Annotated in this window: 28 protein-coding genes (2 of these 28 cut by a window edge); 13 read left to right on the top strand and 15 right to left on the bottom strand. The window is 75.3% G+C overall.

The features are described 5' to 3' along the window. Window positions 1-601 carry the 5' portion of a LysR substrate-binding domain-containing protein gene (locus ACX9MN_RS27035; RefSeq protein ID WP_056529504.1) on the bottom strand. 311 nt of this gene lie to the left of the window's left edge, so 601 of the gene's 912 nt are visible here — the first part of the coding sequence; it begins with the start codon at window positions 599-601; its stop codon lies off the left edge, out of view. A gap of 124 nt (window positions 602-725) precedes the next feature. On the opposite strand from ACX9MN_RS27035, the gene ACX9MN_RS27030 reads away from it, so the two are divergent. Both ACX9MN_RS27030 and ACX9MN_RS27025 read left to right on the top strand, forming a co-directional pair. Further along, window positions 726-1,364 (top strand): isochorismatase family protein, encoded by a 639-nt coding sequence (locus ACX9MN_RS27030; protein WP_091981160.1) that lies wholly within the window; start codon window positions 726-728, stop codon window positions 1,362-1,364. Between the two features lie 431 nt (window positions 1,365-1,795). Next, the gene (locus ACX9MN_RS27025) at window positions 1,796-2,074 is read left to right on the top strand and encodes a hypothetical protein (protein WP_100253742.1); all 279 of its coding nucleotides are present in this window, start codon (window positions 1,796-1,798) and stop codon (window positions 2,072-2,074) included. A gap of 390 nt (window positions 2,075-2,464) precedes the next feature. Here the strand turns inward: ACX9MN_RS27025 and ACX9MN_RS27020 are convergent, their stop codons facing one another. The 6 genes from ACX9MN_RS27020 to ACX9MN_RS26995 all read right to left on the bottom strand — a co-directional run bounded on the left by ACX9MN_RS27020 (window position 2,465) and on the right by ACX9MN_RS26995 (window position 9,962). Then, window positions 2,465-3,454 carry a helix-turn-helix domain-containing protein gene (locus tag ACX9MN_RS27020; RefSeq protein WP_489725945.1) on the bottom strand — a complete coding sequence of 330 codons (990 nt, stop codon included), beginning with the start codon at window positions 3,452-3,454 and terminating at the stop codon, window positions 2,465-2,467. 438 nt (window positions 3,455-3,892) lie between these two features. Beyond that, entirely contained in the window at window positions 3,893-4,741 is an 849-nt protein-coding gene (locus tag ACX9MN_RS27015) for an ATP-binding cassette domain-containing protein (RefSeq protein ID WP_170855236.1), read from the bottom strand. Then, entirely contained in the window at window positions 4,738-5,535 is a 798-nt protein-coding gene (fhuF, locus tag ACX9MN_RS27010; protein ID WP_427510884.1) for a siderophore-iron reductase FhuF, read from the bottom strand. Before fhuF ends, ACX9MN_RS27015 begins: the two co-directional genes overlap by 4 nt. Then, window positions 5,532-7,544, bottom strand: coding sequence for a Fe(3+)-hydroxamate ABC transporter permease FhuB (fhuB, locus tag ACX9MN_RS27005; protein WP_489725944.1), 2,013 nt, complete (start codon window positions 7,542-7,544; stop codon window positions 5,532-5,534). The genes fhuF and fhuB overlap by 4 nt, the downstream gene beginning before the upstream one ends. Continuing rightward, a complete protein-coding gene (locus ACX9MN_RS27000; RefSeq protein ID WP_244540894.1) occupies window positions 7,541-8,485 on the bottom strand; it encodes an ABC transporter substrate-binding protein in 945 nt (314 codons plus the stop codon). Before ACX9MN_RS27000 ends, fhuB begins: the two co-directional genes overlap by 4 nt. A gap of 103 nt (window positions 8,486-8,588) precedes the next feature. Beyond that, the gene (locus ACX9MN_RS26995; protein WP_447683277.1) at window positions 8,589-9,962 is read right to left on the bottom strand and encodes a lysine N(6)-hydroxylase/L-ornithine N(5)-oxygenase family protein; all 1,374 of its coding nucleotides are present in this window, start codon (window positions 9,960-9,962) and stop codon (window positions 8,589-8,591) included. A gap of 428 nt (window positions 9,963-10,390) precedes the next feature. On the opposite strand from ACX9MN_RS26995, the gene ACX9MN_RS26990 reads away from it, so the two are divergent. The 9 genes from ACX9MN_RS26990 to ACX9MN_RS26950 all read left to right on the top strand — a co-directional run bounded on the left by ACX9MN_RS26990 (window position 10,391) and on the right by ACX9MN_RS26950 (window position 45,596). Then, window positions 10,391-10,624: an MbtH family protein gene (locus ACX9MN_RS26990; protein WP_020094344.1), complete on the top strand. Its 234-nt coding sequence runs from the start codon at window positions 10,391-10,393 to the stop codon at window positions 10,622-10,624. Window positions 10,625-10,626: 2 nt separating this feature from the next. After that, window positions 10,627-11,343, top strand: a complete 717-nt coding sequence (locus ACX9MN_RS26985) for a thioesterase II family protein (protein ID WP_244540037.1) — start codon at window positions 10,627-10,629, stop codon at window positions 11,341-11,343. 62 nt (window positions 11,344-11,405) lie between these two features. Then, on the top strand, window positions 11,406-12,389 hold the full coding sequence (locus ACX9MN_RS26980) for a TauD/TfdA family dioxygenase (RefSeq protein WP_056529523.1): 984 nt from the start codon (window positions 11,406-11,408) through the stop codon (window positions 12,387-12,389). Continuing rightward, window positions 12,389-14,086, top strand: a complete 1,698-nt coding sequence (locus tag ACX9MN_RS26975) for a cyclic peptide export ABC transporter (protein ID WP_489725943.1) — start codon at window positions 12,389-12,391, stop codon at window positions 14,084-14,086. The genes ACX9MN_RS26980 and ACX9MN_RS26975 overlap by 1 nt, the downstream gene beginning before the upstream one ends. Then, window positions 14,083-18,564 (top strand): TauD/TfdA family dioxygenase, encoded by a 4,482-nt coding sequence (locus ACX9MN_RS26970; RefSeq protein WP_489725942.1) that lies wholly within the window; start codon window positions 14,083-14,085, stop codon window positions 18,562-18,564. The genes ACX9MN_RS26975 and ACX9MN_RS26970 overlap by 4 nt, the downstream gene beginning before the upstream one ends. Further along, window positions 18,561-21,719, top strand: a complete 3,159-nt coding sequence (locus tag ACX9MN_RS26965) for an amino acid adenylation domain-containing protein (RefSeq protein WP_489725941.1) — start codon at window positions 18,561-18,563, stop codon at window positions 21,717-21,719. The genes ACX9MN_RS26970 and ACX9MN_RS26965 overlap by 4 nt, the downstream gene beginning before the upstream one ends. Beyond that, window positions 21,716-33,250, top strand: a complete 11,535-nt coding sequence (locus ACX9MN_RS26960) for an amino acid adenylation domain-containing protein (RefSeq protein WP_489725940.1) — start codon at window positions 21,716-21,718, stop codon at window positions 33,248-33,250. The genes ACX9MN_RS26965 and ACX9MN_RS26960 overlap by 4 nt, the downstream gene beginning before the upstream one ends. Further along, window positions 33,247-41,481 (top strand): amino acid adenylation domain-containing protein, encoded by an 8,235-nt coding sequence (locus ACX9MN_RS26955; RefSeq protein ID WP_489725939.1) that lies wholly within the window; start codon window positions 33,247-33,249, stop codon window positions 41,479-41,481. Before ACX9MN_RS26960 ends, ACX9MN_RS26955 begins: the two co-directional genes overlap by 4 nt. Continuing rightward, window positions 41,478-45,596 (top strand): amino acid adenylation domain-containing protein, encoded by a 4,119-nt coding sequence (locus ACX9MN_RS26950; RefSeq protein ID WP_489725938.1) that lies wholly within the window; start codon window positions 41,478-41,480, stop codon window positions 45,594-45,596. The genes ACX9MN_RS26955 and ACX9MN_RS26950 overlap by 4 nt, the downstream gene beginning before the upstream one ends. A 284-nt stretch (window positions 45,597-45,880) precedes the next feature. Here ACX9MN_RS26950 and ACX9MN_RS26945 read toward each other — a convergent pair whose 3' ends face one another. The 5 genes from ACX9MN_RS26945 to ACX9MN_RS26925 all read right to left on the bottom strand — a co-directional run bounded on the left by ACX9MN_RS26945 (window position 45,881) and on the right by ACX9MN_RS26925 (window position 51,918). Next, entirely contained in the window at window positions 45,881-47,917 is a 2,037-nt protein-coding gene (locus tag ACX9MN_RS26945) for a TonB-dependent siderophore receptor (protein ID WP_489725937.1), read from the bottom strand. Window positions 47,918-48,479: 562 nt separating this feature from the next. Further along, the gene (locus ACX9MN_RS26940) at window positions 48,480-48,767 is read right to left on the bottom strand and encodes a DUF8829 domain-containing protein (protein ID WP_020094334.1); all 288 of its coding nucleotides are present in this window, start codon (window positions 48,765-48,767) and stop codon (window positions 48,480-48,482) included. A gap of 98 nt (window positions 48,768-48,865) precedes the next feature. Next, window positions 48,866-49,210, bottom strand: coding sequence for an AtuA-related protein (locus ACX9MN_RS26935; protein ID WP_091980715.1), 345 nt, complete (start codon window positions 49,208-49,210; stop codon window positions 48,866-48,868). Window positions 49,211-49,228: 18 nt separating this feature from the next. Continuing rightward, window positions 49,229-50,566: an acyclic terpene utilization AtuA family protein gene (locus tag ACX9MN_RS26930; RefSeq protein WP_489725936.1), complete on the bottom strand. Its 1,338-nt coding sequence runs from the start codon at window positions 50,564-50,566 to the stop codon at window positions 49,229-49,231. Window positions 50,567-50,592: 26 nt separating this feature from the next. Continuing rightward, window positions 50,593-51,918, bottom strand: coding sequence for a CitMHS family transporter (locus ACX9MN_RS26925; protein ID WP_489725935.1), 1,326 nt, complete (start codon window positions 51,916-51,918; stop codon window positions 50,593-50,595). A 116-nt stretch (window positions 51,919-52,034) separates the two neighbouring features. On the opposite strand from ACX9MN_RS26925, the gene ACX9MN_RS26920 reads away from it, so the two are divergent. Continuing rightward, window positions 52,035-52,961 carry a LysR family transcriptional regulator gene (locus ACX9MN_RS26920; RefSeq protein ID WP_489725934.1) on the top strand — a complete coding sequence of 309 codons (927 nt, stop codon included), beginning with the start codon at window positions 52,035-52,037 and terminating at the stop codon, window positions 52,959-52,961. 16 nt (window positions 52,962-52,977) lie between these two features. On the opposite strand, the gene ACX9MN_RS26915 is transcribed toward ACX9MN_RS26920, so the two are convergent. Further along, entirely contained in the window at window positions 52,978-54,798 is a 1,821-nt protein-coding gene (locus ACX9MN_RS26915; RefSeq protein WP_489725933.1) for an amidohydrolase, read from the bottom strand. Window positions 54,799-55,117: 319 nt separating this feature from the next. On the opposite strand from ACX9MN_RS26915, the gene ACX9MN_RS26910 reads away from it, so the two are divergent. Further along, entirely contained in the window at window positions 55,118-55,390 is a 273-nt protein-coding gene (locus tag ACX9MN_RS26910; protein WP_489725932.1) for a hypothetical protein, read from the top strand. Window positions 55,391-55,619: 229 nt separating this feature from the next. On the opposite strand, the gene ACX9MN_RS26905 is transcribed toward ACX9MN_RS26910, so the two are convergent. Next, the gene (locus tag ACX9MN_RS26905) at window positions 55,620-57,311 is read right to left on the bottom strand and encodes a methyl-accepting chemotaxis protein (protein WP_427510172.1); all 1,692 of its coding nucleotides are present in this window, start codon (window positions 57,309-57,311) and stop codon (window positions 55,620-55,622) included. Between the two features lie 320 nt (window positions 57,312-57,631). Further along, window positions 57,632-57,671, bottom strand: the end of a protein-coding gene (locus ACX9MN_RS26900; RefSeq protein WP_331298256.1) for a bifunctional helix-turn-helix transcriptional regulator/GNAT family N-acetyltransferase. Its footprint extends 932 nt past the window's final position; 40 of the gene's 972 nt are visible here — the last part of the coding sequence; its start codon lies off the right edge, out of view — the gene reads right to left on this strand; its stop codon occupies window positions 57,632-57,634.

Below are 57,671 nucleotides of genomic sequence, written 5' to 3'. Positions count from 1 at the left end.
GCGCGACCCCGGTCCGCATCATGAACAGGGACGGATGGTCCCGAAGGGCGTCCGGATTGTCCGGAGCGCCGTTCTCGTCGAGGTATGCCGATCCCGCGAACAGGAACCAGGGCGCCGGCGCCAGGGTACGCTGGACGAGGTTCGAGTCCGGCAGCGGGTCCGTATGGGCCCGCACGGCGATGTCGAAGTTCTCGCCGACGATGTCGACGGTGCGGTCCGCGCCGTGGGCCACGACATTCACCTTCGGATGGCGGACGAGGAAATCCGCGATGATGTCCGCCAGGGCGAACTGCATGGTCGCGACGCCGGCCGTGCACCGCACCGTGCCGGTCGGCTCCGTCAGGCGCTGGCGGATCGTCGTCTCCGCCAGCTCCGCCTCTCTGAGCATCGCGACCGCGTGGCGGTAGAAGTCCTCCCCCGCATCCGTCATGCCGAACCGGCGCGAGGTCCGGTTCAACAGCCGGACGCCGAGGGCGCCCTCCAGCTGCTGGAGGCGGTGGCTCAAAGTGGATTTCGGCACGCGCAGCGTCCGCCCGGCGGCCGTGAAGCCGCCGCGATCGACGACCTGCACGAAGTAGAAGAAGTCGTTCAGGTCGAGCACGCCGCCTCCTCATCGTCCAAACCTATGGACGCTGGGTTCGGATTGTTGCGGCTTCTGGGCCGCCGGTCCAGCCGATAGCTCTTGCTCGTCGCCGGCCCCGACGGGGCTTGAGCAGGAGGATACGATGACCGCTCGCGCCTACGAACCGCTCACCGCCGAGAACGCAGCCCTCGTCCTCGTCGACCATCAGGTCGGTCTGATGACGGGCGTGCGGGACTATTCGACGGGCGAGCTCAAGCACAACGTGATCGCCCTGGCGAAGGCCGCCACGGCGCTCGGCCTGCCCATCGTGGTCACCACGACGGCGCGCGACAGCCTATGGGGTCCGACCTTCCCCGAGTTGGTCGCGGCGTTGCCCGGAAACGAGATCATCGACCGCTCGTCGGTGAACGCCTACGACGACGCGCGCGTCGCCCGGGCGATCGAGGCCACGGGCCGCGAGAAGCTGATCTTCGCCGGCATCTCGCTGGAGGTCTGCGCGGCTTTCCCGGCCATGACAGCCGTCGCCCGCGGCCTCGACGCCTACGTGGCTGTCGACGCCTCCGGGACGTTCAGCGAGACCAAGCGCCAGGCCGGCCTTCTCCGTATGGCGCAGGCGGGCGTGGTCCTGTCCGACTACGCGACGCTGATGGTCGAGATCCTGAAGGACAACGCCCGCCCGGAAGCGGGCCCGGTCTACGCCGCCTTGGACATGCCCTGGGCGACCTTGGTCGGCCAGGTCGCCGCCTCCTTCGGCAGAGTGGACGGCGGAGCGAATGCTTGACCGTTCACGACACGTGTCAGTTTGCGGCCGCCGCCTGTCCCACAGCGGTCGGCAAGCGGGCGCGCCAGCGGTGTCTGCCGGCCCCTGCTCGACGCAACAATCGAAGCAACACGCGCGTAAGGCCGAGCTCTTAAATTCTTCATTAACCAAAGGCCCGAACGGCCACGAGGGGGAACCGACATGACCACCATCATCGCACGACTGCTGATCGTCATCAGCGTGATCGGCGCCATCGCCTGCGCGCCGATGCTGACGCCCGCATCCGCAGCCGGTCTCCTCGCGCAGACGAGGTGAGCCGTCATGGGCATGCAGTCCGTCATCCTGCTGGTCATCGCCGGCAACTTCGCCTGCGCCTCCCTCATCCCGTATCTGGCGATGACCGGAGCCTGAAGGCGTCTCCTCGGTAGATCTCTCACCCTACGGAGCCGACCATGAGTATCTCGAAGACCGCTTGCCTCACCGCTGTCCTCGGCCTCGTCTCCGACATGGCCTTTGCCCAGCCACAGGCGAGCCAGGAGAACCTGAAGCGCCACTGCATAGGAGATTACCTGGAACATTGCGGCCAGTTCTCGCCCGACGGCGGGGAAGTCCAGGCCTGCTTCCGCGAGAGAGCCGGCCTCCTGACACCGAATTGCTCGATGGCTATCGCCGCTTACCAAGAGGAGCAGAAGGCCGCGAATCCGATCCGGAAGATCCGCGCCGCACGGTGAAGTCATACCTTCGCGTCTTCGATAAGGTCAGCCGAGCCGGCATCTGCGAAATCCGGCGCGGCACGGAATTCGCCCGTGTCTACCGTCGCCTGCCTTGACCGGGATGCGACCCGCCGCAGGGTATCAACCTTATCGCGCCCGACAGCCCTCGGCGAATGGGGGTTGGATGACCGGTACCGCAAGCCAGCGCACGCGGTGCGCGTTCGCCGCGCACAGTCGAAGGGCGATGCGAAATCCTCTGCGCCGGATCGTGGCGGAGTCCGCCGCTTCTCGAGATTGGGCGCGAATGGAAGCCGAGGTCGGCTTTCCCGCACTTGATGCCCAGAAGCGGACAGGCGGAAGACCACCCCGAACTGCCGTTCCGGGAGCGACCCGAACCGGTCACTCAGGTCACGAGAATGACGGCCGGGACGCGGACGCGCCCGGTTGCGTGTCTCGGCTGTGCGCCTGCCGGTAGTCACGCGGGCTCATGCCGTAGCGATCCTTGAAGCGGCGCGCGAAATGCGCCTGGCTGCTGAAACCGCAGCCGTAAGCCAGCATGCCGATCGACAGGTGGGCGCAGGCCGGATCGCCCAGGCGCTTGGCTGCCGCCTCCAGGCGGCGTCCCCAGATGTAATCGGAGATGTGCCGGCCGCGCTCGTGGAACAGTTCCTGGAGCCGGCGCAGCGACACGCCCATCGCGGCGGCGAGTTGCGGCGGATCCAGGTTCGGGTCGCTCAGATGGGCCTCGACATAGGCCTTGGCGCGCTGGACCGTGACGTTGCCGTGGACGGAACGGGGTACCTCCTGCGCCATCCGTTCGGCGAGGCTCGCTATGATCAGGTCCGTTCCGATCGCCGCCATGCGCGCGGCCGCGTCGGGCGTGAGCTGATCGCCCATGCGCACCAGCTCCTGGAGGAAGGTGTTTGCCAGGGTCGTGGAGGCGAGGTCCGCGCCGACCGTGAGTGCACAGTACAGCCGGGACGGGCCCAGCATGGCCTCGAAGCGCTCGCGCGGCAGATCGATGACGAGGGAGATGCCCGTGTCGGCCTCGCAGACGGCCGGGCGTGCGTCGATAACGACGAAGTCGCCCGTCCGGAATACAGCCTCCCGATCGCCTTGCTGGATGGCGTCCTGGCCGGAGAGCTTCAAGGACGCGTAGAGGCGGTCGGGCTGCCCATAGCGCCGAATCGCGTCGGGGGTCGCTTCAGTCCGCATGGCGGTGTGTGCCATCTTGGAGATCGGCACAGGCCCGATGCTGGTGACGTCCAGCCTGCCCTGAAACGGAACCCCGTGAAGGGGTTGCTGGTCGATCGGGATCAATCGCTCGCAGATCGTCTCGCGCCAGCGCCGGAACGCGTCCTTGGGGTGAATTCCCTCTGTCGAGAAGAAGGGTTGCATGCGTAGCCTCGGCACGCAGCGCGCCGTCCCGAAGCGCAGACTGCGGATCCGGAGGGTTACTGTATATAATCTATTATCTCAAGACCGCGGTGCCGGGTGCTTCGCGGCGGTTCTGTCCGCGTCTCAACCAATGCCGTCGGTAAGCGCACCGGCAGGAAACCGCCCAGAGCCGCCACTCCGATCGCACCCAAGCCTGACACGGGACCACCCCGCGGGGGCCGGTCACCGTCTCGGAATCCCTCCGTCCTCGCCAGCGTTGTCGGAGCCGCCGCAACGGCCGCGCTCTTCCCGATGCCTCGATCGTCCAGACGACACGAGGTCACCGCCGGGCGGCGACGAGGTCCGCGGCGCGCCGCCACCCGAGTGTCCGGCCGATTCGCGCTCGGACCCTGGGTCCGAGCGTGCCGGATCGCGAGCAGCTGGTGGTCGCGCGCCGGCCTACGATCCGCGCAGGTAGCTCAGCGGCCGACCGGTATCCGGATGCGGCATGACGCCCATCGGGATGTCGTACACGGCGCGCAGCGTGTCGGGGTTCATCAGCGTGCCGGGCGGGCCGTCCGCGATCAGGCGTCCCGAGTGCAGCGCCAGGATGCGGTCGCAGACGCGCGCCGCCATGTTCACGTCGTGCAGGACCACCACGACGCCGAGCCCGTCACGATGGGCCAGATCGCGCACGAGGGCGAGGATCTCGACGGCGTGGGCGACGTCGAGGGCCGAGATCGGCTCGTCGAGCAGCAGGCAGGCGGGCTCCTGCGCGATCATCATCGCGAGCCAGACGCGCTGCCGCTCACCGCCCGAGAGCGTGTCGACGAAGCGGTCCGCGAAGGCGGCGACGCCGGTGGCGGCGAGCGCCCGCCGGACCGCCTCACGATCCCGGTCGGCGACGCGGCCGAGGGCGCCGTGCCAGGGATAGCGCCCCAGCGCCACGAGCTCGCGCACGGTCATGCCCGGGACCGGCGGGAGCGCCTGCGGCAGATAGGCGACCTCGCGCGCGAAGGCGCGGTCCTCCCAGGCACTGAGGGCGCGATCCGCGAACGCGATCCGGCCGGCGGTCGGCGCCTGCTGGCGGCCCAGCAGCTTGATCAGGGTCGACTTGCCGGACCCGTTATGGCCGATCAGGCCCACCACCTGCCGCGGCTGGATCACGAGGTCGAGGGGATGCAGCAGGGTGCGTTCGGGGAGACCGAAGCTCGCGCCCTGCAGGGTGAAGAGCGGGGGGGCGCCCGCGGCTTCCGCCGTCGGCGCGCCCCGCGGCCGCGCGACGACCGGCGCATCGGGACCGTTCATGCGGGCCTCCTCGGGCCGTCCGTACCCGCCGGACCCGCTTCGGGGCGTGCCGGCAGGGGGCAGGCGCCGCAGAGGCTCTGGTCGGGGATGAGGTAGCGCAGGCAGCAGACCTTCCGCACCCGACGCGGCGGCGCGCCCGCCGGCGCGTCCCCCGCCTCCGGGACGTAGCGGATCGGCGCGAACAGCGGGTTGGGCGCGCCGGACCGGCGGCGGCTCGTCAGGACGCTCGCGGCGGCCGCGTGCCCGGTCCGGCCCGCCTGCGGGAGCCCCTCGGTGCGGCGCACCACGAACTCGAAGATGTTGCCGGCATTGCTCCACAGCACGCGCGGCGCCACGCCCGAGACCGCCGCCAGGGCACCGACCAGGGGCGCCAGGTGCGCGTCGATCAGCGCGCCGAAGCGATCCGCCGGCGCCCGCGCCCCGGTCTGCCCGCCGGGCCCGTCGCTCCCCGCGGCGGGGTCGCGCAGCTTGAGCGCCCGCGTCAGCCCGCCGTCGTCCGGGACGATCTCGACGGCGTCGAGGGCCACGGGCAGGACGAGGTCGAGCACGATGTTGGCGGCGAGCGCGGGCACCACCAGCATCGAGAAGTGCTGCTTCGCCCAGATCGACGCGACGGCGCGGGGCTCCGGCGCCGCGAAGGTGCGGGCGAACCGGTCGAGCTGGTCGGTCAGGACGCGCGGATCGAGCAGGTCGGCGCCCCTCACGGAGGGGCGCGGATCCTCCGCGGACACGATCCGATCCCGGTAGCCCTCGAGGGGGCCGACGAACAGGGCGTTCAGCGGGGAGAGAATCATCGGCGCAGCATCAGCCAGACGAAATAGGCGCCCCCGAGAACCGTCGCGACGAGGCCGGCGGGCAACTGCCACGGGAAGGCCGCGACGCGCCCGAGCCAGTCGGCCAGCACCATGATCAGGCCGCCGGCGAGCGTCGCCGCCACCAGCTGCTCGGCGGCCCGGCTGAAGCCCAGGCTGCGGGCGAGGTGCGGCCCCATCAGCCCGACGAAGCTCAGCGGGCCGACGAGCAGGGTCGCGGCGCCGGTCAGGATCGCGGCGACCGACAGGACCGTCAGGCGCGCCCGCGCGACCTGGAGCCCGACGGCCCGGCTCGTCTCCGCCCCGAGCGGCAGGATCGTGAGCCAGCGCGCGAGCAGCGGCGTGCCCGCGAGCACCAGGGCCGCGCCGAGGCAGGCGAGCCCGGCCTCGGTCCCGGTGGCGTTGTAGGTCGAGCCCGAGAGCCACGTCAGCAGGGCGGCGGTCCGCGGGTCGGCCGTGGCGAGCAGGAGCGCGATCACCGAGCCGATCAGACTGGTGAGGGCCGCGCCGACCAGCAGGATCCGGGCGGAGGCGTAGCGCGCCCGGCGGCCCAGGGCCAGGATCGCCAGCAGCGTCGCGAGCGCGCCCGCCGCGGAGGCGGCCAGCATCGCGGCCGGGCCGAGGCCGGGGGCGAGGAACAGGACGAGCACCACCACCAGGGCCGCGCCCGCGGAGACGCCGAACAGCTCGGGGCTCGCGAGGGGGTTCCCGGTCAGCCGCTGCAGCAGCCCGCCCGCGTAGGCGAGCATGGCCCCGGCCCCCAGGGCGGCCAGCGCGCGCGGCGCCCGCCAGGCCAGGAGGGCGCCCGGATCGGGGCTCCACAGCCAGCCCTGGGCATCCCGCCCCAGGGTGAGCGACAGGCCGACGGCCGCGAGGGCCAGGATCGCGAGCGCCCCGATGGCGGGCCACGGCCGGGCGAGACGGACCGGGATAGGCCCCGGCGCCGGCGGCGCCTCGCGCGCCGTGCGCAGGCCCAGGATGAGGCCGACCAGCAGGGGCGCGCCGACGAGGGCGGTGACGGCGCCGGTCGGGACACCGCTGCGGCCGATGAGCCGCTGCACGAGCTGATCGGTCAGGACGAGCAGCACCGCCCCGGCCACCGGCCCCCAGAGCAGGCGGTCGCGGAGCCGGCGGGCGCCGCCGTAGCGGGCGAGGGCCGGCCCCGCCAGGCCGACGAAGCCGATCACCCCGAGATACCCGGTCACGCTGGCGCCGACCGCGACGCCGAGGGCGAGGGCGGCGAGCCGCGTGCCGGCGGTGGAGACGCCGAGGCCCCGCGCCCCGGCATCGCCGAGCTCGATCAGGGTCAGCGGGCGCGCCAGCAGGCCGGCCGCGATGGCCGCGAGGGCGAGGCGCGGGACGAGGCCGCGGACGCCGTCCCAGTTGTTCTGGTTCAGCGCGCCGGCCTGCCACGCGTAGAGGTCGGAGAGCGCGTCGAAATGCGCGAGCACGAGCATCCGGTTGGCCGCCTCGGCGGACAGCCCGACCACCAGTCCGGCGAGGATGACGGTGGACGGCGCGTAGCCGCTGCGCCCGCTCAGCAGCAGCACGAGGCCCGTGCACAGGGCCGCCCCGGCGCCCGCGACGGGCTCGTAGCCGTAGATCAGGAGGGCCGGCCACCACAGCGTCGCGAGGGCCAGGGCGAGCTTCGCGCCCGCGAACACCCCGAGGGTTCCGGGCTCGGCGAGCGGGTTGTCGAGCACCTGCTGGAACAGCACGCCGGCCAGGCCGAGCCCCCCGCCCGCCAGGACCGCCATGGCGAGGCGCGGCAGCAGGCTGTCGCGCAGGACGAGCTGCGGCATGTCGCCGTCGGTCGGGTGGAGCAGAGCGGCCCACCACTGCCCGGGCGGCAGGACGGCCGCCAGGTTGGCGTGCAGCAGCGCGGCGCTCACCGCCAGCGCGAGGGCGAGGAGCCCCGCCCCGCGCCAGAGCGGCGAGGCCCCGGCCCCGTCGGCTCGCGCCCGCCGCGCTCCGGCCCCGGCCGCGCTCACGCCGGGGCCTTCCCGAGCGCCGCGGCGACCTGACGGGCGAAGCGCGCGGCCGACGGCAGGCCGCCGTTCGGATGGACGACCGGCATGCGGATCACGCGGCCGGCGCGCACGGCGGGCAGCGCCCGCCAGAGCGGGCTGTCGTCGAGGCGCCCGAGGGCGCGCGCGGTCTCGGCGCCGCGGTCGAAGTGGATCAGCGTCGCGTCGGGCACCTCCGCGAGGTCCTCGACCGCGGCGAGCACCGTGCCCGCGCCGCTCTGCCGGCCGGTCCAGGCATTGGTCAGGCCGAGGCGCTGGGCGACCGCGCCGACGGTGCTGCGCGTGCCGAAGACGGCCAGCTGCCGCCCGTCGTCGCGGAAGCGGCAGATGTAGACCGGGCGCCCGGTCCGGCCCGCGAGCGCGGCCCGGGCCTCGGCGAGCGCCCCGTCGGTCCCGGCGACCAGCGCCCGCGCCGCCGCGGCGCGGTCGACGCGGTCCCCCAGGTCGCGGGTCAGCGCGTCGAGGTGGTCGATCGGCTCCCGCGCGCCCGCGACGATGGGCAGCGCCACGACCGGGGCGATCCGGGTCAGCGCGACCTGGATCTGCGCCTGCCACGGCGCGGCGAGGATGAGGTCGGGGGCGATCAGGCTGAGGAACTCGAGGTTCGGCTCCTGCAGCGGGCCGAGGTCGAGGACCGAGTCCGGCAGGGGCGGCTGCGCGATGAGCTTCTCGTAGAGCGGCCGGTTGGCGATCGCCACCGGCACGAGGCCGATGGCGAGGAGCGTCTCGGCGAACAACCCGTCGAGGGCGACCACGCGGGCGGCGGGCGCGCCGCCCGTCTCCGCGCGCCGCGGGTCTTCGGACGCGCCCGCGAGGGACGCGGCGAAGCCGCCCGGGACGAGACCCAGGACGCCCGCGGCGAGGCCGGCGAGGAGGGCGCGACGATCGCCGCGCGGGCGGCTCATCCCCATGCGCCGACCCGTGCGCCGACCCGGGTGGGCGGGCGGCGGTTCCGCCCGCGGAACGCCTCCGCGCGCCGCGCCCGGCCGGTCCGCGGGACGGCAAGCCTCATGGATGCGCTCCCTGCCGCTCCCAGGCGCGGATCCCGCCGGCGGCGGGCGCGCGCGCCGGGGCGACCGCGCCCCCGTGCCCGTCCTGATCGAGCAGGCTGTCGACGATCTCCTGCGCGCGGACCGGCAGGACCGAGAGCAGGGTGTCGCTCAGACCGTGCGAGGTCTCCGAGTAGCCCTGGACGTAGATGCGCGGGACGAAGCCGGGGCGGGTCGGGACGCGGTAGTCGCGCGCCAGGTCCGGCCCGTCGCGGTAGGGCGCGAGCGGTTCGAGGATCGCCGGGTTCGGGTCGCGCGCGTACCCGGTCGCCAGGACGATGCCGTCGTAGCTGCGCTCCGCCTCGACCTCGGCGTAGCGGTCGACGGTCCGCAGCCTGATCCCGCTTGCCTCGCCGACGGCCGAGAGGATCTCGCTGCGCGGCCGCAGGTGCAGGCGCTGCGGCCCGGAGACCTTCTCCCGGTAGACGATGACGTGGAGCGCCTTGAGCAGGTCGGCGTCGATCACCGCGTAGTTCGTGTTGCGGTAGCTGCGCACGATCGCCGCCCGCCGCTCGCTCGGCTGCGCGTACACGAAGTCGGTGCGGTCGGGGTGGAAGATCTCGTTGACGAACGGCGTCGCGTCCGAGGGCCGGAGGGCGTGGCCGCGGAAGACGAGATCGACCTGCAGCTGCGGGAAGCGGGCGTGGAGATCGTGGCCGATCTCGGCGGCGCTCTGGCCGCCGCCGATCACCGCCACGCGGGCGCCCGGGCGCGACAGGTCGAGCGGGCTGCCCGGGCCGCGCCGGTCGACGTGGTCGAGGTAGCGGCTCGAATGGCAGAGCCGGGGATCGCGCGCCAGGGCGGCGAAGGCGGCGGGCACGTGCGGGGCGCCGCCCACCGCGAGGGCGAGGTCGCGCGTCTGGCGGCGGATCTCGCGGCCCGCGGCGTCGCGGGTGACGACCCACAGGGTCTCGACCGTCCCGTCCGGTCCCGGCCCGGGCTCCACCGCGACCGCGGTCTCGCCGTAGTCGCACCGGTCGGCGAAATGGTCCGCCACCCACCGGAGATAGTCGTTGAACTCGATCCGGCTGGGATGAAACGTCCCGAGATCGATGAAATCGTGCAGTCGACCCTGGCTGTGCAGGTAGTTCACGAAGGTCAGCGGGCTCGTCGGGTTGCGGAGCGTGACGAGGTCCTTGAGGAACGAGATCTGCATGTCGCTGCCCGGTAGCAGCATGCCGCCGTGCCATCGGAAGTGCGGCTGCCGCTCCAGGAAGCGGTACCGGAGGCCGCGCGCCGCCGGGGTCTCGGCCAGGGCGATCGCCAGGGCGAGGTTCGAGGGCCCGAAGCCGACCCCGATGACGTCGCAGAGCGGTGCGGCGCGCGCGGTCATCCGATCGTCTCCTCGTCCGCACGACGGGGTGCGCGCCGGGATGCGCGGCGATCCTCGCCGCCGCGGCGCACGGGGGCGGCGCCTCCCTCGGGGGAGCCGCGCGTTCCCCCGGCGGGACCGCTCGCAGGCGACCGGAAGCTGGTTCGCGCACACGCCACTGACCGCGTCCCCCGCCAAGCCCCGGACCACAGAACACCCGCCGGCCGCACCCGCCGGCCGCACTGCGTAGCGCGAACCGCCACAGTGATTCAAGGTCTCCGGAAAACACTTCTGACGATCGAGCAGTAATGAATTAAATTAGAACATTTCAAATATGTAAAAGGGCCCTTGAGTCCGGCGATCTTTCGGCCATGTTATGCGCCGACAAGCGAAGTTCATTGATTCATTGGCGAGGCTGCTCGCAGCTTTCACCTGAACGGGATGCATCGATGGCGTTCGATCGCGAAGATACGCTGTTCTACGTGGTGGTGAATCACGAGGAGCAATACTCGATCTGGCCGAGCTACCGCGACATCCCCGACGGGTGGCGCGCCGTGGGCGATCCGCGCGCGAAGGCCGATTGCCTGGCCTACATCGACGAGGTCTGGACCGACATGCGGCCCCTGAGCCTGCGCCGACACATGGAGGCACAGGAGCGGGACGCGGGCGGCGCGCGGGCGTGACCGTGCCGGGACGAGTCCGGCTGTTCTGCCTGCCCTACGCGGGGGCGAGCGCCGCGGTGTTCGCGCAGTGGCGCCGCGGCCTGCCCGACGCGGTCGACGTCAGGCCCGTCGAGCTGCCGGGGCGCGGCTCCCGGATCGGCGAGGCGCCCTGCACCGACCCGCGGGCGCTGACGCGGCGCCTCGCGGACGAGGTCGCCGGTTCCGTCACGGGCTCCTACGCGCTGTTCGGGCATAGCCTGGGCGCGCTGCTCGCCTTCGAGCTGGCGCACGAACTCCGCGACCGCGGGATCGCGGCGCCGCGCGCGCTGTTCGCCTCCGGATGCGCCGGACCGGCGGTGTGCGACGGGGCGTATTTCCGCCGCCCGCGCAGCGACGCGGACCTGCGCGACGCGCTGTCCGCCTACGGCGCGACGCCGCCGGAGGCGCTGGCCGATCCCGCCCTGATGGCCCTGGTGCTGCCGGTGCTCCGGGCCGATTTCCGGCTGCGCGGCGCCTACACCTACGCGGCGCGCCCGGCGCTGGACTGCCCGATCCAGGCGCTCGGCGGGACGCGGGACGACGTCGCCCGCGCCGACCTCGAGGCCTGGGGCCGCGAGACGCGCGGCCCCTTCGACCTCGCGCTGTTCGAGGGCGACCACTTCTTCATCCACGCGCGGCGGGGCCCGGTGCTCGACCTCGTCGGCCGGCGGATCGGCGCGCGGGCCGAGGCCGCGGCCTGAGGCGGCCGCGCCCGCCCATCGGCGGCGCGCGGGCCGGCGGCGCGAACGAACGGGATGTCACCATGGAGGACGCCGTGATGGAACTCGTGACCAAGCCCCTGCGGGACGAGGGTCCTCTGCCGCTCCTGGTCACGCCGCCGGAGGGCGCCGCGGGCGCGGCGCTCGCGGACGCGCTGCCGGCGATCCGGGCCGCGGCCGAGGCGCACCTCCACGCCGCGGGCGGCCTGCTGCTCCGCGGCTTCAGCCTCGACGGGCCCGACGCGTTCCGCAGCTTCGCGGCGGGCTTCGGCCACGACCTCCTGAGCTACGAGTTCGGCTCGACGCCGCGCAGCCCCGTGACCCAGGGGGTCTACACCTCGACCGAGTACCCGCCCCACCAGCACATCCCGCTGCACAACGAGCAGGCCTACGCCCGCGACTGGCCGATGAAGATCTGGTTCTACTGCCAGCAGGCGGCGCCCGAGGGGGGCGAGACGCCGCTGGCCGACAGCCGCGCCATCTACCGCGCCGTGCCCGAGCCGATCCGCGCGCGCTTCGCCGAGCGGGGCCTGATGTACGTGCGCAACTACGGCAACGGGCTCGACGTGGCCTGGGAGCAGGTGTTCGGCACGCAGGACCGGGGGGCGGTCGAGGCGTACTGCGCCGGCCACGGGATCACCTGCGAGTGGAAGCCGGACGGCGACCTCCGCACCCGGCAGGTCTGCCAGGGCACCGCACGCCACCCCGAGACCGGCGAGCCGGTGTGGTTCAACCAGGCCCACCTGTTCCACGTCTCGAACCTCGAGCCGGAGGTGCGCGCGACCCTCCTCGACCTCGTCGACGAGCCGGATCTGCCGCGCAACGTCTACTACGGCGACGGCAGCCCGATCCCCGACGCGGATCTCGACGCGATCCGCGCCGTGCTCGCCGCGCACACCGTCGTCTTCCCCTGGCAGTCCGGCGACGTGGTGATGCTGGACAACATGCTGACCGCCCACGCGCGGACACCCTTCAAGGGCCCGCGCAAGGTCGTGGTGGCGATGGCGCAAGCCGGCCGCGCGCAGTGATGGCGGCGGCGTTCGCCTTCGCGGAGCCCGGGTCCGCGCCAGGGACCGCGCTGTGGCGCGCCCTCGCGCGGGGCGCCCGCGCCCGGCTCGTGCTGGCCGGCGCGGCGAGCCTCGTCGGCGGGATCGCCACGACGGGCCTGATCGTGCTCATCAACGGGGCGCTCCACGCGTCCGAGGCCGCCCGGGCCGACCGGATCGCCGCCTTCGCGGCGACCGCCCTCCTCGCCTGCGCGGCGCTCGTCGTCTCGCGCGCGCTCTTCGCCGATCTCGGGCAGCGCGGGCTCGCCGATCTCCGGTCCGCGATCGCCGCGCGCGTCCAGGCCGCCGCGTTCGCGGATCTCGAGGCTGTGGGGAGCGCCCGGGTGCAGGCGCTGGTGACCGAGGACGCCAACCAGGTCGCCAACTTCCTCACGGCGCTGCCCGTGCTCGTCACCAACTGCGCGGTGGTCGCGGCGACCCTCGCCTATCTCGGCTACCTGTCGTTCCCCCTGTTCCTGGCCTCGGCCCTCACGATCGCCCTGGGGGCCGCGGGCTACTCCGCCTGCTACGGCCGCGTCACGCGCCACCTCGCCCGGGCCGGGGCGGAGCAGGACCGCCTCGTCGGACATTTCCAGGCGCTGCACGGCGGCGCCAAGGAGCTGCGCCTCAACCGGGAGAAGGGGCGCCACTTCCTCGACGCGGTCCTGGCGACCGCGATCGCCCGCGTCGCCGACCACCGCCGGCGCGGCCTCGCCCTCCTCGCGCTGGCGGCGGGCTGGGGCCGCATCCTGTTCCTGGCCCTGATCGGGCTCGCGCTGTTCGTCCCCGGGACCGGCGCGCAGAGCCCGGCGGTGACGACCGGGTACGTCATCGCCCTGCTCTACCTTATGGGACCCCTCGAGGCGGTGCTGAACACGATGCCGCTCGTCAACCTCGCCCGCGTCGGCGCGCGGCGGATCGAGGCGGCCTTCGCCGAGCTGCCGCCCGAGCCGGTCGGCGATCCGGGGACAGGCCCGGCCGCGCCCCGGCGCGACGCCACCGTGACCCTGCGGGGCGTGACCCATCACCGGGCCGATCCGCAGACCGGCGACCGCTTCGACCTCGGCCCGGTCGACCTGACGCTGCGCCCCGGGGAGATCACCTTCCTGGTCGGCGGCAACGGCTCCGGCAAGACCAGCCTCGCCCGGGTGATCGCCGGCCTGCACCCGCCGACCGGCGGGACGCTGTGCCTGGACGGTCGCCCGGTGGCGGGCGCGGCCCTCGCCGGCTACCGCGCGCACGTCGCGGCCGTCTTCTCCGATTTCCACCTGTTCGAGACGCTGCTCGGCCGGCCGGACGCCGCGCGCGAGGCGCAGGCGCGCGCGTGGCTGACGCGCCTCGGCCTCGACGGCCGCGTCAGCCTCCGGGACGGGGTCTTCTCGACCCGCGATCTCTCGACGGGCCAGCGCAAGCGGCTCGCCCTCCTGGTCGCCTGCCTGGAGGACCGGCCCGTCATGATCTTCGACGAGTGGGCCGCCGACCAGGATCCCGACTCCCGGGCGGCCTTCTACGAGACGCTCCTCCCGGAGCTGGCCGCCGAGGGCCGGACGATCCTCGTCGTCACCCACGACGACCGCTGGTTCGACCGGGCCGACCAGGTCGTGAAGCTCGAGCGCGGCCTCGTGGTGGAGCACCGCACCGCCGCGCCGCGCGGCCGCCAGGCGGGAGCCGGCGCGTGAGCCTGCACGAGAGCCTGCACGTGAGCCGCGCGCACCGCGCGCCGTCGCCGCACCGGCCCGCGCCGGACGACAGCCTCGTGGCGATCCTGCGGGCGCGGGCGGCCGCCACGCCCGACCGGCTGACCCTGCGCTTCCTCACGGACGGGCGCGCGGTCGGGGCGTCCCTCGACTACGCGGAGCTCGACCGGCGGGTCCGCGCCCTCGCGGCGCGCCTCCAGCGCGACGCCGAGCCCGGCGCGCGGGCGCTCATCGCCCTGCCGAGCGGGCCGGACTACGTCGTGGCGTTCTTCGCCTGCCTCTACGCGGGCCTCGTCGCCGTGCCCTCCTTCCCGCCGGAGACGCGGGATCCGCACCACGCGGCCCGCCTCGCCCTGATGATCGCCGACATGGCACCGCGCCACGTCCTGACCGATCGGGCGAACCGCGAGACCGTGGCGGCGACCTGCGCGGGCAGCTCCGTGGGCGCGATCGTCTGTGTCGACGCGGTCGGCAGCGCCGGGGCGGAGGCGTGGCGGCCGGTCCCGTGCCCGCCCGACACCCTCGCCTTCCTGCAGTACACGTCGGGCTCGACCGCGAATCCCAAGGGCGTCGAGGTCACGCACGGCAACATCGTCGCCAACGCCCGCTGGCTCGCCGAGGCGATCGCGCCCGGCCCGGACGACGTCTTCGTCTCCTGGCTGCCCCTCTACCACGACATGGGCCTGATCGCGGGGCTGATCGAGCCGATCTTCGCCGGCGCGCCGCTCGTGCTGATGAGCCCGCAGGCCTTCCTCGCCCGGCCCGCCTCGTGGCTCGAGGCGATCGGCGCGCATGGCGGCACGATCAGCGGCGGCCCGGACTTCGCCTACCGGCTGGCCTGCGAGCGCGTCGGCGCCGCCGCGCTGGCGGGGCTCGACCTCGCCGGGTGGCGCGTCGCCTACAGCGGTGCCGAGCCGATCCGGCCCCGGACCCTCACCCGCTTCGCCGCGCGCTTCGCCCCGGCGGGCTTCGCGCCGACGGCGCTCAGCCCCGCCTACGGCCTCGCCGAGGCGACCCTCCTCGTCGCGGCCAAGCCCCTGGGCACGCCGTGGCGCCGGCTGAGCGTGGCGCCGGCGGCGCTGGCGGCCGGCCGCGCCGTCGCCGACGAGGCCGGGACCGCCCTCGCGGGCAGCGGCCGGCCGGTCCGGCCCGAGCACCTGCGGATCGTCGACCCGCGCACGGGCCTCCCCTGCCCCGACGGGACGGTCGGCGAGATCTGGCTCAGCGGCCCCTGCGTCGCGCGCGGCTACTGGAACAACCCGGAGGCGACCCGCGCGACCTTCGTGCCCCGCGACGGCGCGACCTGGCTGCGGACCGGGGACCTCGGCTTCCTGGACGGCGGCGAGCTCTTCGTCACCGGGCGCGCCAAGGACCTCATCATCCTGCGCGGCCACAACGTCTATCCGCAGGACGTGGAGACGGCGGTCGAGGCGCGCGTGCCGGCCCTCCGCCCGGGGCGGGTCGCGGCCTTCGCGGTCGAGGGCCCGGCGGGCGAGGCGATCGGGATCGCCGCCGAGATCGGCCGGAGCGCCGCCGCCCGCGCGCCGGAGATCGCCGCCGCGGTCGACGCCGCGCTGGCGGAGGTGCTGGCCGAGCCGGCGGAACTCGTGGCCCTGCTGGCGCCGGGCACCCTGCCCAAGACCACGAGCGGGAAGCTCCGGCGCGGCGCGTGCCGGGACGGCCTCGCGGCCGGCGACCTCATCCCCCTCCACCTCTACCGGCGGCCGCAGGGTGCTGCGTCGCCGGATGAGCCGCCCCGGAGCGCGACGGAGCGCGCCCTCGCGGCGATCTGGAGCGATCTCCTCGGCCTCGACGAGGTCTCGCGCGGGCGCGGCTTCCTGGAACTCGGCGGCCACTCGCTCCTGGCGATGCGCGCCGTCGACCGCGTCCGCGCCGCCTTCGGGGTCGCCCTGCCGCTGCGCGACCTGTTCGCGGCCCCGACCCTCGCCGACCTCGCGGCGCGGATCGACGCGCTGCCCCGCGACGCGGTGCCGGCGCCCGCGCTCCTGCCGAATGCGGGCCCGCCCCTGCTGTCGCTCGGCCAGCAGCGGCTCTGGCTGGCCGAGCGGCTCGGCGACCCGGCCGGGCGCGGCGCCTACGTCATGGTCGGACATATCCGGTTCGGAGGCCCGCTGGAGCCCGACCGGCTCGCCGCGGCGCTGCGCCGGGTCGTCGCCCGGCACGCCGTGCTGCGGACCGGCTATCCGACCGGCGAGGACGGCCTTCCGGAGCCCCGGATCGCCGAGGCGGTCGCCCTCGACGTGCCCGTCGACGACCTCACCGGCCTCGATCCGGGCGCCCGCGAGGTCCGGGTCGCCGCGTGCGAGGCCGCGGAGGCCGCCGCGCCATTCGACCTCGCCGTGCCGCCGCTCCTGCGCGCCCGGCTCCTGCACCTGGCCGCCGACGACCACCGCCTCGTCCTGGCCCTCCACCACCTCGTCGGCGACGGCTGGTCGGTCGGCGTGCTGCTCTCCGAACTCGGGGCCGCCTATCGCGGCGCGGAGGCGCCGCCTCTCCCCGTCCAGTACGCGGATTTCGCGCGCTGGCACCGGGCGGCCGTGGAGCGCGCGGCGGCGGCCGAGACCGCGTTCTGGCGCGGGCACCTCGCGGAGGTGCCCGCCCTGCTGCCCCTGCCGACCGACCGGCCGCGGCCGGCGGTCCCGTCGCAGGCCGGCGGCTCCGTCCGCTTCGAACTGCCGGGGCCGCTGGTCGCCCGCTTGGCGGCGCTGGGCCGGGCGCGCGGCGCCTCGCCGTTCGTCGTGCTGCTCGCGGGCTTCCAGGCCCTGCTCCATCGGCTGAGCGGGGCCGAACGCTTCGTGGTCGGCACCGACGTCGCGGGCCGGCCGCACCCCGAGCTGGCCAGGCTGATCGGCTTCTTCGTCAACGTGCTGCCGATCCGGGCGCGCCTCGACGGCGCCCCGTCCTTCGCCGCGCTGATCGAGCGCGTCCGCGAGGACGTCCTCGCCGCCTTCGAGCACGCCACCCTGCCCTTCGACCGGATCGTCGACGCCCTCGACATCCCGCGCGCCCGCGCCCGGCCACCCCTCGTCCAGGCCCTGTTCGTGATGCAGAACGCGCCGCCCGGCGATTTCGGGGTCCCGGGGCTCGCGGCCGAGGCCCGGGCGGCCAGCGCGCACGGCTCGAAATTCGAGATGGCGCTCTTCCTCGACCCGCCCGCGCCGGGGGGCGGGATCGCGGCCGAGTGGGTCTTCGCCAAGGCCCTGTTCACCCCCGAACGCGTCGCGCGCCTCGCGGAGGCCTACGCGGCCTTGCTCTCCGCCGCAGCGGCCGCGCCCGCGGCCCCGCTCCCGACCTTGCTGCCCGGCCTGCCCGACCTTCTGCCCGCGCTCCCGCCCTCACGAGACCCGGAGGACCCCGTCATGTCGAACACCGCCCCGTCGCTCCCGCGCACCGGCCGCCTGGAAGCGAAGCTCGACAAGCTCAAGGGACTGGGCGCCGGTAAACCCGCCGCCGCGGGCGAGCCGGCCCGCCTCTCGACCCTGGCGCCCGGGCGCGACTTCCCCCTCGTGATCGAGCCGCTGTCGGCCGACGTCGACGCGGTAGCCTGGGCGACCGCCCAGCGCGACTGGGTCGAGGGCAAGCTGCGCCGCCACGCCGGCCTGCTGCTGCGCGGCTTCGGCATCGCGACCCCGCAGGAATTCGAGGCCTTCGCCGAGGCGCTCCAGCCCGGCCTCTACGGCGGCTACGGCGACCTGCCCAAGAACGAGGGCGGGAAGAACACCTACCGCTCGACGCCCTACCCCGAGCGGGAGATGATCCTCTACCACAACGAGAGCAGCCACCTGCATGCTTGGCCGCGCAAGCAGTGGTTCTTCTGCCAGCAGCCGTCGCCGGTGGGCGGCGCGACGCCCATCGTCGACTGCCGCGCGCTGTACCGGCAGCTGCCGCAGGCGATCGTCGACCGCTTCGAGCGCCTGGGGCTGATCTACGTCCGCACCTTCACGGAGCGCTTCGACGTCGACTGGCGCCGGTTCTTCCACACCGAGGATCGCGCGGCCGTGGAGGCCCGCTGCCGGGCCGAGGGCGTCGACTTCGCCTGGCTCGACGCGGACACGCTCCAGACCCGCACGCGCTGCCCGGCGGTGATCACCCACCCGCTGACCGGCGAGAAGTCGTTCTTCAACCAGGTGCAGCTGCACCACCCGCGCTGCCTCGACCCCGAGGTGCGCGCCGACCTCCTCGGCCTCGTGGGGCCGGAGCGGATGCCGCGCGACGTGCTCTACGGCGACGGCACGCCGATCGAGGACGCGGTGATGGACGAGGTCGGCCGCCTCTACGAGGCGATCGCCGTGCGCTTCGACTGGCGCCCCGGCGACGTCGTGATGCTCGACAACATGCTCGCCGCACATGCCCGCGACCCCTACGAGGGGCCGCGCCGGATCGTCGTCGCCATGGGCGACATGGTCGAGCGCGGCGCGGTCACGGGAGCGGCGGCATGACCGGCGCGGCGATGACCGGCGCGGCGATGACCGGGGCGCCGGCCTCCCTCGCGGCGGCGCCGACCCGGGCGCTGACCCCCGAGCAGCGCGCCTGCCTCGACGAGACCGGCACCGCGCCGAATCTCGTCGCCGAGATCGACCTGCCCGGGCCGGTCGAGGCGGACCGCCTCCGCCGCGGCCTCGCCGCGGTCGCCGCCCGCCACGACGTCCTGCGCACCGCCTTCGTGCGCGAACCGGGCTTCCGCGGCCTGCGGCAGGCCGAGGCCGGCGCGCCCGCTATCCCGCTCGATACCGGCGCGCCGCAGGGAGACGTCGGGACCGTCGGCCTCGCGCCGGAGCGCGGCCAGACCCTCGCGGCCGTCCTCCTGCCGGGCGCGACGCCGCGGCTGCGCCTCGTCGCCAGCGCCCTCGCGGTCGATGCCGGCAGCCTCGACCGCGTCCTGTCGGAGGTTGCGGCCGCCTGCGCGGACGACGCGGCGCCCGGCGCCGATCCCGAGGCCGCGACCTACGCCCAGTACGCGGAGTGGCGCGAGGCGGTCGCCGCCGACGACGCGGACGGCGAGGGCCAAGCCTACTGGCGGGACCAGATCGGCGCGGGCGCGGCGCCCCTCCGGCTGCCCTATCGCCAAGGGTCGGCCGCCGACGCGGTGGAGGAGCCGGCCGCCGCGATCCGGCTGAGTCGGGCCGTCGACGCCGCCGTCACGGACGCCTTCGCGCGGGCGCTGGCCCGGCCGGACCTCGCCGCGGCTGGCGCCGAGGCCGTGCTCCAGGCCGCGTGGTGGCTGCTCGTGGCGCGCCTCGCCGAGCGGACGGAGATCCTCGGCGGCTGGGCGCACGATTGCCGGCGCGACTACGCGGTCTTCGCCGGCACGGTCGGCGTCTTCACCAAGACGCTGCCCCTGCGCCTCGTCCTCCCGCCGGAGACCAGCGTCTCGGAGGCCGCGGCCGGTCTCGCCGCGCGGCTCGACGAGCACCGCGCCTTCCAGGAACTCTGCCCCCTCGACGCGGCCGGCGACGACCGCCGCCCCGCGGTCGGCTTCGCGCTCGCGGCTCAGGGGGCCGCGCAGGACCGGCTCCTGCCCGGACCCGCCGGGTTCGAGCTCTGCCTGGAGCCGGCCCTCGACGCGGAGGGGCACCTCGCCGCGCTGACCTTGCACGCCGACCCGCGCCGCTACGCGGTGGAAGCCCTGGAGACCCTGCTCGATCAGGTCGAGACGCTGCTCGCCCGCCTGCCCGCGAAGGCCGCGACGCCCTTCGCGACCTACCCGCTCGTCGGCGCGCGCGAGGAGGTGCGCCTGCGCGCCTTCGGCCGCCCGGCCGCCCGCGCCCTGCCGTCGGAGACCCTTCCGGTCCTCGTCGCCCGCCACGCGGCGACGGCGCCGGACGCCCCCGCCCTCGTCGGCGCCGGCCGCACCCTGTCGTACGCCGCGCTGGAGGACCGCGTCGCGCGCCTCGGCGCCTGGTTCGCCGCGCGCGGCGTCGGTCCCGAGCGCGTCGTCGCCCTGGACCTGCCGCGCTCCGTCGACCTCGTGGTGGCGATCCTCGCGGTCTGGCGCGCGGGGGGCGCCTACCTGCCCCTCGACCCGGCCTGGCCGCAGGCCCGCCGCGACCGCCTGATCGCGCTCGCCCGGCCCGCGCTGACCGTGGCGCTCTCTGCCGACCCCGCGGCCGGCCGGCACGCCCTCGGGGCGATCCTCGACGGCCTCGGTGAGGACCGGCACCCCGCCGAGGCCCGGGACCCCTCCGACATGGCCTGCCTGCTCTTCACCTCCGGCTCGTCCGGGACGCCGAAGGGCGTGGTGATCGAGCACGCCCAGATCCGCGCCTACGTGGAGGCCGTCATCGATGCCCTCGACCTGTCCGGCCACGGGCGCTTCGCGCTGACCTCCACGGTGGCGGCCGACCTCGGCAACACCATGCTGTTCGCGGCGTTGCGCCTCGGCGCCTGCCTCGTGGTCGCCGACGAGGCCGAGATGGCCGACGGTCCGGCCTTCGCGCGCTTCCTGCGCGGCAACGCCGTCGCCTGCGCGAAACTGGTCCCATCCCACCTCGCCGCCCTCCTCGACGGCGTTGAGGACCCCGCGCTGCCCGCCCTGCTGGTGCTCGGCGGCGAGCCGACGCCGGCCGCCCTGGTCCGGCGGATCCGGGCGGCGGCGCCGGCGACGCGGATCGCCAACCATTACGGTCCCACCGAGGCCTGCGTCGGCGCGCTGGTGCATCCGGACGCGGCCACCGCGCCGCCGGACGAGAGCCTGCCGCTGAGCCGCGTGCTCGCCGGCAGCGAGGCCTACATCCTCGACGCGGCGGGTGCGCTCGCGCCGACCGGCGCGGTCGGCGTGCTCCACCTCGGGGGCGCCCAGATCTGCCGGGGCTACCTCCCGGGCACGGAGGCCGGCGGCGCGGGCGCGTTCTCGCCCAACCCCTTCGGAGCGGGGCGGCTCTACCGCACCGGCGACCGGGCCCGCCTGCTGCCCGGCGGCCGCCTCGTGCTCGCCGGGCGGGCCGACGACCAGATCAAGCTGCGCGGCCACCGCGTCGAGCCGGGCGAGGTCGAGGCCGCGCTGGCGGGCCTCGCCGGCGTGAGCCAGGCGGCGGTGCGCCCGTTCACGGGGCCGGACGGCGCGACCGGGCTCGCGGCCTACGTGGTCGCCGACCCCGAGCGGACACCCGCCGCGCTCCTCGCGGCGCTGGCCGAAGCCCTGCCCGCCGCGTGGCTGCCCGCCCCGATCCTGCGCCTCGACAGCCTGCCGCGGCTGGCCAACGGCAAGATCGACCGCGCCGCCTTGCCCTCTCCGGACGCACATCCGGACGCGGGCACGGGCGTCCCGCCGCGCACGGCGCTCGAGACCGTGCTCACCGACGCCATGGCGGAGCTGCTGGGCCTGCCGGCGGAGCGCCTCGGCGCCGCGGGTGACTTCTTCGCGGCCGGCGGCAACTCACTCCTCGTCATCAAGCTGACGGCGCGCATCCGCAAGCTGCTCAAGGTCGAGATTCCCCCGAGCCTGGTCTTCGACCACAGCACGCCCGCGACCCTCGCGGCGGCGCTCGGAGCCTACGCCCCGCCGGACGCGATCGAGGAGACGGCGAGCCTGCGCCTGGAACTCGCCGGCCTGAGCGAGGCCGAGCGCGCCGGCCTCGCCGGGGTGGGCGCGTGACCGGGGTCGGCGCGCGCGACGCGGCGCGGCGCGCGGCCCTCGCCCGCCTGCTGCGGGAGGACGCCGAGGCGGCCGACGGCATCCCGCGGCACGCCGGGGGCCCGGCGCCCCTGTCGTTCCCGCAGGCGCGGCTCTGGTTCCACCAGCGCTACGACCCGGAGAGCCCGGCCTACCACTCGGCCCGGGCCTTCCGCCTCACCGGCCCCCTCGACGTCCCGGCGCTCGAGGGCGCGTTCCGGAGCCTGATCGCCTGTCACGACGTCCTGCGCACGGCGCTGGCGGATACCGCCGACGGCCCGCGCCAGATCCTGCACCCGCACGTGCCGTTCGAACTCGAGCGCGTCCCGGCCCTCGACGGTGACCCGGGCGCGGCGCTGCGCGCCTTGAGCCGCCGCCCCTTCGATCTCACCCGCGCGCCGCCGCTGCGCGCGGTCCTGTCGGAGGCGGGTCCGGCGGGCGGGCGCGTCCTCCTCGTGGTGATGCACCACATCGCGGTGGACGCGTGGTCGACGGCGCGGCTCTTCCGGGATCTGGCGCAGGCCTACCGCGCGGCCCTCGCCGATCCCGCGCGGATCGGGCAGCCGCTGCCCGCCCCGCGCCTGCGCTTCGTGGATTTCGCCGCGTGGCAGCGCGCCCGGTTCGACGGCGCGGCCGGGTCCGCGGCGATCGCGCGCGGGCGCCGCTACCTCGGCGACGCCGTCCCGACCCTGGACCTGCCCCTCGACTATCCCCGCCAGCCCCTGGCGAACCGCCCGGGCGGGCGGGTCGACTTCACCCTGCCCGCCGACCTCGCCGGCGCGGTGGCCGCGTTCTGCCAATCGCAGGCGTGCCCGCCCTTCGTGGCGCTGCTGGCGGCGTGGCAGGTGCTGCTCGCCCGCCTGAGCGGCCAGACGGACTTCGCCGTCGGCGTGCCGAACGCCGCCCGCACCCGCCCCGAGTTGCAGGACCTCGTCGGCTTCCTCGTCAACACGCAGGTCTACCGCGTCCGCCTCGATCCGCGCGGGAGCTTCCGCGATCTCTGCGCGCGGCTGCGCGGCGAGGCGATGGCGTTCCTGGCCGAGGACGACGTCCCCTTCGAGCGCCTCGTGGCGGAGACCGGGATCGCGCGCGACGCCGCGACCACGCCGGTCTTCCAGGCGGCGTTCAACTTCCGCCCCAGCCGGGATGCCGCCCCCCTCGACCTCGCGGGGGTCGCGGCGGCGCGGATCGACGTCGACGTGGCGAGCGCCAAGTTCGACGTCGCCCTCGACGTCGCGGCCGACGGGACCGGCATCGATTGCCAGCTCGAGTACGATGCCGGCCTGATCGCGGACGCCACCGCCCGGCGCTGGCGCGACGGGTTCCTCGCCCTGCTGCGCGCCCTCGTCGCGGCGCCGGACCGGCCCATCCACGCGGCGAGCGCGCTCACGGCCTCCGACCGGGCGGTGATCGGCTCGGCGAACGCGACCGCGCGGGCCTACCCGGACGGCGCCGGCGACGTCCTCGCCGCCTTCGCAGACCACTGCGCGCACGATCCAGACGCGATCGCGGTGACCGACGCCCGGACCAGCCTGACCCGCGCCGGCCTCGACGCCCGCGCCACCGCCATCGCCCGACGCCTCACCCGCGCCGGCGCCCGACCCGAGCGCGTCGTCGGACTCCTCCTCGAGCGCACCTGCGACCTGCCCGCCGCCTGGCTCGCCGTCCTCAGGACCGGCGCCGCCATCCTCCCCCTCAACCCCGAGCTGCCCGCAGCCCGCCTCGCCACCCTCGCCGCAGAGGCCGACCTCCTCCTCACCCAGCCCGAACTCGCCGACCAGCACCCCGCCCTCGCCGCCGCCGCAGGGCGAGCGCCCCTCGTCCTGGACGCCGATCCGGATGCCGATCCGGATACCGACGCGGACGACGACAGCGCCCGGCCCGTCCGGCCCCGCACCCGAGCCCCCCACCCGGACGCGCTCGCCTACGTCCTGCACACCTCCGGCTCCACCGGCACCCCCAAGGCCTGCGCCAACACCCACGCCGCCCTCGCCAACCGCCTCGCCTGGATGGCCGACCACCTGCGCGTCGGTGCCCACGACACCATCCTGCACAAGACCCCCGTCTCCTTCGACGTCGCCGTCTGGGAGATCCTCCTCCCCCTCGTCACCGGCGCACGCCTCGTCCTGGCGCCCCCCGGCGCCCACCGCGACCCCGACGCCATCGCCCGCCTCATCGGCCGGCACGCCGTCACCCTCCTGCACTTCGTGCCCGCCCAGCTCTCGGCCGCCCTCGCCGCCGGCGCCCTCGACGACACCGCCAGCCTCACCCGACTGGTCGCCAGCGGCGAGGCCCTGCCGCCCGACCTCGCCCGCGCCGTCGCCGCCCGCACCGGCGCGCGGGTGCACAACCTCTACGGACCCGCCGAGGCCGCCATCGACGTCACCGCCTGCGACGTCGCAGCCTGGGACAGCACTTGCGCAGATGGGCCCGTCCCCGGCCCGCGCGTGCCGATCGGCGCGCCCATCGCCAACCTGCGCCTGCACGTCCTCGACGACGCCCTCCACCCGGTGCCGGTCGGCGTCGTCGGCGAGCTCTACATCGGCGGGCTCGGCCTCGCCCGGGGCTACCGCGGCCAGCCCGGCCTGACCGCCGCGCGCTTCGTGCCCGACCCGGAGGCCGGGCGCGGCGGCGCGCCGGCCGGGGCGCGGCTGTACCGCACCGGCGACCGGGCGGCGTGGCGGGCGGACGGGCAGCTCGACTATCGCGGGCGGGCGGACGATCAGGTCAAGATCCGCGGCCAGCGCGTGGAGCCGGGCGAGGCGGCCGCCGCGCTGCGGGCGCTGCCGGGTGTCGCCGAGGCGGCGGTGGTCGCCCGTCCCGGTCCGGACGGGGGGCTGCGGCTGGTGGGCTACGCGGTGCCGGCGGCCGGCGGCGCGCTCGACGAGCCCGCGCTGCAGCGGGCCCTGGCCGACACGCTGCCCGACGCGCTGCGCCCCGCCCGCATCCTCGCCCTGCCCGCCCTGCCGGTCTCCGCCAACGGGAAGCTCGACCCAGGACGGCTCCCCGAACCCGACTGGGCGGGCGCGGACGCCGCGGGCGGCAGCACCGGCTTCGATCCGCCGCGCGGTCAGACCGAGACGCGCCTCGCCGCCCTCTGGGCCGGCGTGCTCGGCCTCGACGCCCGACGCCTGTCGCGCCGGGACAGCTTCTTCGAGCGCGGCGGCGACTCGATCCTCGCCCTCCAGCTCGTCGCCCGCGCCCGGGAGAGCGGCCTCGCGCTGACGCCGCGGGACGTCTTCACCCACCCGCGCCTCGCCGCCCTGGCGGCGCATCTCGACGCGGCCCCGGACAGCGCGGCCGCGCCGGCCCCCCAGGTCGACCCGGCGCGCGAGGCCGGTCCGGTTCCCCTCACCCCGATCCAGCGCCGGTTCCTCGACGGCCCCGTCCCGAACCGGCAGCACTGGAATCAGGCGATCGTGCTCGCGCCCCGGGCACCCCTCGACCCGGGCCGCCTCGCTGAGGCCCTCGCGGCCGTCGAGGCCGCCCATCCCGCGCTGCGCCTGCGCTTCGCGCGGGACGCGCACGGGGCCTGGACCCAGACCTGCCGGGCACCGGGGCAGGAGCCCCCGCTGTGGCGGCGCGCGGCGGACGGTGCGCCGGCCTTCGCGGCCCTCGCCGCGCAAGCCCAGACGAGCCTCGACCTCGCCGAAGGGCCGGTCTGGCGGGCCGTACACGTCACCCTGCCGGCGGACGGGACCGAGCGCCTCCTCCTCGTCGCCCACCACCTCGTGGTCGACGCCATGTCGTGGCGCATCCTGATCCAGGACCTCGCGGCGGCCCTCGCCGGGCGGCCGCTCGCGCCCCCGCCGACGAGCTTCCCGGGCTGGGCCCGCAGCCTCGACGTCCTGGCCCGGCACCCCGGACATGCCGGGCGCCGCGAATCCTGGCTGGCCGGCTGGCAGGCCGGGGGGCCGTGCCTCGATGCCGCGTTGCGGCCGGTCCGGCCCGACGCCCCCAACGTCGAATCCGCCCAGACTGAGATCGCCGACAGCCTCGACGCCGACGCCACCGACGCCTTCCTGCGCCGGGCCGGTCGGCCCTACAGCGCCCGTCCCGACGAGATCCTGCTCACCGCCCTGTCGATCGCGCTGGTGCGGCGCGGCGACGGGACGGCGGTGGGCGTGACCCTCGAGCGCCACGGTCGCGATGCCGACGCCCTGGCCGACGCGCTCGCCGAACCCCTCTCAGAACCCTTCCCCGAACCCCTCTCCGACGCGCAGGACGGCCCGACCCTGCCCCGCCACGACCTGAGCCGGACGGTGGGCTGGTTCACCACGCTGGTGCCGCTGCGGCTCGACCCCCTCGGCGGCGAACCGGACCTGCCGCCGGACGACGACGCCCGCATGCTCGCCCTCGGCCGCGCCCTCTGCCGGGTCAAGGAAGCCCGCCGCGCCCTGCCCCAGCCCGACCTCAGCCACGACCTCCTGCGCCACGGCCCCGTCGCGGACCTGCGCCACCGCATCGCCGCGGCACCCGAGCCCGGCATCCTCCTCAACTACCTCGGCCAGATCGACGCCGACCGCGCCGACCCCGACGCGCCCTTCGCCCTCGCCCCCGAGAGCGCGGGGCCCATGCGCGACCCCCACAGCCCCGCCGGCGCCGAGCTCACCCTCACCGCCCTCGTGCGCGACGGCCGCCTCCACCTCGCCTGGCGCTTCAGCCCCGACCGCCACGATGCCGCCGCCATCGCCGCCATCGCCCGCGACACCCGGCACACCCTCGAAGCCCTCGTTGCCCACTGCGCCGATCCGCGAACCCCGCGCCGGCCCACCCCCGCCGACCTGCCCCTCGCCCGCCTCGACCAACCCGGCCTCGACACACTCCTGGCCGACGCCCGCGCGGCCGGTACCCTCGACCCCGACAGCCTCGCCGACCTCTACCCGCTCACCCCCCTGCAGGAGGGCCTGCTCTTCCACGCCCGCCTCGCCCCCGGGGACGCGGCCTACCGCAACCAGGTCCGCCTCGACCTCGAACCCCTCGATCCCGACCGCTTCGCCCGCGCCGTCCGCGCCACCCTCGAGCGCCACGACGTCCTGCGCACCGCCATCCTCGACCCCGCCGACGGCCCGCCCCTCCAGGCCGTCCTCGACCCCGTGCCCCTACCCCTCGCACGCCTCGACTGGACCGGGGCGCCGTCGAGCCAGGATGCGCCGCACGAGGACGCCCCGGACGAGGATGCCCGCGCCGACCGCCTCACCGACCGCCTCGCCGCCCTGGCCGCCGAGGAGCGCGCCCGGCCCTTCGACCTCGCCCGGGCCCCGCTCCTGCGCCTCGTCCTGGTCCGCACCGGACCGGACCGCCACCACCTCGTACTCACCGTCCACCACCTGATCCTCGACGGATGGAGCACTGCACGCCTCGTCGCCGAGGTGCTCGCCCGCTACCGCGGAGAGGAACCCGAGCCCGTCACAGGACGCTTCGCCGACTATCTCGCCTGGCTCGCCCGCCAGCCGCGGGCCGCCGCCGAGCGCTTCTGGCAGCACGCCCTCGCCGGCCTCGACGCCCCCACCCGCCTCGCCGACACCTTCGACCCGCCCGGCACGCCCGGCGCCCGCGACGGACAGCGCCCGCCCGGCCACGGCGAGGTCCGGCACCGGGTGCCGCCCGCCGCCGCCGGGCGGCTGCTCGCCCGCGCCCGGGCCGCGCACCTCACCCTCAACACCTGCGTCCAGGCCGCCTGGGCCCGGCTCGTGGCCGCCCGCACCGGGCAGGCGCGCGTCGCCTTCGGCACGACCGTGGCCGGGCGCCCGGCCGACCTGCCCGGGGCCGAGACCGTGCTCGGGCTGTTCATCAACACCCTGCCGGTGGTCGTCGACCTCGACCCGGCCCGGCCCCTCGGCGCTTGGCTGGCGGGCGTGCAGGAGGCCGGTCTCGGCCTGCGCGAGCACGGCCACCTGCCCCTGGCCGCCATCCAGCGCCTCGCCGGCCCCGCGGGCACGGGCACGGCCACAGGGACGGGCGGCCTGTTCGACAGCCTCGTGGTGTTCGAGAACTACCCCGTCGACGCCGCCCTCGCCGCCGCGCGCCACGGCCGGGACGGCGACGGAAACGGGGACGGGAACGGCGACGCTGCCGACCCGCACGCCTTGCGTCTCGGCCCGGCCATCGTCGCCGAGACCACGCACTACCCCGTCACCCTCGTGGTCCACCCGGAGGCCGGCCCCGACGGGACGCGGCTGGCCCTGCGCCTGAGCTACGCCGCCGACCGCCTCGCGCCCGCGGATGCCGAGGCGCTGCTCGCCGCCTTCGTGGCCCAGCTCGCCGCCCTGGCGGAGGCCGACCCGGCAACCCCGCTCGGGGCACTGCCGCCGCCGCTGCCCGACAGCGACCGGGCGGTGATCGGCTCGGCGAACGCGACCGCGCGGGCCTACCCGAACGGCGCCGGCGACGTGCTCGCCGCCTTCGCAGACCACCGCGCGCAAGACCCGGACGCCCCGGCCGTCACAGACGCCCGGACCAGCCTGACCCGCGCCGGCCTCGACGCCCGCGCCACCGCCATCGCCCGACGCCTCACCCGCGCCGGCGCCCGACCCGAGCGAGTCGTCGGACTCCTCCTCGAGCGCACCTGCGACCTGCCCGCCGCCTGGCTCGCCGTCCTCAGGACCGGCGCCGCCATCCTCCCCCTCAACCCCGAACTGCCCGCAGCCCGCCTCGCCGCCCTCGCCGCAGAGGCCGACCTCCTCCTCACCCAGCCCGAACTCGCCGACCGACACCCCGCCCTCGCCGACGCCGCAGGGCGAGCGCCCCTCGTCCTCGACGCCGATCCGGATACCGATCCGGATACCGATCCGGATACCGATCCGGATACCGACGCGGACGACGACAGCGCCCGGCCCGTCCGGACCCGCACCCGCGCCCCCCACCCGGACGCGCTCGCCTACGTCCTGCACACCTCCGGCTCCACCGGCACCCCCAAGGCCTGCGCCAACACCCACGCCGCCCTCGCCAACCGCCTCGCCTGGATGGCCGACCACCTGTGCGTCGGTGCCCACGACACCATCCTGCACAAGACCCCCGTCTCCTTCGACGTCGCCGTCTGGGAGATCCTCCTGCCCCTCGTCACCGGCGCACGCCTCGTCCTGGCGCCCCCCGGCGCCCACCGCGACCCCGACGCCATCGCCCGCCTCATCGGCCGGCACGCCGTCACCCTCCTGCACTTCGTGCCCGCCCAGCTCTCGGCCGCCCTCGCCGCCGGCGCCCTCGACGACACCGCCAGCCTCACCCGACTGGTCGCCAGCGGCGAGGCCCTGCCGCCCGACCTCGCCCGCGCCGTCGCCGCCCGCACCGGCGCGCGGGTGCACAACCTCTACGGACCCGCCGAGGCCGCCATCGACGTCACCGCCTGCGACGTCGCAGCCTGGGACAGCGCCTGCGATGGCGCCTGCGACGGCGCAAGCGACAGCGCCTGCGCAGATGGGCCCGTCCCCGGGCCGCGCGTGCCCATCGGCGCGCCCATCGCCAACCTGCGCCTGCACGTCCTCGACGACGCCCTCCACCCGGTGCCGGTCGGCGTGGTCGGCGAGCTCTACATCGGCGGCCGCGGCCTCGCCCGGGGCTACCGCGGCCAGCCCGGCCTGACCGCCGCGCGGTTCGTGCCCGACCCGGAGGCCGGGCGCGGCGCGCCGGCCGGGGCGCGGCTGTACCGCACCGGCGACCGGGCGGCGTGGCGGGCGGACGGGCAGCTCGACTACCGCGGGCGGGCGGACGATCAGGTCAAGATCCGCGGCCAGCGCGTGGAGCCGGGCGAGGCGGCCGCCGCGCTGCGGGCGCTGCCGGGCGTGGCCGAGGCGGCGGTGGTCGCCCGTCCCGGTCCGGACGGGGGGCTGCGGCTGGTGGGCTACGCGGTGCCGGCGGCCGGCGGCGCGCTCGACGAGCCCGCGCTGCAGCGCGCCCTGGCCGAGACGCTGCCCGACGCGCTGCGCCCCGCCCGCATCCTCGCCCTGCCCGCCCTGCCGGTCTCCGCCAACGGAAAGCTCGACCCAGGACGGCTCCCCGAACCCGACTGGGCGGGCGCGGGCCGGCGCGGGCCGCGCACCGCGCGCGAGGCGGCCGTGGCGCAGGCCTTCGCGCAAGTGCTCGGCCTCGACGCGGTCGGGATCGACGACGGCTTCTTCGACCTCGGCGGCCACTCGCTGCTCGCCACGCGCCTCGTCAGCCGGCTGCGCGCGGCGCTCGGCGTCGAGCTGCCGCTGCGCGCCGTGTTCGAGGCCCCGACGGTCGCGGCGCTGAGCGGGTGGATCGCCGCGGTCGGCGGCGATGCGGCCGGACGCGCCGGCCCCGCGCGCCTACCCCTCGGCGCGCGCCCGCGGCCGGACGTCGTCCCACTCTCCGCGGCCCAGACCCGGATGTGGCTGCTGTCGCGGATCGACGGCGCGCATCCCTACACCATCCCGATCGCGCTCCGCCTCACGGGTCCGCTCGACGCCGACGCGCTGCGCGCGGCCCTCGCCGACGTGGTGGCGCGCCACGAGAGCCTGCGGACCCGCATCGTCGCGATCGACGGGGCGCCGGCGCAGCAGGTCCTGCCGCCCGACGCGGCGCGGCCCGGCCTCGACCTGCGCGCGGCGGACCCGGAATCGTGGCCGGACGCGCTGTCCGCGGCGGCGCGCGCGCCCTTCGACCTGGCCGTTGACCTGCCGATCCGCGCGCGGCTGTACCGGTTCGGCCCGGACGCGCACGGGCTCCTCCTCCTGATCCACCACGTCGCCGCCGACGGCTGGTCGCTGACTCCGCTGATGCGCGATCTCGCGGCGGCCTACGCGGCGCGGTGCCGCGGCGCGGCGCCGGAGCGCCCGGCCCTGCCGGTGCAGTACGCGGACTACGCGCTCTGGCAGCGCGACCGTCTCGGCGACGAGGCCGACCCGGACAGCCTGATCGCCCGCGAGATCGGCTACTGGCGCGCGCAGCTCGCAGGGCTGCCCGAAGGCCTCGCGCTGCCCACCGACCGGCCGCGCCCGGCGACGGCGAGCCACCGCGGGCGGCGCGTGCCCCTTGCCCTCGGGCCGGATCTCCACCGCGCGCTGGCGGATCTCGCGCGGCGCGAGCGGGCGAGCCTCTTCATGGTGCTCCAGGCCGGCCTGTCGGCGTTCCTGACCCGCCTGGGCGCGGGCGAGGACATCCCGCTCGGGAGCCCGATCGCGGGCCGCACGGACGAGGCCCTCGACGGCCTCGTCGGCTGCTTCGTCAACACGCTGGTGCTGCGGACCGACACGTCCGGCGACCCGAGCGGGCGCGACCTCGTGGGGCGGGCCCGCGCCGTCGCGCTCGAAGCCTACGCGCACCAGGACGTGCCCTTCGAGCGCCTCGTGGAGGTGCTGAATCCGCCGCGCTCGCTCGCGCGGCATCCCCTGTTCCAGGTCATGCTGGCGCTTCAGGACGGCGTGCCGGATTCGTTCGATCTGGCCGGCCTGCGCGCCGTCCCGGATCCGGTCGGCGCCGGAGCCGCGCGGTTCGACCTCGCCTTCGACCTCGTCGAGCGGCGCGGGGCCGACGGGACGGAGGCGGGCGTCGTCGGCCACCTCGAATACGCCACGGACCTCTTCGAGGAGGCCGGCGCGATCCGCCTCGCGGACCGGTTCGCGCGGCTGCTCGCGGCCCTGGCGGCCGCGCCGGACCGGGCAATCGGGGATCTCGACCTGTTCGAGGCCGGCGAGCGGCGGCAGGTCCTGACGGACTGGAACGCGACGGCGCGGGCGGTGCCGCCCGAGACCCTGCCGGCCCTCGTCGCCGCGCAGGCGGCCCGCACGCCGGAGGCCGTCGCCCTGGTGGCCGGTTCGGAGGTGCTGCGCTACGCGGAGCTCGAGGCCCGCGCCAACCGGATCGCCCACGCGCTCATCGCCCGCGGGATCGGACCGGAGGACATCGTAGCGGTGGCGCTGCCGCGCGGGCCGGACCTCGTCGCGGCGCTGCTGGGCGTGCTCAAGGCCGGGGCGGCCTACCTGCCGCTCGACCCGGGCTACCCCGCGGAGCGGCTCGCCCTCATGCTGGCCGATGCCCGGCCCGCCGGCCTCGTGACCGTCGACGGGTGGCCGCGGCCGGACGGCCTGCCCGCCCTGGTGCTCGACGCCCCGGACGGGCGCGCGGCGCTCGCGGCCGCGCCGGCCCGCGCGCCGACCGACCGGGACCGGGCGCGCCCGCTCGTGCCGGCCCATCCCGCCTACGTGATCTACACGTCCGGCTCCACGGGCCGGCCCAAGGGAGTCGTGGTCCCGCATGCCGGCCTGACCAACCTGCTGCACGACCTCGTCGATCGCCTCGGCGTGACGCCGGCGGACCGGCTGCTCGCCGTCACCACGGTCGGCTTCGACATCGCGGGCCTCGAACTGTTCGGGCCGCTCCTCCGCGGCGCGCGCGTGGTGTTGGCCGGGCGGGACGACCTGCTCGATCCCGGGCGTCTGGCGCAGCTCGTCCGCGAGGCGGGCATCACGCTGATGCAGGCCACGCCGACGCTGTGGCGCGGCCTCGCGGAGACGGACGCCCTGCGCGGCGTGCGGGTGCTGGTGGGCGGCGAGGCGCTGCCGCCCGACCTCGCGAGCGCCCTGAGCGCGCGGGCGGCGCGGGTCACCAACCTCTACGGCCCGACCGAGACCACGATCTGGTCCACGGTGGCCGAGATCATGCCCGGCGCGGAGGCCGTCACCGTCGGCGCGCCCCTGTGGAACACGCAGGCCTACATCCTCGACGGCGGCCTGCGGCCGGTCCCGCCGGGCACGGTCGGCGAACTCTACCTCGCGGGCGCCGGGCTCGCCCGCGGGTACCTCGGGCGGCCGGGGCTCACGGCCGAGCGCTTCGTCCCCTGCCCCTTCGGGCCGCCCGGCGCGCGCATGTACCGGACCGGCGACCGCGCGCGCTGGCGCGCGGACGGGGCCCTCGACTACCGCGGCCGCGTCGACCACCAAGTGAAGATCCGCGGCGTGCGCATCGAGCCCGGCGAGGTCGAGGCGGCGCTGATCGCGCAACCCGGCGTCGCGCAGGCCGTCGTGACCGCGCGGCAGGACCGGCCCGGCGACGCGCGGCTGGTGGCCCACGTCGTCCCCGGCCCCGGGGCGGCGCTCGACCCCGCGGAGCTGCGCCGGGCGCTCGCCGCGACGCTGCCGGACGCGATGGTGCCCGCGGCCGTCGTGACGCTCGATGCCCTGCCGCTGACCCCCAACGGCAAGGTCGACCGCGCCGCCCTGCCGGCGCCGGAGCCGGTCGCCGACCCGGCCGCCGACCCGCCGCGGACCGGGACGGAGCGCCGCCTCGCCGCTGTCTGGGCCGAGGTGCTGAACCTCCCCTCGGTCGGGCGCGGCGACAACTTCTTCGCCCTGGGCGGGCACTCGCTCCTCGTCGCCCGGGTCGTCGCGCGCCTGAGCGAGGCGCACGGCATCGCCCTGCCCCTGCGCGCCGTCTTCGAAGCGCGCACCCTGGCGGATCTCGCGGTCGCGATCGACGGCCGGGACGCGGGCGGCGCGGACGCCGACATCGACGCGATGAGCGACCTCCTCGACGCGCTGGAACACGCCGAATGACCGACACCGGCCCCTCGCGGGACGACCAGCTGCGCGCCCTGGCGGCGCGCTTCTCCGCGCTGCCCGACGGCAAGCGCCGCCGGTTCGTGCAGGACCTCGCCGCGCGCGGCCTCGACGCGGACCGCCTGCCGATCCTGCCCGCGGGGGGCGGCGACGCGGGACCGCTCTCCGACGCGCAGCGCCGGTTCTGGCTCCTCTGGCAGCTCGACCCGGAGAGCCCGGCCTATCACATCGTCGGCGCGCTGCGCCTGACCGGTCCGCTCGACCCCGAGGCGCTGGACCGGGCGTTCGCCGGCGCCGTCGCCCATCACGCGGGCCTGCGCGCGCGCTTCCCCCTGCGCGACGGGGAGCCGGTGCAGCAGGTCGACCCGGCGGGCACGTTCGCGATGGCCCGCCACGACCTGACCGGCTGCGACGCGGCCGAGGCGTGGGCGCGCCGCGCCGCGATCGAGGCGGCCGTCGAGCGGGCGCCCTTCGACCTCGCGCGCGGGCCCCTGCTGCGCGCCGCCCTGGTGCGCGAGGCGCCGGACCGGCACGTCGTCTTCCTGACCCTGCACCACATCGTCGGCGACGCCGTATCGATGGACCTGCTGATCGACGCGGTCGCCGCCGGCTACGGATCCGACGCGTCGGAGAGCGCGGCCCCTGCCATCACCTACGCGGATTACGCCGCCTGGCAGGCGCGGATGCTGGACGCGGGCGCCCAGGCCGCGAGTCTCGGGTTCTGGACGGAACTCCTCGGCACGGAGCACCCCGTCCTCGCCCTGCCCGCCGACCGGCCGCGCCCCGACGTGCCCAGCTTCACCGGGGAGACGCTGACCTTCCCGCTGCCGCCCGCGACCGCGGCGGGCATCCGCGCCCTGGGCCGCCGCGGCGGCGCGACCGCGTTCCACGTCCTCGCCGCCGGCTTCGCGATCCTGCTCCAGCGCCTCGGCGGCGAGCGCGCTCTCCGCCTGGGCGTGCCGGTGGCGAACCGCACCCGGCCCGAGACCGCGGGCGTGATCGGCAGCTTCGCCAACACCCTGGTGCTGCCCTTCGCGTTCGACCCGCTGGACAGCTTCGCCGCGTGCGTGGAGGCGACGCGGGCGCTCCTCGTGGAAGCCCAGGCCCATCAATCCGTGCCGTTCGAGCGGCTCGTGAGCGCCCTGAGCCCCGACCGGCATCCGGGCCGCAATCCCCTGTTCCAGGCGATCGTCCAGCACCTGCAGGAGCGCCCGCTCGCCACGATCCGCCTCGGCGACCTGTCGGTCGAGCGCGTCCCCCGCGCCACCGGCAGCGCCCACGTGGATCTCGGCCTGACCACGCTGGAGGACGCGCAGGGCGGCTTCACCGCGCACCTCACCTACGCCCGCGACCTGTTCGACGCGGCCACCGTCGCGCGCTGGCGCGACCATTTCCTGACCCTGCTGGGCAGCCTCGTCGCGGCGCCGGACGCGCCGATCCACGGGGCGCCCCTGCTCACACCGGGCGAGATCGCGCGGCTGAACCCGCCCTCCGCGCCGTCCGAGGTCGACGGGCAGCCCGTTCACGTGACCATCGCGGGGTTCGCGCGCACGGACCCCGAACGGACCGCGGTGATCTTCGCCGATCGCGCCACGAGCCGCGGCGCGCTGGACGCCGAGGCGAACCGCCTCGCGCACCGTCTCGCCGAGGCCGGCATCGGCCCGGACACGGTCATCGCCGTGATGCTGCCCCGCTCGCCCGGCCTGCTCGCCGCCTATCTCGGCGTGCTCAAGGCGGGCGGCGCCTACCTGCCGCTCGGGCTCGACCTGCCGGACGCGCGGATCGCCGCGATGGTCGCCGACAGCGGCGCGCGCGTCCTCGTCACGGATCGCGCCCATGCCGGCCGCGGGCCGGCCGCGGTCCCGCGGATCCTGATCGACGCGGACGCGCCGGACGCGGGCGCGGGGCCTCCACCCCCGGTGGCGCTCCACCCGGAGAACCTCGCCTACCTGATCTACACCTCCGGCTCGACGGGGAAGCCGAAGGCGGTGGCGGTCGCGCACGGCCCGCTCGCGATGCACGTCCGCGCGACCGCGCCGCTCTACGAGATGGACGCGGACTCCCGCGAGTTCCACTTCATCACCTTCAACTTCGACGGCGGGCACGAGCGCTGGCTGACGGCGCTCGCCTGCGGCGCCAGCCTCGTGCTCCGCGACGACGCGCTCTGGTCGCCGGCGGAGGTGTTCGCGGCGTTCCGCCGGCACGGCGTGACGAATGCCGGCTTCCCGCCGAGCTACGTCCGGGAACTGACGCGCTGGGCCGAGCAGGAGGGCGGCGCGCCGACCCTCGACCTGCTCTCCTTCGGCGGCGAGGCGATGCCGCGCGACGAGCTCGCGCGCGTCAACCGCGCCCTCGGGCCGCGCCGCCTCATCAACGGCTACGGGCCGACCGAGACCGTGGTGACGCCGCTCGTCTGGAAGGTCCCCGCCGGCACGACCTGCGACACGCCCTACGTGCCGATCGGCAGCCCGGTGGGCGACCGGACGGCCTGGATCCTCGACGACGCGCTGCACCCGGTGCCGGTTGGGGTGGTGGGCGAGCTCTACATCGGCGGCACCGGCCTCGCCCGCGGCTACCTCGGACGCCCCGGCCTGACCGCCGAGCGCTTCGTGCCCGACCCGTTCGGAAGGCCCGGCGCGCGCCTCTACCGCACCGGAGACCGCGCCGCCCGCCGCCCCGACGGCGCCCTCGACTACCGCGGACGCGCCGACGAGCAGGTCAAGATCCGCGGACAGCGCGTCGAGCCCGGCGAGGTCGCCGCCGCCCTGCGCGCACAACCCGGCATCGCCCAGGCCGCCGTCCTCGCCCGCCGCAAACCCGACGGCCCCGCGCGGCTCGTGGCCTACGCGGTGCCCGCGCCGGGCGCGCACCCCGACCCGCAGGAGCTGCGCCGCGCCCTGGCCCGCGACCTGCCCGAGGCCCTGGTGCCGGCCGCGATCGTCCTGCTCGACGCCCTGCCGCTCTCGACGAGCGGCAAGCTCGACGCCCGCGCCCTGCCCGAGCCCGACGCGGCCGTGCCCGCCCGGGACGCCGACCCGCCGCGCACGGCGACCGAGCGGCGCCTCGCCGATCTCTGGGCCGCGGTGCTCGGCCTGCCCGGCCCCGACGCCGTCGCCCGCTCCGACACCTTCTTCGAGCGCGGCGGCGATTCCATCCTCGCCCTCCAGCTCGTCACGCGCGCCCGTCAGGCCGGCCTGACGCTCACCCCCCGCGACGTGTTCACCCATCAGAGCCTCGCCGCCCTCGCCGCGCACGCCGAGCGCCAGGGCGCACGCCCGGCGCTCCCCGCGCGCGACGCGGCGACCGATCCGGGCCTCGAGGCCGGCCCGGTGCCGCTGACCCCGATCCAGAGCTGGTTCCTGGCCGCGCCGATGCCGCGGCGCGCGCACTGGAACATGGCCGTGCTGCTCGTCCCGCGGGCGCGCCTCGCGGCGGACCGCGTCGCGGAGGCGCTCGCCGCGCTGTCCACCGCCCATCCGGCCCTGCGGCTGCGCTTCGCGCAGGCGGCCGACGGCGGCTGGCGGCAGACCTGCACCGCCGCCGACGCCGTCGCGGCCGCCGAGTCGCTGTGGCGCCGCGAGGCCCGGGACGCGGCCGCCCTGGCGGCGCTGGCCGAGGCCGCGCAGACGAGCCTCGACCTCGCCCGCGGACCGGTGCTGCGCGCCGTCTTGGTCAATCCGGCCCCGGACGGCGGGCAGCGCCTCCTCCTCGTGGCCCACCACCTCGTGGTCGACGCCGTCTCTTGGCGCATCCTGGTGGCGGATCTCGCCCTGGTCCTCGCGGGGCGGACCCTGCCGGCGCCCGCGACCTCCTTCCCCGCCTGGGCCCGGCACCTCGACACCCTGGCCCGGGATCCGGCCGAGGCCGACCGCCGCCGCGCCTGGGCCGAGGCCTGGGCGGCGCAGCTCGCGCCGCCCGCATGCGGCCTCGAACCTGCCCGGCCCGACGCCCCCAACGTCGAATCCGCCCAGACCGAGATCGCCGACAGCCTCGACGCCGACACCACCGACGCCTTCCTGCGCCGGGCCGGCCGGCCCTACCGCACGCGCCCCGACGAACTCCTGCTCGCGGCGCTCGCGGTGGCGGTGTCGCGCCGCTGCGGCGGGCGAGCCGTGCGCGTCGTGCTCGAGGGCCACGGTCGCGATGCCGACGCCCTGGCGGACAGCTTGGCGGACAGCTTGGCGGACAGCTTGGCGGACGCGGCCGGCGAGGCGGCGCGCCACGACCTGAGCCGGACGGTGGGCTGGTTCACCACGCTGGTGCCGCTGCGGCTCGACCCCCTCGGCGGCGAGCCGGACCTACCGCCGGACCTGCCGCCGGACGACGCCGCCCGCGGCCATGCCCTCGGTGCTGCCCTCTGCCGGGTGAAGGAAGCCCGCCGCGCCCTGCCCCAGCCCGACCTCAGCCACGACCTCCTGCGCCACGGCCCCGTCGCGGACCTGCGCCACCGCATCGCCGCGGCACCCGAGCCCGGCATCCTCCTCAACTACCTCGGCCAGATCGATGCCGACCGCGCCGACCCCGACGCGCCCTTCGCCCTCGCCCCCGAGAGCGCGGGGCCCATGCGCGACCCCCACAGCCCCGCGGGCGCCGAACTCACCCTCACCGCCCTCGTGCGCGCCGGCCGCCTCCACCTCGCCTGGCGCTTCAGCCCCGACCGCCACGATGCCGCCGCCATCGCCGCCATCGCCCGCGACACCCGGCACACCCTCGAAGCCCTCGTTGCCCACTGCGCCGATCCGCGAACCCCGCGCCGGCCCACCCCCGCCGACCTGCCCCTCGCCCGCCTCGACCAACCCGGCCTCGACACACTCCTGGCCGACGCCCGCGCGGCCGGTACCCTCGACCCCGACAGCCTCGCCGACCTCTACCCGCTCACCCCCCTGCAGGAGGGCCTGCTCTTCCACGCCCGCCTCGCCCCCGGGGACGCGGCCTACCGCAACCAGGTCCGCCTCGACCTCGAACCCCTCGATCCCGACCGCTTCGCCCGCGCCGTCCGCGCCACCCTCGAGCGCCACGACGTCCTGCGCACCGCCATCCTCGACCCCGCCGACGGCCCGCCCCTCCAGGCCGTCCTCGACCCCGTGCCCCTACCCCTCGCACGCCTCGACTGGACCGGGGCGCCGTCGAGCCAGGATGCGCCGCACGAGGACGCCCCGGACGAGGATGCCCGCGCCGACCGCCTCACCGACCGCCTCGCCGCCCTGGCCGCCGAGGAGCGCGCCCGGCCCTTCGACCTCGCCCGGGCCCCGCTCCTGCGCCTCGTCCTGGTCCGCACCGGACCGGACCGCCACCACCTCGTACTCACCGTCCACCACCTGATCCTCGACGGATGGAGCACTGCACGCCTCGTCGCCGAGGTGCTCGCCCGCTACCGCGGAGAGGAACCCGAGCCCGTCACAGGACGCTTCGCCGACTATCTCGCCTGGCTCGCCCGCCAGCCGCGGGCCGCCGCCGAGCGCTTCTGGCAGCACGCCCTCGCCGGCCTCGACGCCCCCACCCGCCTCGCCGACACCTTCGACCCGCCCGGCACGCCCGGCGCCCGCGACGGACAGCGCCCGCCCGGCCACGGCGAGGTCCGGCACCGGGTGCCGCCCGCCGCCGCCGGGCGGCTGCTCGCCCGCGCCCGGGCCGCGCACCTCACCCTCAACACCTGCGTCCAGGCCGCCTGGGCCCGGCTCGTGGCCGCCCGCACCGGGCAGGCGCGCGTCGCCTTCGGCACGACCGTGGCCGGGCGCCCGGCCGACCTGCCCGGGGCCGAGACCGTGCTCGGGCTGTTCATCAACACCCTGCCGGTGGTCGTCGACCTCGACCCGGCCCGGCCCCTCGGCGCTTGGCTGGCGGGCGTGCAGGAGGCCGGTCTCGGCCTGCGCGAGCACGGCCACCTGCCCCTGGCCGCCATCCAGCGCCTCGCCGGCCCCGCGGGCACGGGCACGGGCACAGGGACGGGCGGCCTGTTCGACAGCCTCGTGGTGTTCGAGAACTACCCCGTCGACGCCGCCCTCGCCGCCGCGCGCCACGGACGGGACGGGGACGGAAACGGGGACGGGGACGCTGCCGACCCGCACGCCTTGCGCCTCGGCCCGGCCATCGTCGCCGAGACCACGCACTATCCCGTCACCCTGGTGGTCCACCCGGAGACCGGCCCCGACGGGACGCGGCTGGCCCTGCGCCTGAGCTACGCCGCCGACCGCCTGGGACACGCGGATGCCGAGGCGCTGCTCGCCGCCTTCGTGGCCCAGCTCGCCGCCCTGGCGGAGGCCGACCCGGCAACCCCGCTCGGGGCACTGCCGCCGCCGCTGCCCGACAGCGACCGGGCGGTGATCGGCTCGGCGAACGCGACCGCGCGGGCCTACCCGGACGACGCCGGCGACGTGCTCGCCGCCTTCGCAGGCCACTTGGCGCACGACCCCGACGCGATCGCGGTGACCGACGGGCAGGGCGCGCTCACCCGCCGCGCCCTCGACAGCGCGGCCTCCGCGCTGGCCCGCCGCCTCGCCCGCGCCGGGGCCGGTCCCGACACTCTGGTCGGCGTCGGGCTGGAGCGGTCCTGCGCGCTGCTCGTCGCCTGGCTCGCCGTTCTCAAGACGGGGGCCGCGATCCTGCCCCTCAACCCCGAGCTGCCGCGCCCGCGCCTCGTCGCGACCGCCCGCGAGGCGGCCCTGCGCCTCCTCGTCACCGATTCCGGCCCGGCCGCGCGGATGCCCGGGCCGGCGGAGCTTCCGGACCTGCAGATCCTCACCCCGGATCTGGCAGAGGCGGCAGACGATCCCGCCCTGCCGGCCGCGGCGCCGCACCCGGACGCCCTGGCCTACCTCATCTACACGTCCGGCTCGACCGGCACGCCCAAGGGCTGCGCCAACACCCGCGCCGCCATCGCCAACCGCCTCGCCTGGATGCGGGCCCATTTCGCGGTCGGTCCCGCCGACGTGATCCTGCACAAGACCCCGGTCTCCTTCGACGTCGCCGTCTGGGAGATCCTCCTGCCCCTCGTCAGCGGCGCACGCCTCGTCATGGCGCCGCCGCAGGCCCACCGCGATCCGGACGCGCTGGCCGCCCTGATCCGGCGGGACGCGGTGACGATCGTGCACTTCGTGCCCGCCCTGCTGGAGGCGTTCCTGGCGTCCGGCCGGCTCGCCGCCTGCCCGAGCCTGTCCCGCATCGTGTGCAGCGGCGAGGCACTCGCCCCCGACCTCGCGGCCGCCGTCCGCGCCCAGAGCCGGACCGACCTGGCGAATCTCTACGGGCCGACGGAGGCGGCCATCGACGTCAGCGCCTGGACCTGCGGGCCCGAGCCGGACGCCCCGCGGGTGCCGATCGGGCACCCGATCGCCAACACGCAGCTCCACGTCCTCGACGACGCGCTGCACCCGGTGCCGGTTGGGGTGGTGGGCGAGCTCTACATCGGCGGCACCGGCCTCGCCCGCGGCTATCTCGGACGCCCCGGCCTGACCGCCGAGCGCTTCGTGCCCGACCCGTTCGGAAGGCCCGGCGCGCGCCTCTACCGCACCGGAGACCGCGCCGCACGCCGCCCCGACGGCGCCCTCGACTACCGCGGACGCGCCGACGAGCAGGTCAAGATCCGCGGACAGCGCGTCGAGCCCGGCGAGGTCGCCGCCGCCCTGCGCGCGCAACCCGGCATCGCCCAGGCCGCCGTCGTCGCCCGCCGCAGACCCGACGGCCCCGCGCGGCTCGTGGCCTACGCGGTGCCCGCGCCGGGCGCGCACCCCGACCCGCAGGAGCTGCGCCGCGCCCTGGCCCGCGACCTGCCCGAGGCCCTGGTGCCGGCCGCGATCGTCCTGCTCGACGCCCTGCCGCTCTCGACGAGCGGCAAGCTCGACGCCCGCGCCCTGCCCGAGCCCGACGCGGACGCGCCCGCCCCGGACGCCGACCCGCCGCGCACGGCGACCGAGCGGCGCCTCGCCGATCTCTGGGCCGCGGTGCTCGGCCTGCCCGGCCCCGACGCCGTCGCCCGGTCCGACACCTTCTTCGAGCGCGGCGGCGATTCCATCCTCGTCATGAAGCTCGTCGCCGCCGTCCAGGAGAGCCTGGGACCGCGCCTGCCGCTGCGCGCGGTCTTCGATCACCCGACGCTGGCGGATCTGGCCGCCCGGATCGACGCAGACGGCAGCACCGGCAGCACCGGCGGGGCCGGGGCGGCCGACCTCACCGACATGGAGAGCTGGCTCGACGCGATCGAGACGGCGGCAGGAGCGACGCGGACATGACCCTTCAGGCCACGCAGATCGCGCGACGCTTCGCCCGGCTCGCGCCGGAGCAGCGCCGGGCCTTCCTCGACAAGCTCGCCGAGAACGGGATCGACTTCGCCACCCTGCCGATCGTCCCGGCGGACGGCGACAGGACGGCGCTGCCGCTCTCGGCGGCGCAGCGCGGCCTGTGGCTGACCTGGCAACGCGAGCCCCTGAGCCCAGCCTACAACCTGACCGGCCTCGTCGAGATCGCCGGGACCCTCGATCCGGCGCGGCTCCAGGCCGCCATCGACGACCTCGTCCGGCGCCACGAGCCGCTGCGCACGACCTTCGGGCTGGATCCGCGGGGCGAGCCGTGCCAGCGCGTCCACCCGGCCGCCCCGGTCCCGATCCGGGTCCGCGACGGGCTCGACGCCGCCGGCAGCGACGCCCTCGCGGAGGCCCTGGCCCGCACGCCGTTCGATCTGGAGGGCGGCCCCCTGCTCCGCGTCGAGCTGCACCGCCTCGGGGACGGCACCGACCGGATCCTGCTCGGCCTGCACCACATCGCCGCCGACGGGCAGTCGATCCCCCTGCTGCTGCGCGACCTCGACGCCCTGTACGCGGCCCAGTCGCGGGAGGCGGGGGCCGACGGCCTGCCGCCGCTGCCCGTGCAGTACGCGGATTACGCCCTCTGGCAGCACGGCCGGCTCGAGGCCGGGGAGGCCGCGCGCCAGGCCGCGTACTGGCGCTCGGAACTGGGCGAGTCCCCGGCCGAGACACCGCTGCCCCTCGACCGGCACCGCCGCGCGGAGCGCGCCGCTTCGGGCGGGATCCACGCGTTCCGGATCCCGCCCGAAGTGAGCGAGGCCCTGCGGAGCCTCGCCCGCCGCGAGGGCGCGACGCCGTTCATGGCCGCCCTCGCGGGGTTCGCCCTGACGCTGGCCCGCTACGGCGACGGCGCGGACGTGCGCGTCGGCCTGCCGCTCGCCGACCGCGCGCGGCCCGAGACGCGCGGCATGGTCGGCCACCTGACGGGCATCGGGGTCCTGCGGGCCCGCGTCGACCCGCGCGACGGGTTCCGCGCCCATCTCCGGCAGGTCCGCGATCGGCTGCTGGCCGCCCAGGCGCACGCCGACCTGCCGTTCGACCGGATCGTCGCGGCGTCGGCGACGGAGCGCCGGCCCGGACTCCACCCGCTATTCCAGGTCAAGGTCACCGAGCAGGCCGCGCCCCCGCCCGACGCCCGGTTCGCCGGACGGCCGATGCGGCTGCGCGGCCTCGACGGGGGCGACGTCCACTTCGACCTCAGCCTCGATCTCGTCGATTCCGCCGAGGGCCTGTGCGGCCGCTTGGCCTTCGCCCGCGACCTGTTCGACCCCGAGACCGTCGCGGGCCTGGCCGAGGCCTTCGCGACGCTGCTCGCCGCGGCCGTCGCCGAACCCGACCGCCCGCTCTACGCGCTGGCGAGCCCCGCCCCGGCCGCGGCGACGGACCCGGCCGCGCTCGACGGGGTTGCGCCCGACGTGGTCGCGGCCTGGCGCGCCCGTGCGGCCGAGGCACCGGAGGCGCCCGCCCTGCGGCAGGGCCGGCGCTCCCACAGCCGGGCCGAGCTGGATGCCGCCTCGGACCGCCTCGCCGCGCGGCTGGCCGCGGACGGGGCGGGGCCGGAGACGCGGGTCGCCCTCCATCTCGGCCGCGGCCCCGAATGGGTGCTCGGCCTCCTGGCGATCCTCAAGACCGGCGCTGCCTACGTGCCGATCGATCCCGGTCTCCCGGCCGCCCGCCGGGCCGACCTCGTGGCCGAGTGCGGGGCCTGCCTCGTCCTGGGCGAGCCGGTCCCGGGCGACCGGCCCGACCGGCCGGTGATCGCGGCGCGCTTCGACCCGGCCGCGGATGCGGCGGCCCCGCCCTTCGCGGCCGCGCCGCCGCATCCCGACGCGGCGGCCTACATCCTCTACACCTCGGGTTCCACGGGCCGGCCCAAGGGGGTCGTCGTGACCCGCGGCGGCCTCGCGCAGTACGTGGCCGGGATGCTCGCGCGCGTCGGTCTGCCCGCCGGCGGCCGCGTCGCGATGGCCTCGACCGTGGCGGCCGACCTGGGCAACACCGTGCTGTTCGGCGCGCTGGCCGGCGGCTCGGAACTCGACCTCCTCGACCACGAGACCGCCCTCGACCCCGACCGCTTCGCCGCGGCGGTCGGGGGGGACGCGGCCGGGGGCCGGAGGATCGACGCCCTGAAGATCGCGCCGAGCCACCTCGGCGCCCTGCTCCAGGCGGCCGACCCCGCCGCCGCGCTGCCCGAACGGCTGCTCATCCTCGGCGGCGAGGCGCTGCGCTGGCCCCTCGTCGACCGGATCGCCGCGCTGAAGCCCGGCTGCCGGGTGGTCAACCATTACGGGCCGACCGAGGCGACGGTCGGCGCGCTGTGCGAGGAGGTCCGCGCGGGGGCGGAGCACCGTGACGGTGCGCTCGGCCCGGAGGACGGGGCCGGACGCTGGGCCGGCGGCGCGCCCATCGGGACGCCGCTCCCGGGCGTCCGCGCGCGCGTGCTCGACGGATTCCTCGCACCGGTGCCGCCGGGGGCGACGGGGGAGCTCTACCTCGGCGGGCCGCAGGTCGCGCGGGGCTATCTCGACCGGCCGGGCCTCACCGCCGAGCGGTTCGTTCCGGACCCGCACGCCGGCCCCGGGGCGCGCCTCTATCGGACCGGTGACCGCGTCCGGCTTCTCCGCGACGGCAGCCTCGCCTTCTTGGGCCGGGCCGACGACCAGGTGAAGATCCGGGGCCACCGGGTCGAGCCCGGCGAGGCGGCCGCGGCCCTGCGCGACCTTCCGGGAATCCGCGACGCCGCCGTCATCGCGCTCGCCGAACCGGAGGCCGACGGGGCGGAGGGCCCGCGCCTCGCCGGCTACGTCGTGGCCGACCCGGACCTCGACCTCGCCGCGGTCGGCGCCCGGCTCGCCGAGCGCCTGCCGCCGGCCCTCGTGCCGACGAGCCTGACCCGGCTCGACGCGCTGCCCCTGACCCCCAACGGCAAGCTCGACCGGCGCGCCCTGGCGTCGCTGGAGGCGGCGCGCGGGACGGACGGGAAAGATCTGCCCCGGGACGGGACGGAGCGGGCGCTCGCCGCCCTCTGGGCCGACCTCCTCGGCCTGGATCCGGCCGCGATCGGCCGCCACGACGCCTTCGCCGACCTCGGCGGTGACTCGATCCTGAGCCTGAAGATGCTCGCGCGCATCCGCCGACAGGGCGTCGCGGGGGGCAAGACCCTCACCCTCGCCCAGATCCTCGGCGCGAAGAGCCTCGCCGACCTCGCCGAACGCGTCGCGCCGGCGGCTCCGCGCGGGCCGGAGATCGTCCATCTCCGCCGCGAGGGCGGACGGATTCCGCTTTTCTGCGTCCCCGGCCTGATCGCCAACGCGACTGAGTTCGCCGCGCTGGCCGCGCGGCTCGGCCCGGAGCGGCCGGTCCACGGCTTCGTCAGCCACGTCTACACGGAGGCGCGCTGGCAGGGGTACGATGTGCCCGCGCTGAGCGGCGCCTACGCGGAGTGCATCGCCGCGCACGCGCCGGGCGGCCGGTGTGCGCTGGTCGGCTGGTCGTCCGGCGGCGACCTCGCCTACGAGACCGCGCGCCGTCTCGACGGGCGCGTGCGCGTCGACTTCCTGGGCCTCGTGGACGTGTTCGAGTCGGTGCCCTTCGCGGCGCCGCGGGCTCCGGACGCGGAGGCGCGGGCGCTGGCCGCGCGGCGGCGCGCGGACTGGCTGGAGGGCTCGCGGATGGCCGAGCAGTGGCGCGGGCTGATCGCCCGCATGGACGCGGACGAGCGGGAGGCGCTCGACGCCTACCTCGTCGACAACCCGGAGCTGCCCGCGGACGGGCCCGACCTGACGGCGCGCGAGTTCGAGCTGTGGGCTCTCCTGGACAAGCGCGTGCGGGCCAAGCGCCACGCCTTCGCGCCGCTGGCGCGGCCCGTGCACGTCTTCCAGGCCGCGGATTCGCTGACGCGACCGGAGCGCCTGCGCGACTGGAGCGCGCTGGCGCCGGTCGCGGACCTGAGGATCATTCCCGGCACGCGGCACCTGGACATCCTCCGGAGCACCGCGTTCCAGGACGCGTTCGCCGAGGCCCTCGACGCGGCCGAAGCCTGATCCGAGCGCGGGCCCTTCCGCGAGGGCCCGCGTCGATCCCGACAGGACGGCGCCGATCTCTGCTCCCGCGCACGGGACGAGGGGCCGCGGCGGCGGGGACCCGGAGCGCGCGGCGCTCCCGGTCCGCGGCGGGCGCAGGGGCGCGTCGGATCAGGGATCGCGCGCCGATCCGGCCGGGGCCGACGCTGGCGGGGTCACGGCGGCCGTCCGACGCGGATGCTCGGGCGCGGTCCCGTCGCGTCTGGACCCGCCGCCCCGCGTGGGGGCGACCGCCGGCGAGAGGCTCACCACCGGTATGTGAGGGTCCCGAACACGTTGCGCGGCTCGCTGTGCCGGCAGCCATTCACCGTGACGCAGGTGACGTAGGAATGGTCGAGGACGTTGCGGGCGTTGATCTGGGCGCGCCATCCCTTGAGGCTCGGGTCGGCGACGCCGAAATCGTAGAGCGCCACGAGGTCGAACAGGGTCGCCGCGCGCGAGTCGAAGGTCGCGCCCGAGATGTTCGAGCTGCCGACGTAGCGCACGCCGCCGCCGAGCCGCAGGCCCGGGATCCCGAATAGGCCCATGTCGTAGGTGCCGAACACGCCGGCTTGGTTGTAGGGCACGAGGTCGAGGCGCTGGTTGAAGTTCGCCGCGACCGTGGTCCGCGTCTGCCGGGCATCGGTGTACGAGTAGGAGGCGACCGCCTCCAGCGGGCCGAAATTCGTCCGCGCCTCGGCCTCGAAGCCCTGCGAGCGGACCTGCCCGGCCTGCGTGCTGAAGACCGGGTTGACCGGGTCCGCCACCAGCGCGTTCGTCTGGTTGATCCGGTAGAACGCGGCGCTGAGCAGGGTGTCGGCGCCCGGGACCTCCCAGCGCAGGCCGCCCTCGTACTGCTCGCCGAGCGACGGCTGGAAGGGATTTCCGTTCCGGTCGGTGACCGCGAAGGTCTGGAAGGACTGGCTGTAGGAGACGTAGGGCGCCAGCCCGTAATCGCCGAGATAGAGCAGGCCGAGCCGCCCGCTGAAGGCGCTGTCGTTCTGATCGAGCTGCGCGCCGGTGCGGTAGGTGAGGACCTGCGTGCGCGCGAAGTCCTGGCGGCCGCCGGCCAGGAAGACGAAGCGGTCGAACCTGACCTGATCCTGGACGTAGATACCGACTTGGTCGAGCAGGCTCTTCGAGCCGGTGTTGATCGCGTAATTGATCCGCGGGTAGGTCAGGCCGTAGACCGGGGCGTAGACGTTCAGATTGCCGACGGTGCCGTTGGTGTAGCGCTCCGAGTTCAGGAAGCTGCGGTAGTAGTCGATGCCGGTCAGCAGCGTGTGCGCGGTCGGGCCGATGACGAACTTCGTCTCGAGCGAGGTGTCCGACGCCACGCCCGTCGCGTTCTCGTTGCGCATGCTGATGCCGCGCGTCGCGACCTGCCGGTTCGCCAGCAGCCCGTTCGGGAGCAGGTAGTCCCAGTCGACCCCCGACTGGTAGTAGCGCAAGGCGTGGCGCAGCCGGACCGAGTCCGAGAAGGCGTGGTCGATCTGGTAGCCGATCGCGCCCGACCGGGAATCGTACCGGTCGAAGGCGGGCTCGCCGTAGAACCGGTCGATGGCGAAGCGGGGGAACCGGCCGTTGGGCAGCAGCGTGCCGACCGCCGAGAGCGGCGGCTGGAAGCGCGTGTGGATCTCCTGATAGTAGCCGAGCAGCGTGACGGAGGTCGCCGTCGACGGCCGCCACGTTATCGCGGGCGCGATGTAGCGCTTGTCGTCGGGCGTGTACGCGAGATAGCTGTCGCTGTTCCGGATCAGCCCGGTCAGCCGGTAGGACCACGCGCCGTCGTCGGTGAGCGGTCCGGTGAAATCGCCCGACACTTCCTTGCGATTGTACTGGCCGAAACTGACGTTCATCTCGTTGAACGGTGTCTGGAGCGGATGCTTGCTGACGGCGTTGACGATGCCGCCGGGCGAGAGCTGGCCGTACAGGATCGACGCCGCGCCCTTGAGGACCTCCAGGCGCTCCAGCCCGTACGGCTCCTGCGTCCCGTCATAGACGCCCGATTGCAGCTTCAGACCGTCGCGCAGCAGCCCCGAGTTGCCCGCCTCGACGGTGAAGCCGCGGATCGTGAAGCCGTCGGAGACCTTGGCGAAGCCGCCCACGGCCTGGCTGCTCAGGCCGGGCGTGTAGGCCAGGGCCTCGGCCAGCGTCGAGGCCCCCTCGTCGCGAATCTGACGGGCGCCCACGACGTTGATCGTCTGCGGCGTCTCGATGATCGGCGTGTCCGTCTTCGTGCCGGACGCGCTCGCCTTGGCGACGTAACCGTTGACCGGCCCGGTCGCCGTGTTGGGCGACAATCCTCCCTGTCCGACAACCTGGATCTCGTCGAGGGTGACAGCAGTCTGTCCGCCGCTCACCGGCTGCGCGGCCAATTCGTCGGCGGGCAACGAGATACCGACGGCCGCCGACAGCAGGAGCGGCCCCCAATACGGGAGGCGCTTCTGTGGTCGATCGGACGGAGCGGGAGCGAAATCGACGCACATGCAGGCAACTCTTGGGCGCTGCAGCCGCCGCGGTCGGATTCGGCTGCGAGACCTCCATCTGCGCGGCCGCCGCACAGGAACGCAATAGGTCAAGCTCGCCTGTGAGCCTATAACGGCAGTTCAGTTGCAGATCAGAGACAAAATCAACATGTAATAATTCTAATTTGCGAGATTTCCCCGGACTGACCCGTCGGGACGAGTCGCGTGAGATCGGCGGAAAAGAGTTGCGCGCAACCTCTCTACTGCGATGTGCTAGTCCTCGCAGGACAACCCGGCAGGGATGGCGGGATCGACGTGATCCGTGACGCGGGCGCGGGGGCCCGCCGAACATCGCCCGGCTCGGGGCCCGGCTCGGGGCCCGGATCGACGCCCGCTCTCAGACGGCCCAGTCCGCCGCCAGCGCGGCGGCCGCGTACCGGGCGCGCGCCGCGGCGTCGCGCGGGAGCCCGGCGCGCTCGCACCACGCCGCGAAGATCTCCGGCTCGACCGGCACGCGCACGACCTCGACGCCGCTGCGCTGCACCTCCCGTTCCATCTGCTCCGTGGCGACGCGCCAGGTCTCGTAGTCGGGGGGCAGCTTGGCGCCGTCCGCGAGGCTGGTGCGCAGGGCTGGGTACTGCTCCGGGGTGTACCAGGGCAGTCCGACGCGGCGGGGGCGGTCCATCTGGGCTCTTCGAACGGTCACGCTGAACGACCGTCAACGGTCATGGGCGGCCTCTGGTTCGAACCCGCATCGCGATCAGGCCGCGGCGGCCTCGCCCCTCACCGTCTCGGGCTTCCGCGTGCGGCTCGGCCGGCGCCGAGGTCCGGGATGTCCAGATCGAGGAGCGCGGCGCCGAGGCTCTTGCCGTGCGCGTCGAGGGCCAGGGAGCGGGTGACGCCGCCGCCGAGCGCCCCCGTGAGCACGAAGTTCAGCGCCCCGAGCTTCGGCAGCGCGTAGCGGGTCACGTCGCCGGTCACGATCCCGCGGAAATGCGCCCGCACCCGCTCGGCCGTGACGTGCGCCGCGAGGTGCTCGTAATCGGCCGCGTCGTAGGCGATCAGCGCGATGTTCGATGTGTTGCCCTTGTCGCCCGTGCGGGCATGGGCGAGCGCGCGCAGCTTCATCCTCGGGTCTCCCGGCTCTCAGGCTTCGACGACGTGCACGCGCGGCCGAGCGAGGGCGGCCGGGACGAGGACCGACTGCACCGCCACCACCTCGCGGGCCGATTTCCAGGCGCCGCCGCCGCCGGCCGGGCCGTTGGTGTAGAGCGTCTCGACCTCGTTGCCGATCCGCACGGCCTCGGCGTGGGTCTCGGTCCGCCCGGCGACCCGCAGGCGGACCTCGTAGGGCTCCCGCTCGCCCGACAGCGCCGCGCCGTGGAGCGCGTCGACGCCGATCAGGTCGCAGCGCAGCTCGGTCGTCGCCACGCCGGTGAGGGCGAGGCGCTTGCGCACCACCGACAGGGCGAGCCGGCCGCGGGCCAGGGCGCCGGGCCCGGCGTAGGAGATCTGCCCCTCGCCGATATAGGAATCCACGTACCCAACCGAGACCTTCAGGAGGCCCGTCGCCGGCGCGCCCGTCGCGCCGCGCACCCGGACGCGGTCGGGGCCGACCTGCTCCATCTCGACCTCGGAGAAGTCGCCGACCACATCCGGCTGGATGTAGCGCGCCGGGTCGTGCACCTCGTAGAGCAGCTGCTCCTTGCAGGTGGCGAGGCTGATCCGGCCGCCCGAACCCGCGACCTTCGTGATCTCGACCGTGCCGTCCTCGGCCACGATCCCGATGGGGAAGCCGAGGCGCGCGAGGTCCGGTACGTCCTTGCAGCCCGGATCGGCGAAGTAGCCGCCGGTGATCTGGCCGGCGCATTCGAGGAGGTGGCCCGCGAGGGTGCCGCGGCCCAGGCGCTCCCAGTCGTTCATTGCCCAGCCGAAGGCGTGCACCAGGGGGGCCAGGAACAGGGCCGGATCGCCGACGCGGCCGGTGATGACCACGTCGGCGCCGTCCGCGAGGGCGGCCACGATCGGCGCCGCGCCGAGATAGGCGTTCGCCGAGACGACGCGGTTGCCGAGGCCGGCGACCGGCTCGCCGCTCTCCTCCAGGACGAAGTCGCCCGCCCGCACCGCGTCGAGCAGGTCGTCGCCGGTCACCGCGGCGATCCGCAGGCCGGCGAGGCCCATCTCCCGCGCGAGCGCCCCGGCCTTCCGGGCGGCGGCGACCGGGTTGGCCGCGCCCATGTTGGTGACGATGCGGATGCCGCGGGCCCGGCACGGCCCGAGCACGGCCCGCAGGCGCGCCTCCAGCAGCGGATCGTAGCCGCCCTCGGGGTCGCGCAGCTTCGCCTGCTGCGCCAGCGCGATGGTGCGCTCGGCGAGGCACTCGAACACGAGGTAGTCGAGGTCGCCGCGCTCGGCGAGTTCGACGGCGGGCTCGATGCGGTCTCCGGCATAGCCGGCGCCGGCGCCGAGGCGGACGGTTCTCATGGCGCGCTCTCCGCTGTCAGAGGGGTTCAGATGGGGAAGACGCCGAAGACGACGCAGGCGAGGGTCATCACCACCGAGGCCGCCAGCAGGAACGGGAAGGTGAATCTCTGGTGGTCGGCGAGGTCGATCCCGGTCAGGCCGCAGACCAGGAAGGTCGCGGGCGTCAGCGGGCTGACGGGGAAGCCCGTCGTCATCTGGCCGAGCAGCGCCCCCTGGGCGACCTGCACCGGCGGGACGCCGAGCTGGTGGGCCACCTCCGCCACCACCGGCAGGACGCCGAAGTAGAACGAGTCCGGGTCGAACAGCATCGACAGGGGCATCGACACGAGGCCGAGCCCGAACGGGATGTGGCGCCCCATCTCGGGAGGCACGAAGGTGACGGCCGTCTGGGCCATGGCCCTGAGCATGCCGGTGCCCTGCATGATCCCGGTGAACACGCCGGCGGCGAGGAGGATCGAGGCCATCAGGATCGCGGCCCTGGCGTGCGCGTCGACGCGCTGCCGCTGGGCGTCGACCTGCGGGTAGTTGATGACCAGCGCGAGCGCCGTGCCGAGCATGAACATCAGCGCCGGCGGCACCTTCTCGGCCAGGAACACCATCGTCCCGAGGACCGCGGCCGTGAGGACGATGTTGATCCAGAAGCGGTCGGGCCGGCGCAGGGCCCGCTCCGCGTCGCTGAGGGTCCTGGCTGTCGTGGCCGGGCCGGGCGCGGCCCCCGCGGACCTCGTCGCCCCGGGGACGAGGGCCAGACGGCGCTCCTCCCGCAGGCCTAGCCAGTACGAGGCGGCGAAGATGAAGACGAGCCCGACCGCCTGTACCGGCACGAGGGGCGAGAAGATCTCGGGGATCGGCAGCTTGAGGGCGGCGGAGGCGCGGATCATCGGCCCGGTCCAGGGCAGGAAGTTCACGCCCGCCGCCATCGAGGCGGCGCAGGCCAGGATGCGCCGGTCGATGCCGACGCGGTCGTAGAGCGGCAGCATCGCCGGGATGGTGATCAGGAACGTCACCGCGCCCGACCCGTCGAGGTGAATCAGCAGCGCCAGCAGGGTGGTGCCGGGCACGATCCGGGTGGGGCGGGTGCCGACCCGGGCCAGGATCCGGTCGATGATCGGGTCGAGCATCCCGGCATCGCTGACGATGCCGAAGAACAGGATCGCGAACACGAACATGCCGACGACGCCCGCGAGGCTCTGCAGGCCCGCGAGGACGAACTTGCCGGTGTCGAATCCGAACCCGCCGATCAGGGCGGCCGCGACCGGAATGACGATCAGCGCCACGAGGGGCGACATCCGCTTGGTCAGGATGACGGCGAGCAGCAGCGCGATCGTGCACAGGCCGAGCAGGGCCAGCATCCGTTCCTCCCGTTGGCGCCGGCGCGGTTCGGATCCGCGCCTGTATCGGGTCAGGAAACGGCGGACGGCTTCATGATACAATTGAAAAGATCGGATCGCAGCGATAGCCTGAGATTATGGACCTCAACCTGCGGCAGGTGCGGGCCTTCGTGTCTGTCGTCCAGGTCGGCAGCTTCACCCGCGCGGCCGCCCGGCTGAACCTGTCGCAGCCCGCCCTGACGGTTCAGATCCAGCGCCTGGAGGAGATGCTCGACGGGCGGCTCCTCGACCGGACCAGCCGCACCGTCGCGCCGACGCGGCTCGGCCGCGAGCTGCTGCCCGTGTTCGAGCGGGTGCTGCGCGACCTCGACGCCGTGGTGGTCGACACCCGCGACCTCGCGGCACGGCGCCACGGGGTCGTGCGCGTCGCGACGCTGCCGTCCTTCGCGGCGAGCGTGCTGTCCGACGCGATCGTCCGCTTCCGCGCCGAGCACCCCGCCGTGACGTTCCGGATCAAGGACGTCATCGCGCAGCGGGTGCTCGACCTCGTGCGCGAGGAGGAGGCGGATCTCGGCATCGTCGGCGGCGACGTCCGCGATCCGGAGATCGGCGTCCTGCACCGGACGCGCGACGCCCTGCACGTGATCTATCCCGCCGATCACCCGATCGGCGCGCTGCCCCGGGTCACGATCGCGGCGCTCGCCGAGCACCCCCTGATCCTGATGGACCCGGCCACGAGCGTGCGGGCGGTGGTCGACCGCGCCTTCGTCGGCTCGGGCCGCCAGCCCCGCGTGGCCTGCGAGGCCACCTACATGATGACCGCCGTCAGCATGGTCCGGGCCGGCCTCGGCCTGACGATCCTCCCGGGCGCGGCGCGGGAGATCCGGGCCGAGCCCCTGCTCCGTTCGCGGCCGATCGACGACCCGCTGTTCGAGCGTCCGGTCTGCCTGATCAAGAAGGCCGGGCGGACGATGCCGCCTGCGGCCGAGGCGTTCTGCCGGATGGTGGCGGACCGGCTCGCGGATCCGGGCGGGACGGCCGCCGGCGCCGCGCCGGGCCCCTGACCGGTCGGCCTGGTCCTCAGGCCCGGTGCCGCACGACGCCGTCCATCATGGTCAGGGCGACCTTGGTCCGGTGGATCTCGTGCGGATCGATCGTCAGGATGTTGCGGTCGAGGACGATCAGGTCGGCGCGCTTGCCCACCTCCACCGACCCGATCCTGTCGTCCATGCGGAGCTGGTAGGCGGCGCCCATCGTGTTGGCGTGGATCGCCTCCGCGACCGTCAGACGTTCGTCGGCGGGGCTCAGCACGGGCGCGTCCGGCCGGCCGACCAGCTGCCGCGTCACGCCGACCTGGATCGACGTGAGGGGCTCGTAGGTCGAGACGTAGCCGGCCGCCGGCCAGTCCGTGCCGAAGGAGACCCGCCCGCCCTGCTTCAGGATCGTCCTGGTCCGGTACATCCGGCTGGCGCGGTGCGCGCCGTAGCGCGCCATCATGTTCTGCAGCGTGTCGGGGTCGGCCGACGACCAGTTGGCCGAGAACTGCGCGGTCACGCCGAGCCGGGCGAAGCGGGGCGCGTCGCTGTCCTCGACATAGACCAAGTGGGCGATGGCGTGCCGCCGGTCGCGGGCCGGGTTGTTCGCCACGGCCTTCTCGATCGCGTCGAGGGCGACGCGGGCGGTCCGCTCGCCGCAGGCGTGGACGTGGACGTCGAAGCCCGCCGCGTCGACCGCGCCGACGAGGTCGTGCCACTGCGCCTCGGTGAAGGGCGACCCTCCGGTCGAGTCGGGCAGGTCGGCGTAGGGCTCGATCAGCCACGCCGTGTAGCCGCCCTGCGAGCCGTCGCCGACGATCTTCACGATGTCGACGTGCACGAGCTCGCCGGAGACCTGCCGACGCACGGCGTTGAACTGCTCGACCGTGTCGTCGATCGGCAGCGACTTCACCGAGTAGGAGGCGGAGACGCGGAACGGCAGCGTGCCGCGCTTCTCGGCCTCCACGTAGAGCGCGATGATGGCGGCCTGATCGCTGCCAACGGGCGGGACGCCCGCGTCGAAGACCGTGGTGATGCCGGCGGCCGCGGCCTTGGGCAGCCAGCCGTCCAGCAGGCTGCCCATGGCGGCGACGCTGATGGGTTCCACGGCGTTGACCAGCCCGAGGACCGCGTTCACCTCGAGCACGTAGCCGGTGGGGTCGCCCTTCTGGTCGCGCGCGTAGTAGCTGAAGCGCGGGATCGGGTCGGGCGTGTCCCGGTCGACGCCGGCCATGGCCAGCGCCTTGGAATTGGCCCACAGGCTGTGCCCGTCGATGGCGAAGAAGAAGGCCGGCCGGTCCGGCAGGATGGCGTCGAGTTCGGCCCGGTTGGGGCCCTCCGGGGGAAACATGTCGACGCGCCACCCGAAGCCGCGGATCGGCCCGGTCGGATGCGCCTTCGCGTAGGACTCGATGGCCGCGAGGACCTGGGCGAGGTTCTCGCGCTGCAGGTCGACCCCGGACGTCAGGAACGCGCCGAGGAACGGGTGGGTGTGGCCCTCGACGAAGCCGGGCATCAGCAGCCGGCCCTGGAGATCCACCACCTGCGTGGCCGGGCCGGCCAGCGCCAGCGCGCCGGCCGCGTCACCGACATGGACGATGGTGTTGCCGCGCACCGCGACCGCCTCGGCCCAGGGGGCCGGCCCCGCCACCGTGTAGACGGGGCCGTTGTGGAACACGACGTCGGCGGGCCCCGCCGCGGCCGCGCGGCCGCTCCCCGGTTCGGCGCGGGCGCCCGTCGGGACGAGGTCCAGCGCGAGCGCCGTCGCGGTGATGGCCGCGCCCGACCGCAGCACCGCGCGCCGATTGACGGCGCGCCCGCCCCCGAAGGCCAGGAAATGGGGCGCCCAGTCACACGCGACGCACATGCGAGGCTCCCTGTTCCCGGATCCGCTCCCGACGGGACCCGATCCCGCTCTTGTAAATACTTAGCTAATATTTATTAGCGATCGACTAAGATCTGACCGGATAGATTTCGCCCGATGATCGCGCGATCGGATCGGACCGACCGGGCCGGCAGCCGAACCGGTCCGCCAACCGATCGCTCCGAGCGCAGTCGGGACTCTATCGGCCAGTCGGATTACGGTGGATAGTGGAGCCATCCGGCTCACGACTGGACGAAGGCGGTTTCGGGAGGCGACGGATACTGCCAAGCTGTTTCACGCGCGCTCGACGACGGGAGGTACGATGACCCGAACCCTCTTCCGCTCCGCGGCCCTGGCCCTGCTGAGCCTGGCCGTCCCGGCCACCCTCGCGGCCCAGGGCCTGGCGCCCGACCAGACCGGCACGGGTGGCGGCCCGGCCACGACGATCACGGCGCCGAACACCAACAGCCTCGGCGTGACCAAACCCCCCGGCACGTCCCTCGGCCCGGGCGAGGTGCCGCCACGCGCCGTGCAGGAGCACGAGCGCGCCCGGCTCAACAAGATCGAGCGCAGCATCTGCGACGGCTGCAACTGAGCGCGGGCGGGGCTGCCCGATCCCCGGGCCGACCGGCGCGTCGACCCGCGGGGCCTCACGCGGGGGGCGGTCCAAGTCGTTGTGCACCGTTCCGGAAGACAGATCCGGGAGACAGACGCTCCGGTCGGGGCAGCCGCGCCATGCCCCCTCTGCCGTGCGGGAGAGGGGCCCGCACCGCGGACAGCACGGGCTCGGCGATCGCCCCGTCGCGCCTCGATCGGGCGCAGCTCTAGGCGGCCCGGACCTCGTCCAGGAAGCTGCGGACGGCCCGGCTGAGCCCGTCGGACCGGACCGCGAGGGTGCGCGCGGCGTCGAGAACCTGCGTCGCGGCCGATCCGGTCTCGCCGGCCCCCTCGCGCACCGATCCGATATGGCCCGTGACCTGCCGGGTCCCGTGCGCGGCCGCCTGGACGTTCCGCGCGATCTCGCGCGTGGCCGCGCCCTGCTCCTCGATCGCCGAGGCGATGTGGGTGGCGATGCCCGACATGTCGTCGATCGTGCGGCTCACGCCCTGGACCGCCTCCACCGCGCCCCGCGTGGCGGACTGGATCGCGCCGATCCGGGCGGAGATCTCCTGGGTCGCCCGGGCCGTCTGCTCGGCCAGCGTCTTGACCTCGGCGGCCACCACCGCGAAGCCGCGGCCGGCCTCGCCGGCGCGCGCCGCCTCGATGGTGGCGTTGAGGGCGAGCAGGTTGGTCTGGCTCGCCACGCCCGAGATCAGGCCGGCCGCCGCGCCGATCCGGTCGGCGCTGTCGGACAGCTCCCGGATGATGGTGCCGGTCTCCTGTGCGCGCGCGATGGCCGAGGCGGCGATCTCGACCGAATGGGTCACCTGCCCGCTGATCTCCTGCACGGAGGCCGCCATCTCCTCGGTCGCGCTCGCGACCTGCTGGACGTTACCGGAGGTCTGCTCGGCGGCGACCGAGACGCTCGCCGCGAGGGTGTTGGTCTGCGCGGCGATCTCGGTCATCGAGGCGGCGGTCGCCTCCATCTCGGTGGCGGCGGCGGTCAGCTCGTCCGTGAGCGCCCCGGCCTCCCGCTCGAAACCGCGGGTGATGCGGTCGAGCAGCTCGGCGCGGCGCATCTTGGCGGCGTCGGCCTCGGCCTGGAGGGCGGCCAGCCGCCGCGCCTCGATCCCCGAATCCTTGAAGACCTGTACGGCGTCGGCGATCTGGCCGATCTCGTTCCGCTCGCCCTGGTGCGGGATCGCGACCGCGAGGTCCCCGGCCGCCAGCCGCCGCATCGGTTCCAGCACGGCGCGGACACTGGCGGCGATGCTCCGCACGATCAGCGCACCGAGCGCGGTCGCGAGCACGAGGGCGATGGCGCCGATCGCCAGCATGAGCCGCTTCGCGCCGGAGGCGGCGGCCGCTCCCTGGGCGATCGCCGTCTCGCCGCTGGCGTTGTTGAGCGCCACGATCTCCTCGAGCGCCTGGGAGGCCGCCTTGATGTGGGGGCGGACGCCGACCAAGCTCTCGCGCAGCGCCAGATCCTTGCGGCCCGTCCGCGAGTATTCCAGCACGGCGGGGATCGCCGCGAGGTAGCTCTTCCATTCCCGGTCGAACACGTCGAAGAGCGCGCGCTCCTTCGGACCGTCGATCAGCGGCGCGTAGTTGCGCATCGCGGCGGCCACCGCCTCCGTCTTCTTCGCCAGGGCCGCCTCCTCGGCCCGCATGTGGGCGGCCTCGGGATAGAGGATGTGGTTCACGACGCTGACGCGCACGTCGATCACGTTGCCGCGCAGCTCGCCGGCGTAGCGCACGCTGGGCAGGGTGCCGTTGCCGAGGCGGATCTGGTCCTCGGCGAGATCGCCGACGGCGTGCAGGCCCACGCCGCCGACGAGGAGCAGACAGACGATGAGCAGCGCGAGTGCTCCGACCAGCCGGTGCTGGATCGAAAGTTTCGCGAACCAAGCTTTCATTGTCCGAGCGCAGCTCCAGAGCGGGGCCACCAAGATGGAAGCGCGACGATAAGATTCCGTTACGGGATCTGTTGCTGATGCTCTCACAAGCAGATCGCCCAAATCAATTTTCAGTTGAACTCTTCGCGCCCATCATTTTGTCTGTCCGCGCATCGTCACTGCTGAACGAGATCTGACGCAGAGCGCGCGGCTATCCTCCGCGGATGGGAGCAGCTCGCTGCGGCGCCGCGCGGGCCCGCGCACGGCCGGGATCCGCGCTTCGTCGCCGCGCCGGGCGGCACGACCGGGAACGGGTCGCCCTCGGCGCGTCGGGCGCGGCGTCACAGGGGATAGCGCATGGCCACGTTGCAGCGGGCATAG

The organism is Methylobacterium sp. 1A (assembly GCF_058072805.1).
The sequence above is the reverse complement of the archived record's forward strand: the minus strand, read 5'-3'. Positions and strand labels throughout refer to the sequence as shown.

Coding starts and splice junctions, on each gene's coding strand:
- ACX9MN_RS27030 (WP_091981160.1), top strand. CDS start 726: ATGACCGCTCGCGCCTACGAACCGCTCACCGCCGAGAACGCAGCCCTC.
- ACX9MN_RS27025 (WP_100253742.1), top strand. CDS start 1,796: ATGAGTATCTCGAAGACCGCTTGCCTCACCGCTGTCCTCGGCCTCGTC.
- ACX9MN_RS27020 (WP_489725945.1), bottom strand. CDS start 3,454: ATGCAACCCTTCTTCTCGACAGAGGGAATTCACCCCAAGGACGCGTTC.
- ACX9MN_RS27015 (WP_170855236.1), bottom strand. CDS start 4,741: ATGAACGGTCCCGATGCGCCGGTCGTCGCGCGGCCGCGGGGCGCGCCG.
- fhuF (WP_427510884.1), bottom strand. CDS start 5,535: ATGATTCTCTCCCCGCTGAACGCCCTGTTCGTCGGCCCCCTCGAGGGC.
- ACX9MN_RS27000 (WP_244540894.1), bottom strand. CDS start 8,485: ATGAGCCGCCCGCGCGGCGATCGTCGCGCCCTCCTCGCCGGCCTCGCC.
- ACX9MN_RS26995 (WP_447683277.1), bottom strand. CDS start 9,962: ATGACCGCGCGCGCCGCACCGCTCTGCGACGTCATCGGGGTCGGCTTC.
- ACX9MN_RS26990 (WP_020094344.1), top strand. CDS start 10,391: ATGGCGTTCGATCGCGAAGATACGCTGTTCTACGTGGTGGTGAATCAC.
- ACX9MN_RS26980 (WP_056529523.1), top strand. CDS start 11,406: ATGGAGGACGCCGTGATGGAACTCGTGACCAAGCCCCTGCGGGACGAG.
- ACX9MN_RS26975 (WP_489725943.1), top strand. CDS start 12,389: ATGGCGGCGGCGTTCGCCTTCGCGGAGCCCGGGTCCGCGCCAGGGACC.
- ACX9MN_RS26965 (WP_489725941.1), top strand. CDS start 18,561: ATGACCGGCGCGGCGATGACCGGCGCGGCGATGACCGGGGCGCCGGCC.
- ACX9MN_RS26955 (WP_489725939.1), top strand. CDS start 33,247: ATGACCGACACCGGCCCCTCGCGGGACGACCAGCTGCGCGCCCTGGCG.
- ACX9MN_RS26950 (WP_489725938.1), top strand. CDS start 41,478: ATGACCCTTCAGGCCACGCAGATCGCGCGACGCTTCGCCCGGCTCGCG.
- ACX9MN_RS26940 (WP_020094334.1), bottom strand. CDS start 48,767: ATGGACCGCCCCCGCCGCGTCGGACTGCCCTGGTACACCCCGGAGCAG.
- ACX9MN_RS26935 (WP_091980715.1), bottom strand. CDS start 49,210: ATGAAGCTGCGCGCGCTCGCCCATGCCCGCACGGGCGACAAGGGCAAC.
- ACX9MN_RS26930 (WP_489725936.1), bottom strand. CDS start 50,566: ATGAGAACCGTCCGCCTCGGCGCCGGCGCCGGCTATGCCGGAGACCGC.
- ACX9MN_RS26925 (WP_489725935.1), bottom strand. CDS start 51,918: ATGCTGGCCCTGCTCGGCCTGTGCACGATCGCGCTGCTGCTCGCCGTC.
- ACX9MN_RS26920 (WP_489725934.1), top strand. CDS start 52,035: ATGGACCTCAACCTGCGGCAGGTGCGGGCCTTCGTGTCTGTCGTCCAG.
- ACX9MN_RS26915 (WP_489725933.1), bottom strand. CDS start 54,798: ATGTGCGTCGCGTGTGACTGGGCGCCCCATTTCCTGGCCTTCGGGGGC.
- ACX9MN_RS26910 (WP_489725932.1), top strand. CDS start 55,118: ATGACCCGAACCCTCTTCCGCTCCGCGGCCCTGGCCCTGCTGAGCCTG.
- ACX9MN_RS26905 (WP_427510172.1), bottom strand. CDS start 57,311: ATGAAAGCTTGGTTCGCGAAACTTTCGATCCAGCACCGGCTGGTCGGA.